We start from the raw sequence: 56,909 nt of genomic DNA, 5'->3' as shown, positions 1-56,909 counted from the left end.
GTTCCGGGATTCCTTTATGAATCCGGATTTGTCCTTCAACACCAAAGACATGTTGATATGAGAAATAACAACAACAACAACAACAACAATAAGCGTCCGCGCGGTCGGCAGCAGCCGAATAAACGTCCTGTAAATCCGAAATTTCAGACTTTTGACAGTAACGGTCCGGACGGGCGCGTTCGTGGAAACGCCCAGCAGGTTTACGAAAAATACGTTTCGCTGGCGAAGGATTGTACTGACGATCCGGTCCTTGCTGAAAACTATTACCAGCATGCGGAACACTATCATCGTATCCTGCAAGCCGCGATTGACTGGGAAAACCAGCGTCGTGAAGAGCGTGGTGACAATAACAGCCCGCGTCCGCAGCGAAATGATCGCAATGACCGTAACGATCGGGGTAACAACCGCCCGAACCGTGACGAGCGCAGCGAGAACCAGAATGGGGACGACAGCAGCGACAATTCTGTCAATCAGGATGATGTTGCGGCGTCGGCAGATAATACGTCCAATGATACCGGCACCAATTCGGCCGATAGCAATGATGTTGCAGCTTCTTCTGCTGCTTCTTCCACGGACAACAACGATGGTGATGCTGCACCGGTAAAACGTGCACCGCGTGCACGCCGTGCTGCGCCGCGTGGTCGCCCGCCAAAAGCCGCATCCGAAGACAGCGATCAGCCATCTTTGGATATTGGCCCAGCTGACAATGCCGATGCTGATACCGATACGTCGGCGGACGGCGAAGAAAAGAAACCGCGCAAAGCTGCTGCCGGAACAAGCCGCACACGTGGCCGTCATCCGACAGCGCGTCGTGGCCGCAGCCGTGCTGCCGGTCGCGAAGATGGCGATGAAGGTACAAGCGAAGACAAATCAGCGGAACCGGTTTCCGCCTGATCATTTGGCTTGTCACGATTACAACAGACCCCGCCGGAGAAATCCCGCGGGGTTTGTTGTTTCCGGGCCCTCGAAGTGCCACGTTGCCACAGCTTTATTTACGGTGCTGTCAATTGGACTTCTTGATGTGAAACCCAGCATCCATAAATAGTTAATATGATGCAACTGCAGATTTTAACTGCTATCACTTGATGGAAGTATGACCTGCTGGAGGATCGAAAGGCATTTTAATGCATTGGGGTCTCTTCGCTAAAAGACAGGTAAACATTCTTGGGGGGTGAATGATGGGGGCAGGCTTGTTCCGCGTCATTATGGTACTGCTGTGGGCGCTTGGCGCTATGGTTGTCGCGCTTGGTGTTTTTAACGGTGATTATGAGCTGGCTTTGTTAGGGGCGGTTTGTTTTATCATTCCGATGTTCCTGCCGCTGGTTGTGATCGTGCTTAATCGTGCGCAATCATCCCCGTCGAAGAAAAAACAATCTGTATCACCAATGTTAGCGGCCAAGATGAAAGCCGAGGGCCAATGGGCCAAGGCCGAAGACCTGGAAGCGCGAAAGCTTCTTGATCCCAAGCCGCCAATCGTTCTGGGGCGCTGGGGGGCTGAGAAGCGCCTGATCGGGGCATCGGGATTGCGCCGAGTGATAACATTCGCCAGCAAGCCGGAAGAATATTATCGCGCTTCGGCGGAGCCAAACGCCTTGCTCCATACTGGTGCGCTGTTTGTTTATGAACGTTATGGCAGCATCTATCGTGCGGTGCATGAGCGCCGCAAAAAACTTGGGCAGCGGATCATCGTGATTGATCCGCATGGTCAGGCCGGCGCAGAAACCGATCAGTTCAATCCATGCGATTTTATACGCCAGCAGGGCGAAGGATTAATTGCCGATGCCGGTTTGATTGCCGATACATTGTTGGCACCGGCATTTGTACAGGAACTGGACGAGCAGGAAACACGCGCGGCACGCACCCTTTTGCAGGGGTTCATTGTTTACACAATGCAAACCAGCCTGAAAGAAAGCAGAAGCCTTGCCGAAGTTCGCCGCAACCTGGTCATGCCATCGCACCGTTTCTATAAAATACTTGAGGATCTGATGGGGATTGAATCCGCAGATGGCAGGATTTCTGATATCGCCCTGACGATCCTTGATATGACCGAAGATCAGCGGATGTCGATTATCGAGGCGTGCCGGATGGCAACGGCCGATTTTGACAATCCGGCGATTGCACGTGTCGTCAGCAATAGCACATTTGGTCTTGATGATCTGACGGGGCGACCGGTATCCATTTTCATTGTCGGTCAAATGGGCGGTGACACACCGGCCACCCAAACCGCATTCAGCCGGGTGATGATTGGTGCGATGATGCAGCTGATTGCCCGCCGGGACTGGAAAAGCGGGGATGCAGAATTTCTGGTGTTGCTGGACGGTATCGAGGCCGTTGGCCGGATGCCGTTATTTGAACGTCTTTTGGGGGGCGGACTTGGCGATGGCATGATCATCTGGCCCGGTTTTTCCGGTGTTAGCGGCCTGATGGATGTTTGCCTGAATTGGGAAAATGTTGTCGGGAAGGCGGATGCGATTTCGGTGCTGAGCCAGGATGGGGCTTTCAACCTGGATTGGGTTGCCGGACTGACTGCGATGTCGAAATTTGACGATACCGGGGGCGGTGTCAGCGGTGATCGCCCGGTGCATCTGCGACCCCAGGACAATCAGCCAATCCTGCGATCAACCGAAGTTGCGCGTTTCCCGGTCGAAGAACAGATCCTGTTTCGCAAAGGAATCCCGCCGATCCGGGCATACCGGATCGACTGGTACCATGACGAGATGTTTCAGGGCATGGCCGTCCATGCTCCGACATTCAGCTAGCGTTATGCAACGGTGACTACATCTTCCGGATGGATGGCACCGGAACCGAGTGCTTCGACATAAACCCCCATATAAAGGTGGTTCATACCTTTACGCAGCAGCAGGGGCACATTGATGTCGGATTCTGCCGTGCCGGGGTTGACGCTGGTTGCTTTGCAGCGCGTGATCGGGTGGATAACGCGGAAATCTAAGCCATTAATCTGAATGATCTGGCCTTCTTCCCATTTCAGTTCCGCCCATGGTTCAAGCCCGTCAATCAGCAGATTACCGCGGAAGCGCATCGGATCGATTTCTGTCTGGGCGACACGGTCGCCGAAATCGCGCACCGATGCCAGATTGATGATCGAGATATAGGGTTCCTTCATGTCGCCGAAGCTGACATCGGGGACAGAATAAATTCTGGGCGTTCCGGCGATCTCGTTTTTCAGGAATGCCGAGAGGAAATCCTCGACCACGGTGCGGCCCATCTTGTCTTCAAGATTGCCTTTGCAGATCACGCGACCATTGCGAAGGATTGCCAACGTCGTGGTTGCATCGTCATATTCGATGCCAAGTTCGGCCAGCTTGGGCGTGTTAACCAGTTGCAGGAAATTGCTTTTGCGCGCCCATTCATGCACACCGTCCTGACCAACCGATGATTGGGTGGCGATGATGAAGCGACGATCATCTTGCAGCATCTTGTGTGCAGTGATGTCGGCGGCAGGCATTTCAATGCCGCTGAGCCCTTTGACGGGGTAACGTTTGATGGCTTTAAGCTGGACAGTCATGGCATTCGATCCTGTGTGGCATAATATGCATATCGGCAAACGGGGCGGGCCGGGTTGCAAGCCGTAAAAATATGAAGGGCGACGTTAATGCCTTGCATTCCCAAGGGCAAGACTTCCTGTGCGGTCTTGCGCAACGGATTTGCCGGGAATGACAGTGCTTTTCGTCGCAATCTTGAATGATGCCAGAAAACGGTTTTGCGATGCACAATTAATTCTTGCAACTTTTGTAGGGGTATCGTCTTGCAAAGCCCTGAAACTGAGACATATCAAAGACGTCGGCAATGGAAAGGGTGATAATTTCCATTGTGGATAAAACCACTTAAGGTCGCGGATGCTTCCAAGAAGGTCCGCATGTTACGATACTGTTGGCTCAAGGAGTGACAGGCATGGAATTCGAAAAATTTACGGACCGGTCCAAAGGCTTTCTTCAGGCGGCGCAATCATTGGCGCTGCGTGAAAACCATCAGCAATTTGTGCCGATCCACCTTCTGAAAGTGCTGCTTGACGACGAAGAAGGTCTGGCAGCCAATCTTATCAAGGCGGCGGGCGGAAAGCCGAAAACGGCACAGGATCGCTGTGCGCAGGAATTGGCAAAACTGCCCAAGGTATCGGGCGGCAATGGCCAGATTTATCTGTCGTCCGATTTTGCCCGGTTGATTGATCAGGCACAGGAAGTCGCCAAGAAGGCGGGTGACAGCTATGTCACTGCTGAACGGTTGTTGCTGACCATTGCACTTGATCCGAAATCGGTTGCGGGCAAGGTCCTGGCCGATGCGGGCGTTACCGCGCAGGCGCTTAATGGTGCCATCAATGACGTCCGTAAAGGCCGTACTGCCGATAGTGCCGGTGCGGAAAGCCAGTATGATGCGCTTAAGAAATATGCGCGTGATCTGACGGCTGCAGCACGTGAAGGCAAGCTTGACCCGGTGATTGGTCGCGACGAGGAAATTCGTCGCGCCATACAGGTCCTGTCGCGCCGGACAAAAAACAACCCGGTTCTGATCGGCGAGCCCGGCGTGGGTAAAACCGCCATTGCCGAGGGTTTGGCGTTGCGCATCGTCAAGGGTGACGTGCCTGAAACGCTTAAGGACAAAAAGCTTCTGTCGCTTGATCTTGGGGCGCTGATTGCCGGTGCCAAGTTCCGCGGCGAGTTTGAAGAACGCCTGAAAGCGGTTATGTCCGAGATCGAGGCCGAAGCAGGACAGATTGTTCTGTTCATTGACGAATTGCACACGCTGGTCGGGGCCGGAAAGGCCGAGGGGTCGATGGATGCGTCGAACCTTCTGAAACCGGCACTGGCGCGCGGCGAGCTTCACTGCGTCGGGGCAACGACCCTGGACGAATACCGGCAGCATATTGAAAAAGACGCGGCGCTTGCCCGTCGTTTCCAGCCGGTCTTTGTTTCAGAACCCAGCGTTTCCGATACAGTTTCCATTCTGCGCGGCATCAAGGAAAAATACGAACTCCATCACGGTGTGCGTATTGCCGATAATGCGCTGGTGGCAGCGGCAACGCTTTCGAACCGGTACATCACGGATCGTTTCCTGCCCGATAAGGCGATTGACCTTATGGATGAGTCGGCTTCGCGCCTTCGGATGGAACTGGACTCAAAGCCCGAGGAAATTGACGAGCTTGATCGCCGTATCATTCAGCTGAAGATCGAGCGCGAGGCGCTTAAGAAAGAGGAAGACCGGGCATCGAAAGATCGTCTGGGGCGCCTTGATAAGGAACTGGCCGAACTTGAAGGCAAATCGGCGGAGCTGACTGCGAAATGGGAAGCCCAGAAAAAGGAACTGGCGGCATCGACCCATATCAAGGAACAGCTTGATCAGGCACGCGGCGAACTTGAACGCGCGATGCGTGACGGACGTCTGGACCGTGCCGGGCAGCTTCAATACGAAGAAATCCCGGCACTGGAACGGTTGCTTGAAAAGGCCGAAGACGATCAGGCCGACGGCATGAAAGAAGAAGCGGTGACGGAAAAGCACATTGCTTCGGTCGTGTCGCGCTGGACGGGTATCCCGGTTGACAAGATGCTGGAAGGCGAACGTGAAAAGCTGCTTGGGATGGAAGATATCCTGCGCAAACGCGTCGTCGGTCAGGATGAAGCCGTAAGGTCGATCTCGAACGCGGTGCGCCGTGCGCGTGCCGGGTTGCAGGACCCGAACCGGCCGATGGGATCGTTCCTGTTCCTTGGCCCGACTGGTGTTGGTAAAACTGAATTGACCAAGGCGCTTGCGCAGTTCCTGTTTGACGATGAACAGGCCATGGTCCGCATCGATATGTCGGAATTCATGGAAAAACATGCGGTGTCACGGCTTATCGGTGCGCCTCCGGGCTATGTCGGGTACGAGGAAGGCGGTTCGCTGACCGAAGCAGTGCGGCGGCGTCCGTATCAGGTGGTGCTGTTTGACGAAGTTGAAAAAGCCCATCCCGATGTGTTCAACGTTCTGTTGCAGGTTCTTGACGAAGGTCGTTTGACCGATGGGCAGGGACGCACGGTCGACTTCCGTAATACGTTGATCATCCTGACGTCGAACCTGGGGGCCGACATTCTGGCCAATCAGGAAGAAGGTCATGATAGCAGCGAATTGCGCAGCCAGGTGATGGAAGTCGTGCGGGCGTCGTTCCGCCCGGAATTCCTGAACCGGTTGGACGAAGTCCTTCTGTTCCATCGCCTGAAACGTGCCCAGATGGATACGATTGTTGATATCCAGTTGGGGCGTCTTGAAAAACTGCTGTTTGATCGCAAGATCACTCTGCAACTCGACGAGTTTGCCAAAAGCTGGCTGGCCGATAAGGGATATGACCCGGTTTATGGTGCACGTCCGCTTAAACGTGTCGTTCAACGCTATCTGCAAAACCCGCTTGCCATGCAAATCCTTGAAGGTGGGATCAAGGATGGCGATACCATCCCGGTTTCTGCCGAAGGCGGTCAGTTGCTTCTGAACGGCAAGAAGGTCGAACTGGTCGACTGATCATCGTAGATTTGAAATCTTGCAAAACCCCGGTCCCGGATCGGGGTTTTGTCTTTTCAAGGCCATGATCTGCCTGCAGGATGATGAAAATACCAAATCCAAGGGGACATCCATGCGATCACTGCCACCAAAACCCAAGACCTTTACCCGATTGATTGTGTCCGCGTCGTTTCTGGCCCTGATGGCCGGACTATCGGTCGATGCATCTGCGCAATCGTTTTTTGACAAGGCTAAGGAAGCACTTGGCAGCGTGACAGGGAACACGACTGGCAGCGGATCGGGCAGCAGTTCGGCGTCGATGGCGGGGGTGTCCGATGAAACGGTTTCCGATGCCCTGCGTCAGGCGCTTGATAAGGGGGTTGAGGTTGTCACCACCGATCTTGGCGTGACGGATGGCTTCAATGCCGATCCGGTGGCGCATATTCCGCTGCCTGATAGCGTCAAGCATGCGCAATCCCTGCTAAGTGCTGCCGGGCTTGGCAGTTATGGCGAGGAAATTGAATTGCGAATGAACCGTGCGGCCGAACAGACCATGCGGGATGCCGGTGATATTCTCGCCGATGCTGTCAGCCGCATGACGCTTGAAGACGCCAAAGGCATTCTGGACGGGCCGGAAGATGCCGCGACGAAATATCTGCGCCGTGTATCGGGCGGGGATATCGAAAGCAGATTGCGGCCGGTAATTGGCGAAGCATTGGCCGAAACCGGCGCGTTGCAGCTTTATGATCAGATGATGGGGCAGTACGACACATTGCCGATGGTGCCCGATATCAAGGCGTCACTTTCCGATCATGCCACCGACAAGGCGATGGATGGCCTGTTTTATTACATCGCAAAACAGGAAGCCGATATCCGTTCTGATCCGTCACGCTGGACAACGGATGTGTTGAAAAAGGTCTTTTCGACCGTGAACTGAACGGCTTAGCTATAACGTTCGGGAAGCTGTTGCCAGCGTTTGCGCATGGCGTTGATTTTATCATCGGGGACGCCATGGATATTGCCAAATCGTCCATGGCATTCGATGATCTGCAATGCGGCATGGTGGCGTTCCGCCATGTCGAGATAGGCCTGCATTTCCCAGATTTCACTAAATGTGTTGGAAACAACAACGCTTTGCCCGGCTGATAGATGCCCGTCGCATTCGGCTTCGCAGCGTGCATGAACGTCACGCAGTTTGCGGCTATCAAACCGGTAATTGCCGTTGCGGTCGATCATGAACTGATCGGCTTCGAGATGGACTGCATCGGCTATCTGGCAAATCGCGGCGGCAAGGGTTGATTTGCCTGATCCGGGAAGGCCCCGGATCAGGGTTAATATCGGTTTGTCCGCCAAATGATTTGCCATTGGTTCCTGTTACTGCCCACCACGCTTGCGCTGATACAGAGCATCAAGAGCCTGACCATAGGCTGCCTTGATCTTGTGGCGGCGGATTTTCATTGATGGCGTCAGCATCTCGTTATCAATCGAGAACGGGCTTTCGGCGAAGGTAAAGCTTCTGACCTTTTCAATCGTCGAAAGACGGCGATTGACATGATCAACCGCGGTGCGGATTTTTTTGCGGAATTCCTCGTTCTCGCCAAGGAGATCAATATTGTTCTCGATCCCGTTTTCCTTGGCGAATTCGCGCATGAAATCCTCGTCCGGCCACAGGACAGCAACCAGATAAGGTTTGTCGTCGCCGTAAACCATCGCCTGGGAAATTTCGGTTTCCAGCGTCAGAAGACCCTCGATTCGTTGGGGCGAGATATTATCGCCCCCGGAATTGACGATGATATCCTTTTTGCGGTCCGTGATGACAAGGCTGCCTTCTTCGTCGAACTTGCCGATATCCCCGGTATGCAGCCAGCCATCTATGATGGTGGCAGCAGTGACTTCGGGCAGGTTCCAGTACCCCTTCATCATGCTTTCGCCGCGCAGCAGGATTTCACCGTCATCGGCAATTTTCGCCTCGGCCCCGACCATCGGCGGGCCAACAGTACGCAATTTGTTGTTTTCGGCACGGTTGCACGACACGACCGGGGCAAATTCGGTTTGTCCATATCCCTGAAGGATACGAATGCCGCACGAGACGAACAATACACCCAGTTCGTAGTTCAGAGGACCGCCGCCTGATACCATGGCCTTGATCCGGCCGCCGAAACGCTGACGCAATTTGCGGCGCAGAAGAATTTCGCAAACGAAATTCTGGATTTTTTCAATCAGGTTGAGCGGTTCTTTTTCGTAAGTTTTGCGACCAAGCTTGAGCGTCAGATTAAACAGCTTCTGCTTGAAGCCGCCTTCTTTTTCGACCATGCGGCTCATGCGCTGATAGAGCATTTCATAAAGGCGCGGTACAGCCGTCATGATGGTTGGGCGGACTTCGGCAAGGTTTGCCGCGAGCCGATCAAGGCTTTCGGCGTAATAGATCTGTGCGCCGATGCTCATCGGAAAATAAAGGCCCGCGGTATGTTCGTAGGAATGCGACAGCGGCAGGAAGGACAGGAAGACCTCTTCCTCGATCCCCAGCGTTTCGATGATATCAAACGCCCCCATGCAGTTTGACAGGATCGCCCCGTGGCTGAGCATAACGCCCTTGGGCGCGCCGCCCGTGCCGGATGTGTATATCAGGCAGGCAAGCTGATCGCGTTCAATATTGGCAACCCATGCATCGATATCATCGGTTAGTCCGCGCCCCTGCGAAATCATATCTTCCCAGCGGGTGATGGTGATGTCACCAACAAAGCTTTGACCCCAGTCTTCCATCATGATCGCATGGCGGCAGCGCCCGCTATCAAGGGCAGCATGCAAGAACGGCTGGGCGAGTTTTTTGGTCGATATGATGGCAATGCCTGCACCGCTGTCTTCGATCGCGTGCAGATGATCGCGTTCGGTATTGGTGGTATAGGCGGGAACGGTCAGGGCACCAACACACATGATCGCCAGATCGGCAATACCCCATTCGGTGCGGTTTTCCGACACCAGCAAAACCCGGTCACCGGGGCGAACCCCGATTTTATAAAGCGAGCGCGCCAATGCGCGCACCTGATCGGCGGCGTCATTCCAGCTGGTCGGGACAAACTCATCTGTCTCACCATCCTTGGTCCACAAGAACGGCGCATCCCCGTATTTTTCAGCCTGTTTGAAAAACATCGACGGCAAGTTCTGCCAATCGGCATAATCCTGCAAATTCGTCATGACGCTTCCTTGCCTTGTTGTCGTTTCTCTTAGTCTTCATACAGTGATCTTGGCGTCACTGTTTACGTCTGTCACCGCATTGTGATCGCAAACTATCAAAAGTTCGGCGCTTCCATCACAGAGGCACGGGGCCACATTGCTTTTGTTATCAGGGATTGCGGCATTACGCAGCCGGAAAATGATCTTTGAACCGTTCAAATGCGTGCGACTTCACACCGTAGGAAAAATTCGTTGGGTTCCATCGATGATAGCGATTTCACAAGCCGGGTTCAAAACGCTATTGTCGGTATTGAAATTCGCCCCGTTTGATGTGCGCGCACAGACAAAGCTGTTATCGGCACTGGCGCAGGGCCCCCGGCCAGCATATATCGGGGCATGGATGTTTCGGGCCTGAATGTAAAAGGCCTGATGGCATAATCGACTGTCTGGAGGACAAATGAACGCGACCGACAAGAATTTGCCGACCTGGGATCTGACCGATCTCTATAACGATCCCAAAGACCCGGCCATCCGGCGTGATCTTGACGATGCCAAAGCCCGCTCGGACGCCTTCCAGAAAAACTATCAGGGCAAGCTTGCCGGTCTTTCGGGCGATGAACTTGCTGTCGCAATTGCCGAATATGAAGCCATCAGTGAAGTCTGTGGCCGGATCGGATCATTTGCCCAACTGCTCTATGCAGGCGATAGCTCGGACGCTGCGATTGGTCAGTTCTATCAGTCCGTTCAGGAAGAAATGACCAGCATTTCCAGCCTGTCGCTGTTCTTCGGTCTTGAAATCAACCGGATCGAGGAAGAGGTGCTTTCGACAAAATATAACGAAAGTGCCGCCCTTCGCCGCTATCGCCCGTGGCTTGATGAAAACCGTGCTTTCCGTCCGCATCAACTTTCGGACGAGGTCGAGCAGGTCCTGCATGAACGCCGTGTTGCCGGTTCAAGTGCATGGGTGCGTCTGTTCGATCAGACGATGGCTGATCTGCGTTTCCCGATGAATAGCGAAGAACTGACCATGTCGGATGTCGCCAATATGCTGTCTTCGACCAAGGTGGCGGAACGCAAGGCTGCGGCAAAGTCGATTGGCGATGTGCTGGGCAAAAATATAAAGCTTCTGGCCCATATCACCAATACGCTGGCCAAGGACAAGGAAATTGACGACCGGCTGCGTAAATTCGCAACCCCCGTGTCGGCGCGCAACCTGTCAAACCAGGTCGAAGACGATGTTGTCGAGGCGCTGAATTCCGCAGTCGCCAGCAGCCATGCCGATCTGTCGCATCGGTATTACCGCCTCAAAGCCAAATGGTTTGGCGTTGATCAGCTTGATTACTGGGATCGCAATGCGCCGCTTCCAGATGATGATGATCGCCATATCGATTGGGACACGGCGCGTAAAACCGTCCTTAAGGCATATGGTGAATTTTCGCCCGAGCTTGCTGAAGTCGGTCAGAAATTTTTTGATAATCCGTGGATTGATGTGCCGCCGCGCGCCGGTAAATCATCGGGGGCCTTTGCCCATCCGACCGTACCGTCAGCCCACCCGTACCTTCTGCTGAACTATCACGGCAAAACGCGCGACGTGATGACGCTGGCGCACGAACTTGGCCACGGGGTTCATCAGGTTCTTGCCGGGGAGCAGGGCTATTTCCTGTCTGACACGCCGCTGACCTTGGCGGAAACCGCGTCTGTTTTTGGTGAAATGCTGACCTTCCAGTCGATGCTGCGTGCGGAAACCGATCCGAAGATGAAACGCATCATGCTGGCTGGCAAGGTCGAGGATATGCTCAACACCGTCGTGCGCCAGATCGCGTTCTTTGAATTTGAAAAACGCGTTCATACCAAACGCCGCGAAGGTGAATTGACGGTCGATGAGATCTGCGAGATCTGGCTTGCCGTACAACATGAAAGTCTGGGTGATGCGATCCGGTACGAGGACGAGTACAAATATTACTGGTCCTATATCCCGCATTTCATCCATTCGCCGTTTTATGTTTACGCCTATGCGTTTGGCGATTGCCTCGTGAATTCGCTGTATGACGTTTATGAAAATGCCGAAGACGGTTTCCAGCAGAAATATTTCGAAATGCTGAAAGCCGGTGGCACCAAACGCCATCAGGAACTGCTGGCACCGTTCGGTCTGGACGCCTCCGATCCGGCATTCTGGCAGCGCGGCCTTAACATGATCAAACGCATGATCGACGAGTTGGAGGAACTTTCCTGAGATGAGCAATGACGACGAAGATTTCACCGCCCAAAACGAGAGCAATCGGTTCGGCGGGAGGGTTCGTCGTTATGCGAAGGTGGGGGCGTCGGCTGGAAAGCTGGCAGCACGCCTTGCCACGGGAAAAATGTTCGGCGGTGATATCGATCATGCGAAATATGCCGCCGAACTGACATCCGCCTTGGGCGGGCTTAAGGGCCCGTTGATGAAGGTTGCGCAAATCCTGTCGACCATCCCCGATGCCCTGCCAAAGGAATATACCCAGGCACTGGCAACGCTTCAGGCGGACGCCCCCAGTATGGGATGGCTGTTTGTCAAACGCCGGATGCGCACCGAGCTGGGGTCGGGATGGCAGGAAAAATTCACCGATTTCAGCCACGATGCGGTGGCCGCCGCATCGCTTGGGCAGGTGCATCGTGCCACACTTGATGATGGTCGAACGGTGGCCTGCAAGCTGCAATATCCCGATATGTCGGCGACAGTGGAAGCCGATCTTAAACAGTTACGCGCCGCCTTTGCGATCTATCGCCGGTATGACAGCGCGATTGATGCCGAAAATATCCAGTTGGAACTGACCGCGCGCCTGCGTGAAGAACTCGATTACGAACGCGAAGCCCGCAACATGCAGCTTTATCGCCATATGGTGGCGGATGAAAAATGCGTGCATGTGCCCGAACCGGTGATGGACCTTACGACCAAGCGGCTTCTGACCATGACGTGGCAGACTGGGCAGAAATTCCAGAGCTTCCTTGATAGTGATCCGTCGCAGGAAGCACGCAATCAGGTGGCGCTGAACATGTTTCGCGCGTGGTATGTGCCATTTTATCGTTATGGCGTGATTCATGGCGATCCGCATCTGGGGAACTATTCGCTGCGCGAGGATCTGTCGGTCAATCTGCTTGATTTCGGCTGTATCCGTATTTTCCCGCCTGCTTTCGTCAATGCCGTCATCACGCTTTATGAAGCATTGCGGGATAAGGACGAGGAAAAGGCGGTTCATGCCTATCAAAGCTGGGGATTCGATAACCCGTCACGAGAACTGATTGATGTTCTTAATATCTGGGCTGGTTTTGTCTATGGCCCGATCCTTGATGATCGCGAACGCCGGATGGATGAAACCAATTCGGTGGCCTATGGGGCGGAGGTCGCGGGCAGGGTGCACCGTGAGTTGCGCCGCGTCGGTGGGGTCAAGCCGCCGCGCGAATTTGTTCTGGTGGATCGTGCGGCCGTTGGGCTTGGTGCGGTGTTCCTGCGCCTTGATGCGCATCTGAACTGGTATCAGATATTCAACGATCTGGTCGGAAACTTTGATGCGGACATATTGGCCCGCAATCAGGATGCTGCCCTTTCCAAAGTCGGGCTGGATCGTCCAGAAAACTGATCCGATTTCCCTGTTTTATAATTTTATTTTTGACGTTCCGGATCGAAAGAATCGGTTGGGTCGATTTGCTAATTGATCGGCTATTTCGGAACAATACAGTTTTGCATGATCCTTTTTCGGCTATTTAATCCGAAATTTCCCTACTTGAACGACCCTGGGTGTTGAAAACTTTTTCCTTTCTTTGCTTGCGTTGTGATGGGTTTGGTGAAAACCTGCGGGTGTGTTTTTCAAATAATATTCACTTACCGCGATGGCGTGAAATAGGGGAAACTTCCATAAATCAAGGGATTGATTCTATCTGTTCGGGATAAGGACCTGTTACAGGGTGGAAATAATATGTGCGAAAATCCGCTCACATGTGTTTTGAGATAATATAAACTGAAATTAAGTTAAAGTGATTTTTTATAGGGTTTTGATGTTGTCGCAGGCCGGAAGAAATCGCATCTTGCATTCAACGCAGACAAGGCAGGGCGTCATTGATTGTTTGTCCTGAGCACCAATGGCGGGTGGGACCTGACTTGTCGCCAAGGCTTTTTGCCTCGGAATGCGTGGTGGGAAAGTGGGCGGTTTCTTCTGTTAAAGCGGAAGAACCGCCTTTTTTCTTGCCGGGCAAGGGTAATCGTGGCCAGTCTGATGCGCAGGCACCGGACGTGGACCGCGTTTTATAAAAACAAAAATGCCGTGCTTATTCATAATTGTAGGGAAGGAGGTTGAACGCGATGAAACTGGCCGTTCCAAAGGAAATATGGCCCGGGGAAAGGCGCGTTGCCGTTACACCAGATACCGTCAAGAAACTGATTGGTCTTGGGTTTGACGTTGCAATCGAAGCTGGTGCCGGAATTAACGCCGCGATACCGGATGATCGCTTTGCCGATGCTGGTGCAACCATTGCCAAAACGATGAAAACCACCGTCAAGGATGCCGATGTGATCCTGAAGGTGCGCCCGCCGGTTGTTGATGGAAAAACCGACGAGCTTGCCGCCTATAAAAAGGGTGCCGCCATCATTGCCTTGCTTGATCCGTATGATCGCAAGGATCTTATTGAAAAAATGGCGGAGGCGGGGGTTTCGTCCTTTGCGATGGAACTGATGCCGCGCATTTCGCGTGCCCAGTCGATGGATGTGCTATCGTCGCAATCCAACCTGGCCGGGTATCGTGCGGTGCTTGATGCCGCCCATGAATTTGGCCGGATTTATCCGATGATGATGACAGCCGCGGGGACGTTGCCACCCGCACGCGTTGTTATCGTCGGGGCCGGTGTTGCCGGGCTTCAGGCGATTGCGACCGCCAAGCGCCTTGGTGCGGTGGTTTCCGCGTTTGATGTGCGCCCGGCAGTCAAGGAACAGGTTCAGTCACTTGGCGGGACGTTTATCGAGGTCGAAGACGACGCAGCCGACGGCGAAACCGCAGGCGGTTATGCCAAGGAAATGTCGGACGAATACAAGGCCAAACAGGCCGCCAAGCTTAAGGAAGTTCTGGCAAAGACCGACATCGTCATCACAACAGCATTGATTCCGGGCCGTCCGGCACCGGAAATCGTTACCGCCGACATGGTCGCGGGCATGAAGCCGGGATCGGTGATCATCGATCTTGCTGCCGAACGCGGTGGCAACGTTGCCGGTGCGAAACTTGGTGAAACGGTTGTGACCGATAATGGTGTGAAAATCATTGGTCCTGAAAACATCACCAGTTCCGTCGCAACTGATGCAACGGCGATGTATGCCAAGAACCTTCTGAATTTCATCACGCTGTCCGTTGACAAGGAAAAGGGCACGCTGGCCTTCAATGCCGAAGACCAGATTATTGCCGAAACCATGCTGACCCGTGATGGCAAGGTTGTTCATCCGAAATTCGGTGGTGAGGAGGTCGCAAATGGCTGATCAATCCGTAACCCAAAATGCCGCCCAGAACGCCAACGAGCTGCGCGATGCAGCCCTTGGTCTGGCCGAAAAGGCCGCAAAACTTGCCGATAGTCTTGCCAATCAGGCGGGCGACATGGCGAGTTCTGCGACCACGGTTGTCCATACAAGCGGTGTCAGCCCGACGGTGCTTGGCCTGACGGTGTTCGTTCTGGCCTGCTTTGTTGGCTATTACGTTGTGTGGAAAGTTACCCCGGCCCTTCATTCACCGTTGATGGCGGTGACCAATGCCATTTCATCGGTGATCATTGTTGGTGCGCTTCTGGCGGCTGGCCCGATTGATATGAACCTGTCCAAGGCGATGGGCTTCATTGCCGTGGTGCTGGCGTCGGTCAACATCTTTGGCGGTTTCATCGTCGCACAGCGCATGCTGCACATGTTCAAGAAAAAGAAGTAGGGGGAACACACAATGTCGGAAAACCTGTCGGCTTTCCTGTATCTGGTGGCGTCCGTCTGCTTCATTCTGTCGCTGCGCGGTCTGTCTTCACCGGAAACGGCACGTAACGGGAATATCCTTGGCATGGTGGGGATGGCGATTGCCATTCTGACCACCCTGGCATCACCCGAAGTCGTGTCTTATACCACTATCATTGTCGGCATTTTGCTTGGCGGGGCGATTGGTACGGTCATCGCGCTCAAGATCAAGATGACCGCATTGCCGCAACTTGTGGCCGCCTTCCACTCGCTGGTGGGTCTGGCAGCGGTGTTTGTTGCCGCCGCCGCCCTTTATTCGCCGGGTGCCTATGGCATTGGCACGGCGGGTAATATCGGGGCGGCCAGCCTGATTGAAATGGGCCTTGGCGTTGCCATCGGTGCCATTACCTTCACCGGCTCGCTTGTTGCCTTTGGCAAGTTGCAGGGGATCGTATCGGGTACGCCGGTTCGCTTTACTGGGCAGCATATGCTCAATCTTGCGATTGCAATCGGGATACTGGTGTTTGGCATCATCGTTGTGACAACCGAAAGCCACATGGCTTTCTGGATTCTGGTGATGCTTGCTCTGGTGCTTGGCGTGACGCTGATCATTCCGATTGGCGGGGCGGACATGCCGGTTGTTGTCTCGATGCTGAACTCCTATTCGGGGTGGGCGGCATGCGGCATCGGCTTTACGCTTCAGAACAATGCCCTGATCATCACCGGCGCACTGGTTGGTGCATCGGGTGCGATCCTGTCCTACATCATGTGCAAGGGCATGAACCGGTCGATCTTTAACGTCATCTTTGGCGGCTTTGGGACCGAGGGCGATGCAGGCCCGGCGGTCGGAACCGATGGCGACCGTTCGGTCAAGTCGGGCTCAAGCGACGATGCGGCCTTCATCATGAAGAACGCGTCGAGCGTGATCATCGTGCCGGGTTACGGCATGGCGGTCGCACAGGCCCAGCATGCGCTTCGTGAAATGGGCGATATCCTCAAGGCCGAGGGCGTTAATGTCCGCTATGCCATCCATCCGGTGGCGGGGCGTATGCCAGGCCACATGAACGTGCTTCTGGCCGAGGCGAATGTGCCTTATGACGACGTGCTTGAAATGGAAGAGATCAACCGCGATTTCGGCACGGCGGATGTGGCCTTTGTGATTGGTGCCAACGACATCACCAACCCGGCGGCCAAAACCGACCCGTCATCGCCGATCTTTGGCATGCCGATCCTTGAGGTCGAAAAAGCCAAAACCGTTCTGTTCATCAAGCGTTCAATGTCGGCAGGTTACGCCGGTATCCAGAACGAACTGTTCTTCAAGGACAACACGATGATGCTGTTCGGTGACGCCAAAAAGATGTGCGAAGAGATTGTGATGCATCTCGACGAGTGATTTGGCTTCACTGTTGAAACGGGAGAGGGGCGGCCATTTGGTCGCCCTTTTCTTCTTCTAAAGGTTCATACTCGACTAAAATATCCGTCGGCTACGGTGTATTTGTCGGTTTGGCAGTCTAGCCTCGGTTCATTTTGCTTGAGTAAAAAATCTATGAGCAGCCTAACGAATTTCAGTGCGCAAACCGAACGTCTGTATCTGCGATGCGTCGAAGATCAGGACGCGGAAACCATTGCAAGCTTGATGGTACCTGAAATTGCTTGTTGGTTGGCCTCTTGGAAGGTTCCGTTCACCGTCGAAATGGCGCGAGAACGCATCACAAGAAGTAGGAAGGAGGCGGCGGCAGGAGACGCACTGCCATTGGCGATCATTGAGCGTGAGACAGATCGTTTTGTTGGCTGGGTCTCATTGTATCGCTATCAGGATAATCCGCGTAGGGGAATGCTTGGATATTGGATAGGGATGCCAGCACAGCGGCGCGGGTATTTAAGCGAAATCAAGCTCACCATTTTGCAGGCTGGATTTGATCTGTTTGGCTTTGATTCCATTGAAGCCGGTGCCCAGCTTGCCAATGAGGCATCCTTTGGTGTCATGACTTCATGGGGCATGAAGCCTTTCGAAGAAAGGATGGCATATAGTTCTGCTCGAGATCGTCAGGAGAATTGTAGATATTATCAAATTACACGTGAAGAGTTCAGACTTTCTCAGGAAAATGCCTGAGAATTGTACTCCGCCTTCAAATCGGGAGAATTGATGTTCCGACTTCTGAAAGTATCCGTCTTTACGATTGTCCTGTTGTCGCTCGCGCTTGTGGTGTCGGTTTCGGGTATTTTCATCACCTATTCCCGGCTGACCGCCGAGGAGCCGGTGGCGCGGGTTACGTTCGAGGAAGTCGGAAATCAGGAATACAATGCCTATCTGACATTGCCCGGCAACGACATTCCCGGCAAATACTTGATTTACGGCGATCAGTGGCGGATTGACGCGGAGTTTGTGAAGATCAAGCCGTGGGTCAATATTCTTGGCGTGGATTCCCGGTACAAGCTGGTGCGACTGGAAGGCCGATACCAAGATATCGAAGATCAGAACACCCGCCCGCATATGGCCTATGACCTTGGTGCGACCAAGGGCATTGATATCGGCAAGCTGGTGGCGGACTGGAACTTCCTGATTGATGCCGAATATGGCAGTTCGACTTTCACCGATATCGCGGTCGCCAATACTTATACGGTCTATAAAAGCCAGTTCGGGCTTTTGGTGCGCGAAGACGTTACACAGTCGAATGACGCCAGAAAGGGAGCTGTTGATGGGGTGTTTGACTGGTTGTTCGGGTCGAAATGATACCCGGGTTTCAGTCGGCAAATTAAAACCCGTCCGATATTCGTCGGACGGGTTAGTTGTTTGTCCCCGGCTTTATTGAGCCGATTTGATCAAAGGATCATCGCCGCCACCCATGCAAACACAACCATGCCGAAATTGGCGTGGATGAAGGTCGGGATCACTGAATCCTTCACATGGTCATGCTGCCCGTCGGCATTAAGGCCCGATGTTGCGCCAAGCGTGATGGTGGATGCCGGTGATCCGGCATCGCCAAGGGCGGCCGATGCCCCCAGAAGCGCGATGGTCGCCATGGGCGAGAAACCAAGGGCCAGTGCAAGCGGGATATAGATCGGAGCCAGGATCGGCACGCTGGCGAAGCTGTCGCCAAAGCCGATTGTGATGAACAGGCCGACCAGAAGCATGATCAGCGCGCCAACTGCCTTGTTATCGCCGATCAGTTCGGCGCTGGCCTGCACCAGCGGGGCAATTTCGCCGGTGGCATCAAGCACCCCGGCAAAGCCCGATGCGATGGTGATGATCACGGCAATCTGGGCCATCATCCGCATGCCTTCGGTGAAGACATCATCCTGAGCCCGCCAGCGGAAAATGCCCGCCGCCGCCAGAATGACAAAGCCGATCATTGCCCCGACCAGAAGGCTGTCAAACTGCAACTGGCAGATCAGCGCAACGGCAAGGGCCGTAACGGTTGCCAGCAGTTGAAGTGGATTGATCGATACGGGCTTGGCCAGGTTGATATGGTTCTCGGCAGATGGATCGGTCACATAATCGCGGGGTTTGCGATAGGTGATGAAGACCGCAACCAGCATCCCGGCAACAATCCCCATAACCGGCAGGAACATGGCCTTTGGTGCCATATCGGCCGTCATGGAAAGGTCATAGGCCGAGCCAACGTCGTTGACATTGGCCATCAGGATTTCATTAAGGTAAATCGCGCCAAAACCGGTCGGCAGCAGCAGATAGGAAAAGCTGATCGAGCAGGCGAGAATGCAGGCAACGGCGCGGCGGTCAATCCGCAGGCGATTGAATACCGCCAGAAGCGGCGGGATCATCACCGGAATAAAGGCGATGTGAACCGGCACCAGGTTCTGCGAAATCAACGAACAGAAAATAAAGATCGCAAACAGGAACCATTTAAGGCCCTTTGAGGTGCTTTGCGCATCGCTTCCGACACGGGCGGCGATCTTTTGGGCAAATAGATCAAGAATGCCCGAACGTGCAATCGCAACCGCAAAGGCACCGATCATCACATAGGTCATGCCGACCTGCGCGCCGACCAGAAGGTTGTCATTAAGCGCGCCGATGGCGGTGTTTGTGTCCATCCCGGCATGGAGTGCACCCAGCAAGGCGGCGGAAATCAGCGCAATCGGCACTGGAACGCGCAAAAGACACAGCGCGATCATGACAACGATGGTCAGTAAAACAGCATTGATGTGGTAATCGACCAGTGCGGCAATGCCATAGATCGCGGCCATCACAGCGATGACAGGCAGGACGCGGGTCAGTCGGTAATATCCATTGAAGTCGGATCCGGCGGGGGCGTTGCCGGTATCGGTTTGTGTGTTCACAGTCATGTCTCCCCGATTGACTGGTTGGTGGTGGCGCAAAGGTGTTTGCGCATGGCGGGTGAAGACCTGCCGGGGAATTGTTTAAAACAATCCGATGCCAAGGCAAAAAACTTAGCAGGAATGACAGCTATGCGATCCGGGGAGACATTTGGAAAAGGGGTATAAAAAACCAAACCCGCCCGGATTGCTCCGAGGCGGGCTTGGCGCACGGGTCCGGTTTTAGCAAGCCAAAACCGATCGTACAGTCACGTTCGAGGAACCCCGAAAGTGAAAAAGACTAGAAGCCTTCGCGCTCGATGCGCTTGCGCTCCAGCTTGCGGGAACGGCGGACTGCTTCCGCCCCTTCGCGAGCTTTCTTCTCCGACGGCTTTTCAAAGTGGCGGCGGAGTTTCATCTCACGAAAAATGCCCTCGCGCTGCATCTTTTTCTTAAGCGCTTTCAGAGCCTGATCGACATTGTTGTCGCGAACGATTACCTGCACGGAAACCACGCTCCTTTCAAAAAAACAAAAACACCCGGATAAGGCAGCATGCCCTCCGGTTGGTAGCACGGCCTGTATGACCGTGGGCTTTATATAGTCCAAAGCGGAGCAAAAGAAAAGAGGGAAGGAGATATTCGCCTTTGGCGTTTGTTGAGCCAAAGGCGCAAAACGCCAAGGCAAAACACGAATTTCCAGACTCTGGGTTTGTGGTGTTGCGCTTTGCGCGAATTGTATGTCCGAAAAAATCTCAAAAGTTGATATAATGCTTTGACAAAATTGGGCTTATCGCTGGGGGTGAGTTTGGGTATGCCGCCGGTGGCGTAGGTTTGCATCCGCGCAGAGCCCTCATAACGGTGGGATATTTGCACATGGAAAGCTCATTGCGAGAGACGGCAATTGCACATGCGCCGTTCTTCATTACCGGGCCCGGACAGTCGGATGTGTTGTTCATGATTGTTGTCTGGTCTGTCGTTCTGGGGGTGTTTGGGTTGGGGGCTCTTTATCTGAGCCTGCATGCCCTGCCTGAACGGTTGGCCCATCATGCCAATCACACCCAGATCCAGCTTATCAGTATCCTGACGCTTCTGGCGCTGTTTACCCATAACAACCTGTTCTGGCTGGCGGCTTTGGTGATTGCCGTGGTTCAGGTTCCCGATTTTTACACCCCGATTAATGCGATTGCTGATGCCGTGAAGGCCATGGCACGGGAAAAGGGGGTAATGAGCGAATCCACCGGGCCAAAGCCGGTCACCGATGGTGACGCATCGACGATCTCCGCCGATATGAATGTGCAGGAGGGCCGTAAAGATGTTTGAACTTATGCTATGTTCCATTTTTACGATCCTGCCTGATTACTTGATTCGCCGATATCGGCAAGGCAAGCGCATTGGCAAGGAAATTACGCTGTTTTCGGTCTGGTATGAGCTGCGCTACGGGATTGTCGGCTGTGCGATCCTGACAATTTCGCTGATTACGCTGATTTTTTATTACCACCCGTCAAGTCATAACGTTGCGTCGTTCTATCGGACCCTGACCATCTTGCCGGAGAAAAATGGCCGGGTGGTCGAGATTTATGTCGATAACGATGATCAGGTAAAATCGGGCGAACCGTTATTCCGCCTTGATGACCGGACAGAAACCGAGGCGGTCGAAATCGCCCGGCAGCAGGTGCAGGAAATCCGTGCGCAGATGGCGGTAACGCAGGCTGATCTTGCGGTGGCGAACGGCAATCTTGAAGAAGCGCAAGGGGCGTATGAGCAGGTGCGCGAGGAATTGGCGGTCAAGGCTGATCTTTTGTCACGCGGTACCAATGCGGTTTCCCGGCGGGAGGTCGAACGGCTTGAAGTGGCCTTAACCACACGACAGGGATCGGTTAATGCGGCCAAGGCCAATGTCAATGCCGTCGAAACCAGAATGGAAACCCTTCTGCCAGCCCAGCTTGCCAGCGCGGAAGCGTCGCTTCGTTCGGCCGAGGTTGCCCTTGGCAAAACCGTTGTCCGGGCCGGTGTCGATGGCGTGATACAGCAATTTGCATTGCAGATCGGTGATATCGTCAATCCGTTGTTACGTCCGGCCGGTATCCTTATACCAGCCGAACCCAAGGAGGTCATATTCCAAGCCGGTTTTCAGCAGGTTTCCGCCCAGGTTGTCAAAGCCGGGATTCTTGCGGAAATGTCGTGTGCGTCGCTGCCGTTTGAAGTCATCCCGATGTTGGTAACCAGCGTGCAACCGGTGATTGCTGCCGGTCAGTTCCGCCCGACAGACAGATTGCTAGATATCTCGGAACGGGCCGTACCGGGTACGTTCCTTGCCAAAATGATCCCGCTTTATCCTGAGCAGATCAAGGATGTGCCAAGGGGCAGCCAGTGCGTTGCCAATGCCTATACCAATACCCATGATCAGCTTGAAAACCCGGAAATCGGTACGGGCGAATGGTTGTTCCTGCATATGGTGCAGACGGTCGGGATCGTGCATGCCTTACTCCTGCGTATTCAGGCGCTGCTCTGGCCGCTACAGACGCTGGTTTTGTCGGCTCATTAGGCGGCGGATCATGCGTAGGGGCTTTACAGTCGGGGCGTTTTGGTTGGATATAGAGCCATGTCGATCCTTAAAATTGCCCGGATGGGCCACCCGGTTCTGCGCAGGGTCGCGGACCGGGTCGAAAACCCGCTTGATCCCGAAATCCAGCGTTTAATCGTGGATATGAAGGAAACCATGAAGGATGCCGGAGGCGTTGGCCTTGCGGCGCCACAGGTGTTTCAGTCCAAGGCGATCATGGTCTTTTATGTCCCGGCCTTTCGCAAAAGCGATGATCCCGACGATGCGGAAGTGCCGTTAAGCGTGCTGATCAATCCGGAAATAGAGGCGATTGGCGATGAAATCGTCGATGGCTGGGAAGGATGTCTGTCCATTCCGGGGTTGCAGGGCGTGGTGCCGCGCTGGAACAAAATCCGTTACCGCGGGTTAGATGAATATGGCAAGGACGTTGAACGCATTGCCGGTGGATTCCATGCGCGCGTGGTTCAGCATGAATATGATCATTTGATCGGGGTGATGTATCCCGAACGTATGGAAGACATGACGTTGCTGGGCTTTGCCGACGAGTTGCGCGACAACCCGCCCGAGACGCCCCTCAGACAGGGGGCATCATCTGCTGACAGTTCCGATGATGCTGCCAATGACGAAAGCAAGGAGGCCTGAAATGACCGTTTCCGAAAGCATGAACCGCCTGCGTACGCAGCGCGAGGCGCTGGTTGCGGCGGCACTTCAACATATCCCGTTTGACGGCTGGAGCATGGCCGCCCTTCGAAGCGGTGCCGAGGACCTTGAACTTGCACCGGGCGAGGTGGATCGTCTTTTGCCCGGGGGCATTCGACAGGCCATCATTACCTATGTCGAGATGACAGATCGCAAAATGGTCGAGGAACTCGACAAGCTTGATCTGCCATCGATGAAAATCCGCGAACGGATTGCCACTGCGGTCAAAACCCGACTGTCGCTGGTGGAACATGAAAAGGATACGGTGCGGGCAGCCCTTTCCTATCTGGCATTGCCGCAAAACGTCCCGCTTGGCCTTAAGCTGACGCATGGCACGGTGGATAAGATGTGGATCGCGGCCGGTGATACATCGACCGATCACAATTGGTACACCAAGCGGATGTTGCTGGCGGGGGTTTATGGTTCAACCCTTGCCTACTGGCTGGATGACAAAACCGAAGGTCACGCAGATAGCTGGGCCTTTCTGGATCGCCGGATCGGCAATGTCATGCAAATCCCAAAAATCACCGGCACGGTCAAAAAGGCCGGGAAATTCGCGGCAACCCCGTTCAAGCTTGGTGCGAAGCTGGCCAAATGCATGCCAACGCCGGGGCGGGTCCGTCGCCAGTTCGGCGCATAGACCGGCTCAGATTTATATCCCATAGACAAAACGCCGCCCTGCATATCAGGCGGCGTTTTGCGTTAGGGAGGACTTTGGGGACAAGACTGGTGTGACTGCGTCTAGCGCATCAGAAAGCTCAGAAGCGTCGTGTCGGGCTTGTTCGCCTGTTCCATTTCGGCGGCAAGATTGATGCTGAACGGTGCACCGTTGTCGTTGGCGACTTCCGTTTCGCCATTGGCGTTGTCGATATCAATCGGCTTTGGTTTGGCGGCCAATGCAACCAGTTCATAGGGCAGGTCACCCATCCACATGCCTTTGCGGTTTTCCTTGGCATGGGCCTGATCCCCCAGATAGGTCAGGCAGTTCGGGTTGCCATCGCAACTGTTCATATCGACAATTGCCCAACCCGCGCGCAGCAGCAAACGGTTGATGTCGGTCTGACCCATGCGGCATTCGGTCAGCATCGGGAATAGCTGGGAATCTGAAACCTGCTGGCAGGCGATGGCATAATTTTCAATGATGCGGTCAAGTGCCTGTGCGGCGGCGGCCCCGCATTGAAACTCGACACTGCCCGCCCGGCAGATCATGCCCGGTCGCGGGGCGCGGATGCCAAACAGTTCGACAATCATATTGCCGAACCGAAGCTGATCGCCTTGCAGTACATCCGGGAAACCCGCGGCCCCCGGTGCGGCGTGGGCGGCGTTATTTGTGCCGGTGGCTGATGCAAAGCCGGCTATGACTGCAAGGATGAGAAGAAGTTTTTTCATCACGCCTGTTACCCGAAAAGTATTTCCTGACGGGATATCAGCAAGCGCAATGCCAGTTTGGCAGGAAGAAACTGCCTGCCAGGCGAAGCATCTGTGATCCAATGAAAAATGCCCCGAAACCAGCATGGTTCGGGGCATTGGCATAAATTGCACTTGGATGGATATCAGTCCTCTTTGGGCAGGACCCAGGTGACGTGACCCATCTTGCGCCCGGCTTTGGCTTCGGCCTTGCCATAAAGGTGCAGTTTTGCATCCGGCTCGGCCAAAATTGCCTGCCAGTCATCAATGTCATGGCCCAGAAGGTTCTTCATCCGGGCATTTGAATGGTGGGCCGGATTGCCCAACGGCAATCCGCAAACAGCACGGATGAACTGTTCAAACTGGCTGGTGACACAGGCATCAATCGTCCAGTGGCCGGAATTGTGCGGGCGCGGGGCAACTTCGTTTACCAGAACGTCGCCATCAGTGGTCACAAACATCTCGACCGCCAGCAAGCCGACAAATTCCATCGCCTCGACCAGACGGGTGGCGATGTCCTCGGCCTTTCGGGCAAGATCGGCGGGAATTTTCGCCGGGGCGATGGTGACATCAAGAATGTGATTGGTATGCACATTTTCAACCGGGCAGAAGCAGGCGGTGTCCCCCTTGACCCCGCGCGCGACAATGACCGAGATTTCACGCTCGAACGAGATGAAGCCCTCAAGGATGGCCTCGGCACCGTTCATTTCCGCCCATGCGTCGGCAAGGCTGGTTTCGTCAGTTATTTTGACCTGCCCCTTTCCGTCATACCCCATTTCGGTGGTCTTAAGAACGGCGGGGCGGCCAAGTTTGGCAACAGCGGCCTCAAGATCGGCAAGCGAACGGACGGCGGCAAAAGGTGCCGTGCCGATGCCGTTTTCATTGCAGAAGGTCTTTTCACGCAGACGGTTCTGCGACAGATGCAGGCATTTCCAGCCCGGACGGACCGGCACCAGTTCGGATAACAGTTTCACGCTGTCATGCGGCACGTTTTCAAATTCAAACGTCACGACATCAACATCGGCGGCAAAGGCACGAAGCGCATCGAGATCGGTGTAATCGGCAATTGTTGCCTTGGCACAGACCTGTTCGGTCGGGCTGTCTGTGCCGGGGCCGAAAACATGAACCTTGTAACCGAGTTCGGCAGCGCACAGGGCCGCCATCCGGCCAAGCTGGCCATTGCCCATGATGCCAATCGTGCTGCCCGGTGCGATGATGCGTGTCGCGAAATCCTGCGTCATTTATTCCTCGAATTCCTTCACATTCCCCGGTTGGGGCGGGCATCATTGACCTGAATGATGCCAAAGAAAAACGCGCCCGTTCGGGCGCGCTTGATGCATTACGGTGCGGGATCGACCGGTTCATCGGCAACCGCATCGGTTTGCTGTGCGCGCCAGTCGTCAAGACGACCGGCCAGCGCATCATCCATCAGCGCCATGATCCCGGCTGCCATCAGGCCGGCATTCTTTGCCCCGGCCGAACCGATTGCCAGTGTTCCGACCGGAACGCCGCCCGGCATCTGAACGATCGACAGAAGGCTATCAAGGCCTTTAAGCGTGCGGCTTTGTACCGGAACGCCCAGAACCGGGAGCGGCGTCATGGCCGCGGCCATGCCCGGAAGGTGGGCCGCACCACCAGCACCGGCAATAATCACCTTGAGACCGCGCGACTTTGCTGATTTGGCATAGTCATACAGGCGATCAGGGGTGCGATGGGCTGATACGATTTTGGTTTCGTAGGGGACGTGCAGCGCATCGAGGACATCTGCTGCATTTTTCATGGTTTCCCAGTCAGACTGGCTTCCCATGATAATGCCGATGACCGGGCTTTGATCGCTCATGCTGGCGGCTCCGTTTTGGGGCGTTATCAGAAGGCCCGCATTATAGGCAGGAAGGGTGATCATGCAAGCCCGCCAATGGCGCGATATGACATCGTTTCGCGCAGCATTCTGCACGGCGCGCAATATTGCGAATGGGTAGCTATAAGGGTAGGGATACTATCCTTGCTTACAGTTGATAATTTAAGTGAAGTATAAGTATTTTGGGTTTATAGTTATTGATCTTAATTTTTGTCTCTGTGCAGGTAGCACAAGAGAGGGCAGACATGAAAGTCACCAGACCCGGTGCCGCCACACCGTCATCAATGGGGGCGGGCGATGGACGGTATCCATCCAATCCCTATGCAGCGTACACCTATGGCAGGCCGGTGCGCAAAAAAGGTGCGCCTGACCCCGATCAGCATCGGGTTGATATCGTCAATCGCGATATCCTGAATGCCGAACCGGCTGTTGCCGCGAACATCCACGATATTGCCGATGTTCTGGGTATTCCTGATGAACAGGTGACCCCGGCTGTGGAACGGGCGATTTCGCGCTTGATGCTGCGCGTTAACGGGCTTTCGGACCATCTGAGCGAATTGCAGCGTCATCAGGTCGAACTGGCCCGCGCAGAAGGGCGTGATCCATTTACCGGCGCGTTAAGCCGCACCAGTTTTATGCAGATTGTTGAAAATGAAATGGTGCTGGTTGGATCGGATCGAACGACGCGCGCGCTGTTGCTGTGCGAGATTGCCAATCTTGATGATGTGTTGCAGCGTCACGGTCATGGATGCAAGGAAGGGGTGTTTGCCTTTTTGTATCGCACGATTACCGAATTCATCATGCCTCCCCATCAGGTCGGATATCTTGGCTGCAACGATTTTATCGCGTTGCTTTACAATATGGATGAACAGGATGCCTGGCAGCGGGCAGACGCAATTACACGCCGGTTAAGAAAGCATCCTTATTTCTGGAACGGAAAATACATCACCATCGTTCCGGTATTTGGCATTTATCACGTCAAATCGGGGGAAACCGCCGAAGAAGCGCTGGTATCTGTCGACTATGCCCTGCGTGCTGAAAAAGAAATGAAATCAGCACAATTACAACGTATTCCAAGCGGTCTTTGAGGCGAGAACGGCGTCCTGCCGTGCCGCTCGTGTCTTTCCAAAAGGGGTGTTCTGCCGGAAACACCGGATTGTTTATCAGGCGATAATGTCGGGTACGAGTTGCGACTCGAGATACAAAATCTCGTCCTTTAGGGCGAGTTTCCGTTTTTTCATGCGCCCCAGCCGCAACTGATCGTGATGGGCCCCGTGGGCCAGTTGTTCGATTGCGATATCGAGATCACGATGTTCCTCGCGCAGAAACAGCAGTCTTTTTTCAACCGCGATCTGATTGATTTCGTCCATTTTTGATCCAGCTTGGTTAGCGACGCGAAGAGCCTGTAATACTATCAGAATTCGGGTTGGCAACCCATATGATTTGTAATCTGCTTTGTTAAGTAAGATCGGATAGGACGGAGGATACGGATGCGGATCGGAATTCTGACCAGTGGCGGCGATTGCGCGGGCCTGAATGCGGTTATTCTGGCGGTTGTACGCCGTGCGGTACTTGGTTATGGCTGGGACGTGGTTGGCATCCGGCAGGGGACGCACGGTTTGATGCAGGACCCGCCGCAGGCCATTGATCTGAACGATTACGTCAATAATGACGGAATGCTGCGTTTGGGCGGTACGATTCTTGGCACCGTGAATAAGGGGGATCCGTTCCATTATCCGATGCCTGATGGCAGTTTTGCCGACCGATCCGCCGATGTGATTGCCGGGTATCACAAGCTTGGCCTTGATGCCCTGATCGGGGTTGGCGGGGATGGCAGTATGGCGATCCTGCATCGGTTGGCCGAAATGGGTGGCATCAATCTGGTGGGGATCCCCAAAACCATTGATAATGATCTGGCACTGACGGAATATTCCGTCGGCTTTACCACGGCGGTCAATGTGGCGGTCGAGGCACTTGACCGGTTGCAGCCGACAGCCGCATCCCATGACCGCATCATGATCCTCGAAGTCATGGGGCGCGATGCCGGGCATATTGCCCTTTTTGCCGGGGTCGCCGGTGGGGCGGATGCGATCCTGATCCCGGAAATGGATTACGATCTGGATGCCCTGACCGAGCATTGCCTGAACATTCGCAAGCGTGGACGCAATCATGCGCTGGTGATCGTTGCCGAGGCGGTCAAGCGTGATGACGGTGCGGCGGTAACGCAAGGGGATGATGGTCAGAAAATACGTTATGGCGGGATCGGGCATTGGTTGGCCGATGAGTTGGGCGCACGAACCGGCTGGGAAACCCGTGTGACCGTGCTTGGCCATGTGCAGCGCGGCGGGATTCCATCGCCGCGCGACCGGGTCATTGCATCGGCCTTCGGGGTGCATGCGGTGGACCTGATTGCGCAGAAAAGGTTTGATCGTGTCGTCGCCTGGTCAAAGCGCAAGGTGATTGATGTTGCGATGGCCGATGTGATTGTCGGGCCGCGTCTTGTCGATACCAAGGGAACCATGGTATCGACCGCAAAAGGGCTTGGTGCCTATCTGGGGCATCCGCCAGAAACAGCGCGGACCGCAAAGACGGTCTGATCAAAAGATCGCATGCTTATAAAAACGAAAAACGCACAGGTTGGATATGAACGCAGAGGAAGTCTGGGCCTTTACGGTCGAGATGTATGGACGGGACGGCGTTGCGCCGCTTTGTCTTGAATTGCAGGAACGTTGTGATCTGGATGTGAACATGTTGCTGTTCATGTTCTATCTTGGCCAGAAGGGGCAGGCACCGCATAGCATATCCGCCCTTGAAAATGCGGTGCGGGACTGGCGTGAACAAGTGATTGTACCGTTGCGCAATACCCGTCGCTTTTTGCGCAATGCCGATTGGAGCAGTGCGCAAAAACTGCGTGGCAAGGTCAAGAATGACGAAGTTGCTGCCGAACGTATCGAGCAGGAACTTCTGTGCAAGGCGGTTGAAACCATCCCGGCCGGTGATCCGATGGCACCCGCGCGGGCCTATCTGTCGCCGACCCGCTTTAAGATGAGCCAGTCGGAATGTGATGCTGCGCTGGAACAGCTTTGCGCCTGCATGAAGTTAAGTCCGAAGGCGCAGGGCGGCCTGATAGCTTAATCCGTCTTGCGCGGTTTGCCGGTGACCGGGATGTGGTTTTCGGCGTCCGTGTCGCCCCAGCGGGCCGTTTCCGGGAGATCAATATCAAACAGATCAAGGATCCGGCCGCAGCTTTGCGTGACCATTTCATCAAGCGATTGCGGGCGTGCATAGAAGGCGGGAACCGGCGGGGCAATGATCGCACCGTTTTCAGTCGCCAGTGCCATATTGCGGATGTGGCCGGCATGCAACGGCGTTTCACGCGCCATCAAAACCAGTCGGCGGCGTTCCTTGAGCATCACATCGGCGGCGCGTGCGATCAGATTGTCGGCGACTCCGCTTGCGACCTCGGCCAGGGACTTCATCGAGCAGGGGGCGATGACCATGCCGCGTGCGCGAAAAGAACCGGATGCGATTGAGGCACCGATATCCGCATTTTCATGGACAACGTCTGCCAACTCTTTGATATCGCGGATTTTAAAATCGGTTTCATAGGCGATTGTGCGCTCTGCCGCCTTCGAAAGGATCAGGTGGGTCTCGATTGGCGAATTTTTCAGCAGCTGTAAAAAACGAATGCCGTAAATCACCCCGGACGCGCCGGTTATGCCAATGATAAGTCGATCCTTTTGAGACATTTTATGTGTTATCCGGGTCACTATTTGAACGATTGCGTCGTCGAAAGACTGGAAATCATATTACAGAATTACTACCATCTTTGTGTGGGCAAAGTCAGAACTGAGGAGTAGGCGAATGAGTGTTCAATCCCATGTCGAAGCTCTCACTGCCAAACATGCTGCACTTGAGCAGGAACTCCATTACGAGCAGCGCCGCCCGGCGCCAGACAATTCCCGTGTCGCAGACATTAAACGCCGCAAGCTCGAAATCAAGGACGAGATAAGTCGAATAACCCATTAGCCGTCAAGAGGATGCTGGCAAAATCCGCATGGCGTGATGGTAAGGCTGTGCCGATTTCCTGAAAAATGCATCTCCTGACGACAGGATCAGTTCCTTCATTTTTTGCCGCCTCCGCTTGTCGCCCACAACGAGAGGCGGCATTCTTGTAAGCATCCTTCTGCGTTCTGACCTTCATAAAGCAGCATACGTGGAAAGATGTTTTCTGGATTGATTTAAATCCGCATAAATCCCGGTTTTCTGCCCTCTACCAATGTCTAAGGGGCATTGGAAATTTAAATCGGTATTATGATGCCGAATTAGGGCGGCCTTGGGGTTGGCCCTTGATACAGATCGGGCAGGCGATGTCACAACATTTGCGGATGATGATGTCGCGGTAACGCAGCACACAAGCCAGACGCGTATATTTGGGCAAAGATCCAGACGCGCGGGAGGAAGTTTCACACATGACGGGTCGCTATCAGGAAATCTATGATCGTTCGATCGCGGACAAGGAAGGTTTCTGGGCAGAAGCTGCGGAAAGTCTGTCCTGGTACAAGAAGTGGGACCGGGTGCTTGATGACAGCAATGCGCCGTTTTATCGCTGGTTCGAAGGCGGGATGGTCAATACCTGTTTTAATGCGCTGGATCGTCATATCGAAGACGGTCGTGGTGAACAGGCGGCCCTGATTTATGACAGCCCGGTCACAAATACGATTGAAACATTCACCTATAACCGACTGCGTGATGAGGTTGCGCGCCTTGCCGGGGCCCTGCATGCCAAGGGGGTGACCAAGGGCGACCGGGTGATCATCTATATGCCAATGATCCCGCAGGCGGCGATGGCGATGCTGGCCTGTGCGCGCATTGGCGCGATCCATTCGGTCGTGTTTGGTGGCTTTGCATCGAACGAGCTTGCGACCCGGATCAATGACGCAAAGCCAAAGCTGATCCTGAGTGCCAGTTGCGGCATCGAAGGATCGCGGGTGATCGAATACAAGCCGCTTCTGGATCGGGCGATTGATCAGGCGAAGCACAAGGTCGAAACGGTCCTGATGTTCCAGCGCGCGCAATGTTCGGCCCCCCTGATTGACGGGCGTGATTTTGACTGGATGGCGGAATGTGCCAAGGCCGCCCCGGCTGATTGTGTGCCGGTGGCCGCGACCGACCCGCTTTATGTGCTGTACACATCGGGCACGACCGGCCAGCCGAAAGGGGTTGTGCGCGACAATGGCGGCCATATGGTGGCGCTTAACTGGTCGATGAAAAATATCTATGACGTCGAGGCGGGTGATGTGTATTGGGCGGCATCCGATGTGGGGTGGGTCGTCGGGCATTCCTATATCGTTTATGCGCCGCTTCTGGCCGGATGCACGACGGTGATGTATGAAGGCAAACCGGTTGGAACGCCGGATGCCGGGGCATTCTGGCGGGTGATATCGCAGCATCGGGTCAAGGTCCTGTTTACCGCACCAACCGCGTTTCGCGCGATCAAGCGCGATGACCCCAAGGCCGCGTTGATGGCCAATTATGATCTTTCGTGCCTCAAGGCGCTTTATCTTGCCGGTGAACGGTCAGACCCCGATACGCTGCACTGGGCCGAAGATAGTCTTGGCGTGCCGGTGATCGACCATTGGTGGCAGACCGAAACCGGATGGTCGATCTGTGCCAATCCGCGCGGTATTGAAATGCTGCCGATCAAATATGGATCGCCGACGGTCGCGGCCTGTGGCTGGGACGTGCAGGTGGTGGATGAGGGCGGCAAGCCGCTTGAACGTGGCAAGATCGGGGCACTGGTCGCCAAGCTGCCATTGCCGCCGGGGACGCTTCCGACCCTTTGGCAGAATGATGACCGGTTCAGGTCGGCCTATCTTGAGGAATTTCCGGGCTATTACGCCACCGGGGATGCCGGTTTTATCGATGAGGACGGCTATATCTATGTGATGTCGCGAACCGATGACATCATCAATGTCGCAGGGCATCGATTGTCGACCGGGGCGATGGAAGAAGTGCTTTCGGGGCATCCTGATGTTGCCGAATGTGCGGTGATCGGGGTGCATGATGACCTTAAGGGGCAATTGCCGCTTGGCTTTGTGGTTCTGAAATCCGGGGTGGACCGCCCGCATGAGGCGATCATCAAGGAAGTGGTCGCCATGGTGCGCGATCAGATCGGGCCGGTTGCGGCGTTTAAGCAGGCAACCATCGTGGATCGTCTGCCCAAAACCCGGTCGGGCAAGATCCTTCGCAAAACCATGCGATCCATCGCGGATGGGGAGGCATATAAAGCCCCGGCAACCATTGATGATCCGGGGATTTTGCCGGAAATTGCCGAAGCCCTCAAAGATATCGGTTACGCCAAATCAGCGGCATCATGACGGCATGAAAATTCCCGATGCCGGGACTGGTATGGGGCCGGGGCAGCATCACCGCCCGTCGGATTTATTCTGATTTATCCTACGGGCGGGCCTTCCTAATATATTGAAAAATATACCATTTTCACGGGAATGAATTTTTCCGAAAAATGTTCTTGATTTGTTCTTTTATTTGTGCCATAAAGGCAAAGTCAACGGGACAAATGCACCCGGATCAAAAACCCGCAAAGCGTGATGCGCTTTCGCGGGTTTTTGCTTATCCGGGCCGGGAAGACAGGAAAGTGACGATGATTGTTCAGCGATCTGATGGGGCGGCAGGGCGACGACGACGTTGCCACAGGGGCATTGATGGCGGATGGAAAAGTCATTACGGGGGACTTGCGTCCGGGCGGTGACGCCCGATAGCCTCGATAAGTTTCGGGGAGAATTGGCGAAAACGGTTGTTAATCATGACGGGAGAAATGTGTCCTTCGGGCATCGGGACGTGCCAGAAGTTTCGGGAAGGCGAGTGAGGCAACCCCGACAGGGGTGGCGATGGCAATGACTGTGGTTGCAGCAGGGCCGAATTGCGACTGGATGAGATCGGCAGGTGCGACAGCTCCGTCGATGCCAGATCGCCAGACGGCCAAGCTGCGAAGCCGTCAGGCCGCGAGACTGCCAGGCCGCCAGACCATGCGAAGGCCGGGCAGGGGATTTGCCCGTTGCCCGTGCAGCATCACGTCCGCCAAGCCCGGCCAATGTCACAAAGGCGGCATCGGAATGGCGGGGCAGGCATGGCAGGGCCTGAGCCGAGCAGAGCAGAGACCAGACCAGAGGGGATCCAGCCCGTGAAATGCAGGACCGGTGTATCCACTAAGGCACGGATCAGATCGCCGGGCGCATTCAGGCAAGAAGATCGTTCTGGCTGCCGGGATTGCGGTCCGGGTGCGCGAAGAGAGCTTTGGGGGCCGGGTTCCGGGGCGGCGTTGATTTATCCAGCCCTTGGCGGGGTTTGAACTGCCAGTTATGGGCAGATGGCCAATGTGTCGGGAATGAGTATTGATGACATGATTTATTATCGTGATGCGTTCAAGGTGCTGATGGATGATTCGTTGTCCGATGATTGCCGAAAACATTCCGCCCGCCCTGCCCGTGTCGGGGCATCTTTGCAAGGCGATTTCGGACATGCTGGAAACCGCATGGAAGGCCGGTTAAGACACCGTGGGTTGAAGATGCACTCCCGACTAAAAAAGCGACACAGGGCCTAAAGTGTGCGCGTGGTGGAACCGCGCGTCGTTCTTTTTGGCTATTAAAAGGTTGATCGCAATAAGGATTTTAGCTAACCAGGCTGTTATGCAACTTAGAATTGCTTGTGATAAAGCCGTTTGGGGCGGAATGGTTCGGGGACCTGTATGATTAAATTTGCTAAATTGCCATCGTCGTTGCTTTTGGCGACGACCATCTTTTGTGGCCTTATGATCGGTGATGGGCGCGACGCATTTGCGGCAACGACGACAATCACCTGTGACCTCTCCGCAACAATCAATGATCCGACCTCTCATGTGATCTACGACGACAGTAATAAAAGCTGCGTCGCGGCAAACGGTCTTGGCTCCAGCACCGCATTGCGCGACATCGTCTTCCAAGTCGACAACAGGTTGGCGGCAAACGAGATATTCGAGATCGGAACTGGCGGTGGCAGCAGCAACAGCGCGCATAGAGGATGTCGTATTGGCACTTTTAACGCCACTGCTGGTAATGCTTGCACAACTGACCGCGAGGATGCCGATAATGAAACCGCGACGGTCACCATTGATGGGGAGAACGGGGCGACGATCCGGATGACCGTCAATTATAAGCTAGTGGAAGGAGGTAGTACGACCTTCAACAGTGCATCGGTAACAATCACGACTGCTGATGCTGCGTCCTCCTCGGGGAGCTCGGCCGCCGCCCTGCGCGCGCTTCAAGGTTCGGTAACGCGGTCGCAGTCCGTTATCATCGGCCAGAATTTCGGATCGCGGGTGGCCAATGTGGCAGCCGGTCCAGATCTCGGAACAGTGCCAGATACCACGACACCGACACAGCAATTCGGTTTTGCTTCCTCAAGCTTGCTTGATGATCCGATGGACAAGAAAACGCGCACGGAGGGCACAACCCTGGGCGGGCTGGCGATGCTTGCGTCTTTCGATACATCGCGGCTTGCTGCTGCGCAAGCCGCTGATAGTCCGACGGATGGGCCGGAACAGCGCACGCTGTTGTCTCGCGAAAGTCCGATTACGGTCTGGGGGCATGGGTCCTTTACCGATATCGAGAATACGCGCAACCGGGCGGGCGAGGACAGCCGTTATGACGGCAGCGTCTGGGGGTACAATGTCGGTGCGGATTATCGTTTTTCGCCCGCACTGGTGGCGGGTATGTCCGTCGGCTACGCCCAGACAGACATTACGACCACCTTTGAGAACGGCACTTACGAAGAGGATACGTGGAACCTCTCGCCCTATGTGATCTATAGACCGTCGGACATGCTGACCTTCTCGGCGATTGCGGGTTATGCGTTCGGGGATGTCGCCAGAAGCCGCAACAGCACTGTGACGGGAAACACCGACAGCCAGAGCTGGTATCTGCAGGTTGATGCACGCCAAACTTTCCAGCCGATTGCAGATAGCCCGTTTCGGGTGACGGGCGGGCTGGGTGCGTTGACGTCGCGCAATACGCTTGCTGCCTATACCGAAAGTGACGGTAGCCGGGTTGCTGAATCCTCGGTCAATACCGTTCAGTTAAAGCCGAATGCCGAGCTGGCCTATTCTTTCCAGATAAGCGAGACGTCCCTGACGCCATATGTCAAAGCGGGCTATATCCACGATTTCACTGACCAGACCAACGGCGATGCCGGGGCGTTTGACCTTGGCGGTGGTGTGCGGTTTGCCTCGGGCGGGACGGGTCTGTCGGGCTCAATCGAAGGGTCGCGCATGGTCGGGCGTGATGATTACCGCGAATACACGCTGAGCGGTTTGGTTGCTTATGGCATTTCGTTTACGGGTCGGGATGGAAACTTTGCCGTAACGGCGTCGCCCTATGTCGGTACCAGCCTGTCTGATCGTGGGACGCCAGAAATTTCCGCGGGCGCAATGCTTGCGGATATTGATGACAGATTTTCGAGCAGGTTGAGCCTTTCCGGTGATCCGGCTGCGCAGCGCGCAGATGTGATGATTACCTTAGACCTGAAGTTCTGAACGCGACGCGATGCTAGTGAGGCCCGCAAATTTGATTTGCGGGCTTTTTTTTATGAGAAATATCTATCGGACAATCAGCGCAGGGCGGGTTTCAGACCTTTGCGGGCGTAAGAGCAGATAAAGCCATATGGCTGCGCCACAGGCACAGGCCAGCAGGCCGATGGAAAGCCAGAGTGCGCCCGTCGGCCCCCAGTGTGCGATGGCGCGTTCGTAAAGGCTGGGCGCAAGGGCGGAGAGGATAAATCCCGGTACCAGCAAACGCCCGACCTGATGGCCGTAGCGGGCATTGCCAAAGATCATCAGGGGAAGGGTTCCGCGCGTGATTGTCAGGACGCCGTTTGCGGCCCCGTAAAGCAGGGTGAAGGTCATGGCGGCAATCGCAAACTGATCGCCCCAGAAGGCAAGGACGAAGCACAGCGGCAAAACGGCCGTGGCAAACAATGTCAGGCTTGCCGGGGCGATGCGTTTGCCAAACAGGATTTCGGCGGCACGCGCCGCGGATTGGCCGATACCGCGCAGCGATGCGGCATTGATCGCGGCGGCGGTTGTTAAGCCAAGTCCGATCAGGATCGCGATCATGTGGGCCGACATTGCGGCATTCACGACATTGAGCAGGGTGACGATCACGGCATACAGAAAGCCGCACAGGCGTTGATGCGTTGCCAGTCCGTGGTCATCGGCATTACTGGTGTCATTGGTATTATCGGTGGAATTAAGGGTGGTTCCCGAAGGTTTGCCATGTCGGGCATCGGGGATGGCGGCATACATCGGGACGGTCAGCAGGGCGAAACCGGCATAGGCGACAAGGGCGATTGAAATGCCGAATTCCGACTGGATCAAATGCCCGAGCGGCCAGAAGACGGTTGAGGCCAAGCCGCCAAAAAGCGTGATCTGCCCCATCGCCCGTCTGGCATCGCGCCCGCCAATCCGGGCGAGGGTGGCAAAGGCCGCATCATAAAGGGTGGCACGCATGGCAAGCCCAAGAATGATCCAGCCAATGAAATGCAGAATTTGATGATCGGCGAATGCAAGGATCAGACAGCCAAGGGCATTGAGGCAGGACCCCAGCGTCATGATGATCCGCCCGCCGTGACGGTCGATCATCCTGCCGCAAAAGGGGGATATGACCGCCATGGTCAGGAGGCTTAGCGAGAAACCGGCATAAACCACGCTGTCGGACCAGCCGTGATGTTGGGCGATCAGGGTTCCGAAATTGCCAATCAGATAATAGGCGGTCCCCCAACTGATGAGCTGCCCCAGCCCCAGCTTTATGACAAGTGCGCGGGTGATCATTTGTCGGCCGGGCCGGGGATGACCGGCTTATCCGAACCAAGCGGGCGCTGCATCAGAACCGAGTCCAGCCATGTGCCAAACTTGTAGCCGACATTATGAAACGTCCCGGTCATGTCGAAGCCGAATTTCCGATGCAGGGCAATGGATGCGTGGTTTTTGCTATCGCCGATGGCGGCAACCATCTGCCGCCATGGACCGGCTTCGCAGCGTTCGAGAAGGGCCGCCATCAGGGCCGCACCGATCCCGTGCCCGATGCAATCGGGCGCGACATAGATCGAATTTTCGACGGTGTGGCGATAGGCCGACCGCGGGCGATAGAGACTGGCATAGCAATAGCCGACGATAACATCACCGCGCAGGGCGACCAGATAGGGCAGGCCATTGGCGCGGATGGCATCAAAGCGATTGGTGATTTCGGTCTCGGACGGCGGGATTTCTTCGAACGAGGCGGTGCCGGTCAGGACATGGTGGCGGTAAATTGCGGTGATCGCGGCAATGTCGGCATGATCGGCATCGCGTATGACGAGATCGGACGTTTTGGCGGCGGCGGGCAGTGTATCGGTCGACATTGATCGGGGTTCCATATCAGAAATTGATGGTATGGCGTGACATTAGCCGGTCGTCTGAAATAAGATAAGATTTGTATTCTTATGCGGATCATAAGGAATAGTTTTAGATGCGTGGCCTTAACCTTGATCAGGTGCATGCCTTTGCCGATGTGATCGAACTTGGCAGTTTTTCCGCCGCCGCCGCACGGCAGAATTTAAGCCAGCCTGCGATCAGTCAACAGATCCGCCAGCTTGAAGATCGTCTTGGCGTGCGGTTGATTGAGCGCGTCGGCAAACGCGCGATGCCAACACCCGCCGGGCAGGCCTTACTGGATCGGGTGGGGGAGATTGACGCATCGGTTCAGAACGCCCTGGACGCGGTGGCGGGATTTGCCAATGGCACGGTCGGGCAGGTGCGCATCGGGACCGGTGCGACGGCGTGTATCTATTTCCTGCCAAAGGTTCTGGAACAGTTGCAGCGGCGTTTTCCGGGGCTTGAAATCATCGTTCGAACCGGCAATACCAGCGACGTTCTGAAATCGATTGAGGAAAACAGCCTTGATATCGGGCTGGTGACATTACCCGCCAGCGGGCGCAGTCTGGATATCGTGCCGGTTCTGACCGATCCGTTTGTCGCGATCTTTGCCGACGGGATGGATGTGCCCGATCTGATCCGGCCGGCTGATCTGGCAGATATTCCGCTGGTTCTGTATGAACGCGGAGGCCAGACGCGCACGATTGTTGATGACTGGCTGCGGGCCGCCGGTGTTGCCGGGCATTCGATCATGGAACTGGGCAGTGTCGAGGCGATCAAGGAACTGGTTGGGGCCGGGTTGGGAGCAACCATTTTGCCCGCGATGGGCGCACGGTTGGGCCGCACACAGTTCCCGATCAAAACCCGCAAGCTTGCCCCGGACCTTGCGCGGAGCCTTGCCCTTGTTGTCCGGCGCGACAAGGTGATGGGCAGCGGATTGCGCGAAGTCCGCAATGGGTTGATTGCGGCTGCGCGAGACTGGGCGCCAAATCAGTCTTCTTCGGGGACGTAGAAAGTCGGGAATTCGGCGTTTGGTTCGGGGATATGCAGGGCAACGCCGTTTTTTTCGATCATCTGGGCGATGGCAGCGGGCGGTGCGCAATCGGTGAAGAAGGCGGTGACCTGTGTGACAGAGCCGCCCCGCACCACGGCATTGCGGCCAAACTTGGTATGATCGGCGACCAGATAGGTCTGGCGCGAGTTGGTCAGAATGGCGGAACGTGCGCGGACTTCCTGTTCGTCAAAGTCCAGCAGGCTGCCATCGGCATCAATGCCGCCAACACCGAAAATGCCGTAATCGACCTTGTAGCTGTTAAAGAAGGCCTCTACCTCTGGCCCGAGAACATCGCGGTCGCGATTGCGCAACCGGCCACCAATCAGGGTGACGTCAAAGCTGTCATTGGTGGCAGCGACATAGGCCACATTGAGGTTGTTGGTGAAAATCCGCAAACCGCGATGCTGCAAAAGCGCACTTGCCACCAGTTCCGGTGTGGTGCCGATTGAAAAGAACAGGGATGCGCCATCGGGAATGGCGCGCGCGACAAGGGCCGCGATTTTGCGCTTTTCATTCACATGCAAAACCTTGCGCGCCCGATAGGCGATGTTTTCATGTTCAAGTGCCGGTTCAACCCCGCCATGGCGACGGCGCAGCAATCCTTCGTCGCAAAGGGCGTTTACGTCGCGGCGGATGGTTTGCGGGGTTACCTGAAAACGTTCGGCAAGCTGTTCAATGGTCTTGAAACCGTCAGCACGGACAAGTTCAACGATGCTGGCCTGACGTTCAGTCGGACGTTTTTGCATGAGGGGTTCTTTGGCGGTTGTTTCGCGGTTTTGTTTGAACGAATGTTATGTCGTGTTCATTTCAGGAATATTACCGTTTCACGGCATTCATATGAAACAAAACATATTCGCTTTGGGGGTGGTCGCCAAAGAGAAAAGGCCGCCCCGGTGGGCGGCCTTTGCATCGATCAGGAGCGGAACAGGTTTTCTGCTGCTTCCATGTAATCGGATGTTTTGGGTTCGTCTTTTTTGCGATCATCCTTTTTGCCGGGATAATCCGGTTCCGGGTTGATCTGCAATTCTTCGGGCAGCGGATCGGGCTCGACATTTCTGACGACCTTTTCCGGGTTTTTGCTGCGTGCGATCACGACCTGTTTTTCAAGGTCAAGTTCGATGCAAAGCCCCATGGTCACCGGGTTGCGCGGCGTCAGGTTGGCCGAATTCCAATGCGTACGGTCGCGGATTTTGCCAATCGTGTCCTTGGTGGTCCCGATCAGTTTGCAAATCTGCGCATCCGAGAGTTCCGGATGGTGTTTAAGCAGCCATGCAATCGCATTCGGGCGATCCTGGCGTTTTGAAACCGGGGTGTAACGTGCGCCTTTGCCATGCGCGCGCGGACGCGGCAGGTCGGACTTTGCCATTTTCAGCAATGCACGCGGATCAGCTTCGCAGCGCGCGATCTCGTCTTTGGTCAACTGACCGTTGGCAACCGGATCAAGGCCGACAATCCCCTGATTGACATCGCCATCGGCGATGGCCTGAATTTCCAGTTCATGCAGCTCGGTAAAGGCTGCAATCTGCCGGAACGACAAACCGGTATTGTCGATAAGCCATACGGCCGTTGCTTTGGGCATGAGGGGCTGAGCCATAATTCCTCCTGTTTACTCTTTCTCTCTCTGGAGACCGGCGATGGGATGAACCCCAAATACGCGGGAATATCTGCCCCAGAATATAATCTGTTTTGGTGTTCCGGCAACGCAGCAAAGGCAACCCAAGGTGAGTGCCGCGCGTCGCTGGAACCGCCACAGCGCTCTTTTCGATCAATGTGCGGTTAAAAGCAACAATCTGTTGCAGGTTATCGAAAAGAATATTTCTTTTCGACCCGCAATCGAAGGCCTGTTGCCGGGAAAGGGTGAAGTCGATGGTGATCGATATGCCTTCAACCCGGATCCGTAAACGATCAAGGCACTTCCAGTACCACTTTTCCAACATGTGCGCCACCCTGCAAAATCTCATGCGCCTGTTGGGCCTGATCCATCGGCAGGGTTTGGTAAATGACCGGTTTGATCGTGCCGTTTTCAAATAGCGGCCAGACCTGTTGACGCAGCTTTTCTGCAATCGCGCCCTTGTTGGCAACCGGCTGGGCGCGCAGGGTTGATCCCATCAGGGTCAGGCGCTTTAACAGAAGCGGGGTAAAGTTGGTTTCGGCCTTTGGCCCGTTCAGGAAGGCAATGATCAGGATGCGGCCCTCCATCGCAGCCGCCTTGAAATTGCGGCCAACATAGTCGCCCGCCACCATATCAAGGATGACATCGGCCCCCTTGCCATCGGTTGCGGATTTTACCTGTTCGACGAAATCCTGTGTTTTGTAATTGATGGCGATATCCGCACCAAGGTCCAGACAGGCCTGGCATTTGTCATCGCTGCCGGCCGTTGTGATCACGCGCGCGCCAAACGCCTTGGCAAGCTGGATCGCGGTGGTGCCGATCCCCGATGTGCCACCATGAACAAGGAAGGTTTCGCCGGATTTCAGCCCGGCCTTGTCGAAAACATTGTGCCAGACGGTAAAGAATGTTTCGGGAAGGCTTGCGGCTTCTGTCATGGAAAGGCCAGCCGGGACCGGCAGGCATTGGGCGGCGGGGACCGCGGCATATTGGGCATAGCCGCCGCCGGTGACCAGTGCGCAAACCTGATCACCAATCTTCCATGTCGTGACATCGGGGGCGGTGGCAACAATTTCACCGGAAAGTTCAAGCCCCGGGATTTCCGATGCGCCGGGGGGCGGGGGATACATGCCGGCCACCTGCATCAGATCGGGCCGGTTGACCCCGGCGGCACGAATACGCACCAGAACCTCGCCCTGCGCGATTTGCGGCATCGCGACCTTGCCTGCGGCAAGATAGCGGTTTTCGCCGTCAATACGGATTTCGATTGCCTGCATGTCTTTGGCAAGGTCTGGGGCAAGGCTTGGGGCAAGGTCGTCTGGCAAGGTCATGACAAAACTCCATAGCGAATGATAAATTCGATCCCTATGTAATAGCGGCAAAACCGCCAGGGGCAAAATGTCAAAGGAGGATGACTGTGGAAGAAGACGACCTGCAAAAACCTTTGGCCGCGATGTTCGGCCTGCCGCGGAGCCTTGACGGAATGTCGATTGAAAACCTTGTCGATTATCGAGCCGCCCTGGAGCAGGAACTGGTGCGGGTTGATGCGGCAATGGAGCATCGCAATGGTGTTCGTGCCGGGGCGGAAGCGCTTTTCAAGAACTGACGGGGGCGGGTACGCCAAAACATTAAACGTGAGGATATATTTTTAAACCTCCGGTTAATTGAATCTTAAACTTACCGTCTTATATATGGGTAGTGGGCCACTGTTTGGCCCCTTGTCGAACGTGATGTTTCGATGCCTCCCTGTTAAACTGAACCGCCCGAATTCAGGGCGGTTCTTTTTATGTTTTCGCCTTTTACGTACTGTTTATACGTATTTCGGTACGTATTAATACGTACTGTCATATTTCCGACACTTATTACCTTGACCCCTTGCCAACCGCTAGCTAGAGTTCGGCCACAAACAAGATCAAGAATAAAAAAAAGTCCGGCAAGTTTAGCAGGTTGAGGCAAGGCCGCCCTTTGGGGCGGTCTTTCTATTTCGGGGCAAATTCAGAGCAAATTTTCCCGGATGCTTGAAGCCCGGTGTCCGTTTCCCATATAAGCTTTATGGCAAAAAAGGATCACCCGACCGGGATCGGGCAACCCTATCAAAGCAACTTCGCGATTGTTCCTCTTTCGCGAACCTATGACGAGGCTTTCACCCTGCTGGTGGAGGCGCGTAATTATCTTTCCGCAAATCGAACCGCATCGCGCCATGGGATTCACGGCAGTGCCAAAATGAAGCAATTCGTTGAGGAGATGCGCATGACCAGCCGCCTGATCCGGGCGATGGCGTGGCTGCTTGCGGTGCGGGCGGTTGAAGAGGGCGAGATTGATTGGGAAGATGCGGTTGATATTGATGATCTGATGGTCGATCTGCAAATCTGTGTTCGTGACGACTGCGACGAAGAAACAGGATTTCCCCCCGCCCTTCGCGATCTTATGGAACGGGCCCATTCGCTTTATATGCGAACGGCGCGGATGGAGCTTCAGGTCGCGGCACGCTGTTCAGCCTGAGCAACGGTTCAGCCACCTTCTTCAGATTAAAGGCAAAATGCTTCAGGCGCGCGGGGTCGCGGCAAAGACTTCTATCGGTTCGGCAAAGCCCTTCATCTGGCGTGTGCCTTTCGATGTGAAGGTCGCCCGGCTGCCGGCGTAGGTATCCTTCACGTTCTGCGATACCAGAATTTCATCCCCACCGGCCTGGGCGCAGACACGTGCGGCAAGCTGCACGACGCTGCCAAACAGATCGTTTTCTTCGGCAATGGCCTCGCCGGCATTGATGCCGATGCGAATCTGGAATTTCAGGTCCTCGCGGCCATTATGCTGCGCCATGTTGCGCTGAATTTCGATGGCGGCTTCGACGGAACTTGCAGACGACGGGAACACGGCCATGATGCCATCCCCCATATGCTTCACTTCCTTGCCGTAATTATTGATCAGGGCGGTGCGCACGATCTGGTTGTGGATATGCACCATCTTCTGGGCGCCGACATCGCCCAGTTGCTGGGTCATCTGGGTCGAATTGACGATGTCGGTAAACATCAGCGCATGCAGCTTGTTATTTGCGTTTGCTGGCGCGCCAGTCGGCTTTTCGGACCATGACGCAATCGCACGCGACACCGATGTGGTGATGCTCTGATCGTCCTTCATGTAGGCATCCATCGAGCTTCTGCCCGCGCCATACATGTCCTTGTATTTCGGTTCCAGGATATAGCTGTCGACATTCTTGCAGAATGTGTCGGCCATATTGTGGGTTGCCCCAAGTGCGGAAATGCAGTCCTTCAGAACACTTCGTCCCTGACTGGTGCCAAGGGCGTTCTTCTCGCTACAGGCGTCACAGGCACCGGCAACGTATAGATTGACGCCGAATTTGTGATAGGCGTCCATGTTCGGAACGGTCCGCTTGATGGCCTCTATCGAACCAGCGATGAAGGATTTCATGACCTCGCGCGTGGCCTGAAGGGCTGGCGTTACGGTCATTGGCTGATCGGGGATGCCGTCATCGCGCTGTTCGGATGCGGATTGGGTATCGTCGGTTTCATCCGTATCGATGTCGGGCATTGCTTCATTTTCAGAACGCGCAACCTCGGCGGCCATTTCTGCAAAGCTGCCCGATAAGGACGGGCGGTTCGACGATGCCGTCTTGCGCCCCGGTCTGGCGGAACGTTTGGCCACGGGCTGTTGCGCCGGCTCTGTTCGTGCCTTGCCCTTGAATTTGCTTGTGATGCTCATCAGCATCGGTGTCGCACTGGCAAGGAAGCCGACAATAAAGGATATGAAATTGGCCTTGTCGTAGAAGCCCTGACTGATCGAAAGCCCCATGCGCGGCAGATATTCAAGCCCGTGAGATGCGCCAAGCATCGCAGCCAGACCGATGGCAATCGCGATGCAAAACGCCATCACCAGTTTCAGCGCCACAGCAATGAGGCCGGGGCTTTCATCCGGGCTGGCTGTTTTGACCTTTGTCCGGGCCGGTTTTGGGGCCGGTGTTGAAACCTGTTCGGGGGGGCTTGTCGGCGCACGCGCCGGGGCCGGGCGGGTTGGTGCTGTCTTTGGTGCGTTCTGGGGTTTGTCTTTTGCGCCGCTTTGCCGCGTTTCATAGATGACATATTCATCCGCGGCATTGGTCGCGTGGTTATAGACTTCGCGAATGACCTTCACAGCCGAGACATGCGCCATCTTTTCAAGCGAGCGCGCCTCTTCCTCGGCCTGCTTTTTCTGCGCACCGGTAAAGTGGGCGTGAATTTCCCAACGCCCTGAACGGTCTTTTACATAGACCTCATAACTGACCTGGGTGCGCGCAATCACCTGGTTCATTCGGTTAGCCCAGTCTTCCTGACAATAGGGGGACCCCATCCCCATTTTCCGCGCGGTATAGCGCCGGTTGAAGATTATGGCAAGAAAATGTCCGGATGACCATTAAATATGGCTAATGCCACCGTATAGCTGGGTTGCATACCATTCTGATTCTGCATCCGGAAAAGAAAAACGCCCGCAGCATCATGAAGACGCTAGCGGGCGCTGATCCCATAAATCGCCAGGAAGGCGAAATTTGCTTAGTTATTACCGATATTGAAACCGGCGAAGCGTTTTTTGAACTTCGCGAGCTGACCGCCGCTGTCGAGCAGACGATGAACACCAGTCCAAGCCGGATGGCTTTTCGGATCGATGTCAAGCTTCAGAACGTCGCCCGGATTGCCCCAGGTCGATTTGGTGGTGAAGCTGCTGCCGTCCGTCATCTGAACGGTGATTTCATGGTAATCGGGATGGATGTCTTTTTTCATCGCCTATCACTCCGGAATTTGAAGCGCGGTGTATAAGGTAAAAAATCGACCTATGCAACCCCTGTATCCGGGAATTATTGGATAAAGCCTGATTAACGGTTGCGATAGGCGTTTTTTCCCACAGGGCAGGGTGATATTGCACACCGCATCGGGTAATAATCCGTGGTTCCTGTGTGATGCAGACTTGCGCGAGACTCTTTATATAGTATGGTGCGCCAGCATATGAAATTGTCGCCTTGCCAGGGGGCGTTTTGCCCCTTTTGACAGACGGAGTGTTGATCGTGGCCCTTGATGAAACCCGCTTCCATCAGCTTGCTGATGACACCATCGAAACCCTCTCGGATCATATAGATGACGAGATGGGCGATGATCTTGATGTCGATCTGCAATCGGGAATCCTGACGATCGAGCTCGACTCGGGTGAACAGTTCATCATCAATAAACATGGTCCGAACCGCCAGATATGGATGTCCTCGCCGGTCAGCGGGGCCAGCCATTATGATTTCGATGAAGACAATGAAAGCTGGACCTCGACCCGCGGGTCGACGACGCTGACCGATCAGCTTTCGGCTGATCTTGCGGTGAAAACCGGTCGGCGACTTGATCTCGACTGATCCGATCATGGAAATGGCAGGAAAAGCGTAAACTGGAAGGCTGCTGTGGCATTAAATCCTCGTACTTCACCCCGTCTTGCAGACAGGGACTCCAGTCGTAATTTCTCCGCTCTTCGCGCCATTATCCCCTTCGTTCGGCCCTACAGGTTGCAGGTTGCCGGTGCGATGGTGGCACTGGTTGTTGCGTCGGGCACGGTGCTTGCGCTTGGCAGCGGGTTGCGCATGCTTGTTGATCAGGGGTTTGCCGATGGCAATGCCTCCCTGCTTGATCAGGCGCTTTTTGTTCTGTTTGCCGTAACGCTGCTTATGGCCGGGGCAAGCTATGCCCGGTTCTTTCTGGTATCGTGGATCGGGGAGCGTGTTGTTGCCGATATCCGTTCGGCGGTTTACGCCCACATCATCCGGCTGGATCCGGGATTCTTTGAGGTCACCCGGACGGGTGAAGTCCTCTCGCGGTTGACAACAGACACCACCCTTTTGCAGGTCGTGATCGGATCAAGTGTTTCGATTGCGCTGCGCAATATCCTGATGTTTGTCGGCGGTCTGACCATGCTGGCGATTACCAGCCCCAAACTGACCGCACTTGTTTTGCTGGTCGTGCCGTTGGTGGTTGTGCCGATCATCGGTTACGGGCGCCGGGTGCGCCGCCTGTCGCGTGAGGCACAGGACCGCATTGCCGATGTCAGTGCCTTTTCCGAAGAATCGCTCAATGCCCTGCGGACGGTCCAGGCCTATACCCACGAAAAGATTGAAAGCGACAAGTTTGATGGCTTTGTCGAAGGCGCATTCAAAACCGCGATTTCGCGTATTTCGGCGCGCGCCCTTCTGACCGCCATCGTTATCGTCATGGTCTTTGGCGCGGTGGGGACGATCCTGTGGATCGGCGGGCATGACGTGCTGGATGGCACGATTTCGGCCGGGGACCTTTCTGCCTTTGTGTTCTATGCCATTGTTGTTGCCGGTTCTGTCGGTGCCATCAGCGAGGTGATCGGTGATCTGCAACGCGCGGCGGGGGCGGCTGAACGCCTGATGGGGTTGCTTGAAACCGAACCGGCGATTGCCGCACCGGCAAACCCCGTCCAGATGCCGCAAAAACATCTTGGCCATGTCAGTTTTGAAAACGTCACTTTTCATTATCCGGCGCGCCCGGACCGCTCGGCACTGACCGGTTTTTCGTTGCAGGTCAAACCGGGGGAAACCGTAGCACTTGTCGGCCCGTCGGGTGCGGGCAAAACCACCGTGTTTCAGCTTCTGCTGCGATTCTACGATCCGGCGAACGGCGTGATCAAGGTCGATGACGTCGATATCCGTACGGCTGATCCGATAGCCGTGCGCGAACGGATTGGTCTGGTGGCGCAGGATCCGGTGATTTTTGCCGCCAATGCGTGGGAAAACATCCGCTATGGCCGCCCTGACGCGTCCGACGAGGACGTCCGGGCGGCGGCCGATGCCGCCCATGCGACCGAATTCCTTGATCGGTTGCCCGACGGTTTTGACAGCTTCCTGGGGGAAAGGGGCGTTCGTCTTTCGGGTGGGCAGCGCCAGCGCATCGCGATTGCACGCGCAATCCTGCGCAATCCGTCGGTTCTGCTGCTTGACGAAGCCACCAGTGCGCTGGATGCCGAAAGCGAGCAGGTGGTCCAGAAAGCACTTGAAACCATCATGGCAACACGCACCACCCTTGTGATTGCCCATCGACTGGCAACCGTGCTGCATGCCGACCGGATTGCCGTGATTGATGACGGAAAGCTGATTGCCATAGGGACCCATCAGGAACTTATGGAATCAAACCCGCTTTATGGCCGTCTGGCCAGGTTGCAGTTCGAACAGGATGCGGCATAGGCCCCAGCAATCGGCTATGGATTAAAAGACAAGCAAGGGCGGCTCCGTCGGGCCGCCCTTTTCTTATTTCCGAGGGGGATTAATGCCGCCCCTAAAACCCAAGTCGATCCGCCAAGCTGTGCCATTTCATGATCGCGGGCAGGAACCACGGATGACCGGTATAGAACGGGCGGGTCTTGAAGGGGAATTCTTCAAAGATTGTGTAGCCTTCGGCCTGATCAAGCACCTTTTGCGCAATCTTGCGTCCGAAGTAATTCGCCCGTCCCACGCCCGATCCGCAATAGCCCATGGCATAATGCATGCCATCCATTACCCCGATATGGGGGACATGATCGAAGGTGTAGGCGATTTTGCCCGACCAGACGTAGTCAAGTTTTGCGTTTGATAGCTGCGGGAACAGGCGCGTCATGAAGTTTTGCAGGTATTTATGATATATCTGCGGGCAATCACCATAACCAAGCGACCGCCCGCCAAACAGGATGCGTTTGCCATCGGGGGAGGGACGGTAATAGACCGACAGGCGTTCGGTGCTGCCATGACAGCGTAGTTTGGGTGACACCGACCGGATGACGGATTCCGGCAATTCTTCGGTGGCGATCATCGCGGATCGGATCGGAATCAGGCGGCGTTTGAATTTACCGAACGGCCCGCCGGTATATCCGTTGGTCGCGATGATGACATGATCGGCGGTGATTTTCTTGTCATCGATGCTGATGGTGAACTGGCTGTTGTTTTTAATCACCTGACGTACGGGACTGTGATCAAACAGTAATGCCCCGTCGCGCTTTGCAATTTCACACAGACCGTGAAAAAGCTTGGCCGGATGGACCGCGCCATCGGTCGGATAAACCACGCCGCCGTAATAGGCGTTCGATCCGACTTCGTCGCCCTGTTGGGTGCGGCTGATTTCAATCGCGGGGAAGTCGACAATCTTGGCGATTTCGCTGGCCTGTTCGATCAGACCGGCATAGTGAGCGGGGTGACTGGCGCCGCGAAAACGGCCGCAAATCTGAAGGTCGCAGTCGATCTGTTCGTTGCGGATGAAATTCACCAGCCAGTTAAAGGCGGACAGACTTTCGCGGATCGTGGCGTGAACCTGTTCGCGGCCATATTGGCGTTCAAGGCCATTTTCACCGAGTTTGCTAAAGCTTGGACCCAGCATCCCGCCATTGCGGCTGCTGGCACCGTTACCGAACGCGTCGGCTTCGAAAACAACGACTTTCTGCCCTGCGCGGGCAAGGGTGATGGCGGCCGAGATGCCGGTATAGCCCCCGCCGATAATGACAGTATCGGCACGCTTGGGAAGATCGCGGTGGTTGATCGATGCTTCTGTTTTTTTCGGCGCGATGGCCGCCTGCCAATAAGGCGCATGGATATAGTTCGATGAATGTTTTGCCAACATCTCGATGTGTTCCGTTTCAGGGCGTGTATCGGGGATTAGGGGATCAGGACCTAAAGAATGTGATTGAGGAACTCCCGCGTGCGATCCCATTGCGGATGCAAGAGGACTTGCTCAGGTGGGCCAACTTCAACAATTTCGCCGTCCTGCATGAACACCACGCGATCAGCGACCTGACGGGCGAACTGCATTTCGTGGGTGACACACACCATGGTCATGCCGGTTTCAGCAAGCTTGACCATCACATCAAGCACCTCCTTGACCATTTCCGGATCCAGAGCGGATGTCGGTTCATCAAACAGCATGATTTTGGGGTCCATCGCGAGGGAGCGCGAAATCGCCACGCGCTGTTGCTGACCGCCGGAGAGCTGCCCGGGGAAGCGATCCGCAAGATGCTCGATGCCAACACGTTCAAGCAATCCCATGGCGATATCGCGGGCTTCGCTTTCGGTTTTCTTGCGCAACCATGTCAGGCCAAGCGTGCAATTCTGTAAAACCGTAAGATGGGGAAACAGATTAAAGTTCTGAAATACCATGCCCATGGTTTGATGAATGAAGCGGTCGCTTTTCTGGTCGCGGGCAAGTTCCTGCCCAAAGACGCAAATCCGGCCCTCCTGATATTCCTCAAGATGGTTGAGGCAGCGAATCAAAGTGGACTTGCCGGAGCCAGAGGGGCCGCACACCACCATGATTTCCTGCTCGCCAACGGTCAGGGAGACGTCACGCAATGCGTGATAGGATCCAAACCATTTGTTCAGGTTATCGATTTCAATGGCCGGGCGGGACAATTTGCCTGCCGGTGCCTGCGGATCAGACAGAGTCATGAGCGATGCGCTTTCAGTCGTTTTTCAAGGTTCAGGCTGTATTGCGACATGCCGTAGCACATCACAAAGAACAGGATCGAAATCAGGGCAAGCGGCTCTGTATGAAGGCCGATCCAGTTTTTGTCGTTGGCGATATTGCGCGCCATCAGCATGATGTCGAACAGGCCGATGATCGACACCAGGGTCGTGTCTTTGAGCATGCTGATAAAGGATGTCATGATGTTGGGGATCATCAGCCGCATGGCCTGTGGCAGAATGATCAGGCCCATGGTCAGCCAATAGCCAAGCCCCAGTGTCTGGGCGGCTTCATATTGGCCGTCGGGAATGGCTTGCAGGCCGCCGCGAATGTTTTCGGCCATATAGGCCCCGGCAAACAGGCAGACCGCAAACAGGACTTGCGACAGCTTGTCGGGCTCGGCACCGCTTGGCAAAAAGATCGGCAAAAGGGTGACGGCCATGAACAGAACGGTAATCAGCGGCACCGCGCGCACCAGTTCGATCAACATCATCGATAGCCAGTGAATGACCGGTAGTTTCGAGCGTCGCCCGAGTGCCAGCAGAATGCCGACCGGAATGGACATGGTAATCGCAAAGGATGCAATGATCAGTGTGAGGAACAATCCGCCCCAACGATCCACCGGAACCGGTTCCAGATGCACCTGCGCCAGTACGCCGCCGCAAAGGATCGACAGAACGGCCCAGACCAAAAGGAAACCGTTCATATGTTGCCCGCGCCGAAACAGCTTTGACGTCAGCGGTGTCAGCCTTTCCGGCAGGGATGGCTGCCCGGCGGCACACAGCATCCAGTTCAGATACAGCAGGATGAAGTAGCCCGCAGCCAGCGACGTAAAGATCATATGAATGATCCCGACATCCTGTCCGAAGGTGCCGCCAAGAAACATATAGGCCCCAAGGAACGGATACAGGGTGATCCAGCTGATCAGGATGGAATTGCGATAGGCAATGCGCCGGGTCATCAGGGGCAATAACCACAAAAGCGCCATGATGACACCGCCATTGACGCGCCATTGTTCTTCATCCGGATAACGCCCGTAAATCAGGCCGTTAAACCAGTCGATCACACCGGCCCAGCAGGCACCATCCGGGCTTATATCCATGCATTCGCGCCGGGTGGCCGCATTCCACACCGCGTTGAAGACAGCCCAGTCAAGAAACGACTTCGCGACATAATAGATCAGCACCAGAACCGAAATGGTCAGCAGGCTGTTGCCGATGCTGTTAAAGCAGCGCTTTTGAATGCGACGCAGCAGGTTTTGCTCGTTCGTGGCCGGAAGGCGGGGCGGGGTGGGAACGAAATGTTTGAGCTTCTGTTCAGACATTGCTTACCTCGCCTTGATTTGCACGTGGGCGTTATATTTGTTGAGCAGATATGAAATGATCAGACTGACCACGACGTAAAAGCCCATCACCATCGTAATGATCTCGATCGCGCGCCCCGTCTGGTTGACCGATGTCTGCATGAAGACCGACACCAGTTCGGGAAAGCCGATGGCAACGGCAAGCGACGAATCCTTGGTCGCGACCAGCCAGGAATTGGCAAGCGGCGGAATAATGGCACGAACGGCCTGCGGAATCAGGATCAGGCGAAGCGTCTGAAACCTTGAAAAGCCGATGGTTGCGGCGGCTTCATGTTGTCCCTTGCTGATGGATTCCATACCCGCACGCACGGTTTCGGCAATGGCGGCGGACCGGTAAACCGTCATTGCGATAAAGGCCGCGCCAAATGCCGAGGGCAAAAACATGCCACCCTCGATATTGAAGCCCTGCAACGCCGGGACGGACCAGCGCAATGAACTGCCAACGATCAGGGCCATGCCACATACCACAAGCCCCCAGAGGGCAAAGGCAATCCGGTACGAACGGCTGACCGATCCGTTCTGGCGTTGCTGGCGACGTATGCCACGCAGCAGGAACCAGAGTGTGCCAAACAAAGTCAGGCTTCCTGCCGCAATCAGCCAGCCGGACATATCGGTGACGGCGGATGGCATGTAAAAGCCGCGATTGTTCAAAAAGACCAGCCCGGCAAATCCGTAACCGCTGCGCGGTGGCGGCAGGGCGGAAAAGACGGTGGTGAACCAGAAAATAATCTGGATCAGCAGCGGGACATTGCGGACCACCTCGACATAACAACGCGCCAGTTGCGATACCAACGGGTTATGGGACAGGCGCAAAATGCCAACAATGGTGCCGATAAGGGTGCCAAAGACAATGACACAGAAGGACAGGAACAGGGTGTTGACGATCCCGACCAGAAAGACCCGCCAATAGCTCATGCTCGGGTCATAGGCGATCAGGCTCCAGCTTATGTCAAAGCCGGCGGTCGTTTGCAGAAAGTCAAACCCGAAACTCAGACCGAGCCTGTCAAGGTTCTGTGCCGAATTTGAAAACAGATACAAAAGTACTGCCAGCACAAGGCCAAGCGTTGCGGCCTGTATGACCACGCCACGTGTTGAATCCCTGTTCAGACAGGAGAAAATGCTGTGCGCGATGCCGGGTTTTGGACGCGATGGCGAAATAAAGTTCATACCGGGGTAACCGTGGGAATGTGGGGCACTCAGACAGGCTGGATCACCAGCCTGTCTGAACGTACGGAATTAACGGAATGACTTTGCATACATCAGGCCGCCATCCTGCCAAAGGGCATTCAGCGTACCTTCGCGGTCCAGACCAAGAACGCTGTCCGGGCCGACATTGCGTTCATAGATTTCGCCGTAATTGCCAACATTCTTGATGACCTGATAGGCCCAGTCCTGCGGCAATCCCAGACCGACATGCAGATCACCTTCGACCCCCAGAATACGACGGATGATCGGGCTTTCCGAATTGGCGCGCATGTCATCAACATTTTCCGAGGTTATGCCGTACTCCTCGGCGGCCACCATCGCCTGGAAGGTCCATTTCACGACATTGGCCCATTCGCTGTCATTCTGTTTGACGGCAAATGACAGGGCTTCCTTGGAAATGGTTTCGGGCAGAACAACATAATCTGCCGGGTTCGGTGCGGCGGAACGCTGGGCGGCAAGGCCGGATTTGTCATTGGTCAGCGCGTCGCAGTTATCGTTAAAGAACGCGGTGTTACGCACGGCCGAATCATCGAAAACAACTGTTTTCAGGTCCAGACCATGTGTCCGGCTGTAATCGGCAAGGTTCAGTTCGCTTGATGTGCCGGTCAGCACGCAGACCGTCGCCCCTTTAAGCTGTTTGACAGACGTGACACCAAGGTCCTTGCGGACCATGAAGCCCTGACCGTCATAGAAATAGGTGTCAAGGAAGTCGAGGCCCTGACTTACATCACGTGACAGGGTCCAGGTCATGCCTTTGGAAAGGATGTCGCCCTTGCCGCTTTTGATCGTGGTAAAGCTCTGTGCCCACTGAACCGGCAGGAAGTTGACCTTGCCTGCATCTCCGAAAACGGCTGCGGCAACGCCACGGCACATATCGATATCCATGCCCTGCCATTCGCCTTCCTTGTTCAGGCTGTAAAAGCCCGGGAAGGAGTTCCCGATCACACAGCTAACACTGCCGCGATCCTTGACGGCCTGAAGTGTTGATGTGCCTTCTTCGGCCTGACTGGCCGACGTCTGGACGAAAATCATGGCTGCACTGACAGCCAGAGCCGAGGCAAATTTATTCATTATGCTTCCCTGATTAAGATTCTTGTTGATGCTGTTTCTGCAAACCGGTTTTCCGTATCGCAATCTGTGATGCTGCTGCATCAGACGCGATTTCCGGCCCCCGGTGCAAAATCATCGTGATCCTAGGATAAGAACGAGAATAATGGTATTGAATGTTTTTAATGGTTCGATAACTTCGAGTTATGATTGATGAATATCAAGCGTTTACGGATATTTCACGAGGTTTTTGTCACTGGCAGCATCACCCGCGCGGCCGAACGAAGCTTCGTCAGCCAGCCTGCTGCCAGCAAGATGCTGGCGAATTTCGAGGCGGAAATCGGCTACAAGCTGTTTGTGCGGCATAACGGTAAACTCCTGCCGACCGACGAAGCGCACTTCCTGCATGATGAAGTTTATTCAATCCTGCAAGGGCTTAGCCATCTTGAAGACAGTCTGAAAGCGGCACGCAATAACAAGGGCGGGCGTCTTCGGATCTGTTCCATCTTTGGCCCTGCCTATCGCTTCCTGCCGGAACTGATTGCCGATTACATGAAAAGGAATCCCGGAGTGCAGGTCAGCCTGCATCATGCGGGTTGTTCAGTGATCCGGCAGGGGGTGGCATCCGGGCAGTATCAGATCGGACTGGTGGATAAATCGGAAAGCTCGCTTAGCCATGAGTCGGTTTCGATGGATTTGCCCTGCTTCTGTGCCGTTCCACTTGATCATCCTGCGGCACAGCTTGATGAGGTGACATTGGCGGATGCCGGAACATCACCTTGGATCACACTTGATTCGGAAAATGCCACTACACGGGAATTGCGCAGGGCTTATGACGATGCCGGGATCACGTTCAATCGTATCATCGAGGTCCATACGACGGTTCATGCCATGTCGTTTGTCAATCTCGGCATGGGTTTGACATTGGTAGATGCGCTTAATTGCCGGTATTTCAGCGATGCCTTCAACTTTCCCAACATCCGGTTGCTGCCGTTTCGTCCTCGCATTATGGAGCCACTGGAAATCATTACGTCCAACGTGCGGCCGTTATCGGGTATGGCACGTGATTTCTATGACGGTCTTATTCTTGAACTGGATAAAATACTGGGTGGTGAACAGGCACCAAAAGCATAAAGCCCGCCAAATGGCGGGCTTGCTAAATTTTCAGGAAGTGCTGTTTATTCGGCGCTGGCGACCTTGCGGTTATGCATCGAAAGTTCCGCATACTGCCCGCGCATTCCCTCTGCCTTGGCCAGGAAAGTTTTCAGTTCGTTTCCTTTAAGGGTCTTGCCGCTTGGCATCTTGACCTTGATCGGGTTGACCTGGGCGTTGTTTTTCAGGATTTCGAAATGCAGGTGCGGGCCGGTCGATGCGCCGGTGGTGCCGACATAACCGATCACATCCCCCTGCTTGACCCGCGATCCCTGTTTAAGGCCCTTGGCGAAGCCCTTCATATGGGCATATGCGGTATCATAGGAATCGTTGTGGCGCAGACGGATATAGTTGCCATAACCCCCATTGCGGCCGATCTGGGCAACGGTGCCGTTACCGGCCGCAAAGATCGGCGTTCCCGGTGGGGCGGCGAAATCCACACCCTTGTGCATCTTGGTAAAACCAAGGATAGGATGCTTGCGCGCGCCAAAGCCCGATGACAGACGCGCACCATTGATCGGGGTGCGCATCAGGGCACGGCGATACGATTCGCCCTTCTGGTTATAGAAGTCGACATCGCCATTGCTGTCTTTATAGGAATACAGGCGGACATTATTGCCGCTCAGCGTCATGCTGGCATAAACCACATCGCCATAACGAACACGTTCACCGGCATCGTTGCGCAGTTCCTCGAACATCACCTCGAAACTGTCACCGGGCTGAATGTCGCGCTGGAAATCGACTTCATAGGAATAAAGCTCGATCAGTTCCATCAGCACCGAAAGCGGCATACCGTTCTTTTCAGCGGCAAGGAACAGGCTTTGATCAATCACGCCCGATGAAACATTGCGCACAGGGGTCAGTGCGATTTTGTCGCTTGAGGCGGTAAAACCGTCATCGGTACGTGAAACGGAAACAACGGTTTCGGGATCAGGCTGGAAGCGCAGCGTATCAAAAAGGCCGCTATCCCCTTCAACGTCGCTGCCATAAACAAGGTCGAATTCCTGGCCCGCGCGCAGTTTGCGGGGATTGTAAACATCGCGAAGGGCTTCTATGGCATTGAACGCAACCGACCGTTCCAGTCCCGCCGCGGTTAAAGTTGCCATCAGGTTGGAACCTTTTTCCAACACAACCGTTTCAAGACGGGGTTCATTATCGGGAAGATTGGCCGTTTCGGTCACACCGGACGAGGAAGAAGCGCTTAACTCGCTTTCAGCAGCACTGGCTGATAAAGCGGTATCCGAAGCGTTGGAGTAATGGTCAGAGAGGATGAAACCCGCAGTCCCCCCCAAGATTGCCATGATGGTGGCAATAGATACCAAGTCTCTTCCGGCCATTGCCGCAGAACTCCCCTAGAACTAATAATGCAGTGTGCCCAACGAGTTGCTCTTTGCGGCAACATCGGCACGAACCTTATACAAAAAAGACTCGTAAATGTGAAATGCCAATTCACCACTGGTTGGGCACCATCCCGTTAAGGCCATGATGCCGGGATATGGTTTACGAACCGTTGAAATGAATAAGGCAGGATCTTCACAAGAACGAAGCTGATCTGAATGGCGAGAATGGCAAGAAAATGGCAGCGTGTTAACCATTTAAATTCACACCTTTTGTCGATGCGTATGATCACAGGCCAAAATGTGTGCCGGTATCTGCGAATCACCATCCTGAATGCCGCGCTGCCGGGGCCGGACGGCATCCGACGCATTTCGTGATTCGTACACTTATATATATGTGTGCAAATTGCCGGTGACGGCCCGGTGTTTTGGCGCGGTTTTGGTGCCGGCTTTTCGGGGCAAATCTGATTTCACGACGGCCCGTTATATATATGTGTTCGCAAAAGACGGCTGGGGTGGGATGAAAGGCTGTGGATGCCCGTTTTGTGCTGTGCAAAATGGTGGTGCGGTGGTGCCAAGGGTGAAACGGCTGTTTTCTGCGGTTGGCGTAATCGGGGAAATGCAATTCCTAACCATATGGTCAAAATGATGCTGCGGCGCACTCAATCAGACAGTGATATGGCGGGCTGCGGCGGGAATTAAGGGAAAACCGGCTTTCCAACTTTTTGCATTTTTAGCGCATTTTTTTCCAAAAAAGGGTTTGACAGTTCCTTGGGTGCGGCCTATAACCCGCCTCCACCGACG

At 55.0% G+C, this 56,909-nt stretch carries 50 protein-coding genes; 27 read left to right on the top strand and 23 right to left on the bottom strand.

The window, feature by feature from the left end; translation table 11 throughout:
• Nucleotides 1–57: 57 nt before the first annotated feature.
• Complete coding sequence (locus SMB34_RS11365) at nucleotides 58–894, top strand: DUF4167 domain-containing protein (protein ID WP_037990215.1); 837 nt, start codon at nucleotides 58–60, stop codon at nucleotides 892–894.
• A gap of 296 nt (nucleotides 895–1,190) precedes the next feature.
• Complete coding sequence (locus SMB34_RS11360; protein WP_240478812.1) at nucleotides 1,191–2,759, top strand: type IV secretory system conjugative DNA transfer family protein; 1,569 nt, start codon at nucleotides 1,191–1,193, stop codon at nucleotides 2,757–2,759.
• Between the two features lie 2 nt (nucleotides 2,760–2,761).
• On the opposite strand, the gene SMB34_RS11355 is transcribed toward SMB34_RS11360, so the two are convergent.
• A complete protein-coding gene (locus SMB34_RS11355) occupies nucleotides 2,762–3,526 on the bottom strand; it encodes an MOSC domain-containing protein (RefSeq protein WP_037990212.1) in 765 nt (254 codons plus the stop codon).
• A 386-nt stretch (nucleotides 3,527–3,912) separates the two neighbouring features.
• On the opposite strand from SMB34_RS11355, the gene clpB reads away from it, so the two are divergent.
• Nucleotides 3,913–6,504, top strand: a complete 2,592-nt coding sequence (gene clpB, locus SMB34_RS11350) for an ATP-dependent chaperone ClpB (RefSeq protein WP_037990211.1) — start codon at nucleotides 3,913–3,915, stop codon at nucleotides 6,502–6,504.
• 112 nt (nucleotides 6,505–6,616) lie between these two features.
• Nucleotides 6,617–7,420: a DUF4197 domain-containing protein gene (locus tag SMB34_RS11345; RefSeq protein ID WP_240478811.1), complete on the top strand. Its 804-nt coding sequence runs from the start codon at nucleotides 6,617–6,619 to the stop codon at nucleotides 7,418–7,420.
• Between the two features lie 5 nt (nucleotides 7,421–7,425).
• On the opposite strand, the gene SMB34_RS11340 is transcribed toward SMB34_RS11345, so the two are convergent.
• Together SMB34_RS11340 and SMB34_RS11335 are read right to left on the bottom strand one after the other, a co-directional pair.
• A complete protein-coding gene (locus tag SMB34_RS11340; protein WP_084716576.1) occupies nucleotides 7,426–7,848 on the bottom strand; it encodes a P-loop nucleotide/nucleoside kinase family protein in 423 nt (140 codons plus the stop codon).
• A gap of 9 nt (nucleotides 7,849–7,857) precedes the next feature.
• The gene (locus SMB34_RS11335; RefSeq protein ID WP_037990208.1) at nucleotides 7,858–9,678 is read right to left on the bottom strand and encodes an AMP-dependent synthetase/ligase; all 1,821 of its coding nucleotides are present in this window, start codon (nucleotides 9,676–9,678) and stop codon (nucleotides 7,858–7,860) included.
• A gap of 436 nt (nucleotides 9,679–10,114) precedes the next feature.
• Between SMB34_RS11335 and SMB34_RS11325 the strand changes: the two genes are divergently transcribed.
• From SMB34_RS11325 to SMB34_RS11295, 7 genes are all read left to right on the top strand, one after another.
• Complete coding sequence (locus SMB34_RS11325) at nucleotides 10,115–11,890, top strand: M3 family oligoendopeptidase (protein WP_037990205.1); 1,776 nt, start codon at nucleotides 10,115–10,117, stop codon at nucleotides 11,888–11,890.
• Between the two features lies 1 nt (nucleotide 11,891).
• Entirely contained in the window at nucleotides 11,892–13,271 is a 1,380-nt protein-coding gene (locus tag SMB34_RS11320) for an ABC1 kinase family protein (protein ID WP_037990204.1), read from the top strand.
• A 719-nt stretch (nucleotides 13,272–13,990) separates the two neighbouring features.
• Nucleotides 13,991–15,151: a Re/Si-specific NAD(P)(+) transhydrogenase subunit alpha gene (locus SMB34_RS11315; RefSeq protein WP_037990202.1), complete on the top strand. Its 1,161-nt coding sequence runs from the start codon at nucleotides 13,991–13,993 to the stop codon at nucleotides 15,149–15,151.
• Nucleotides 15,144–15,587, top strand: coding sequence for an NAD(P) transhydrogenase subunit alpha part 2 (locus SMB34_RS11310; RefSeq protein ID WP_037990200.1), 444 nt, complete (start codon nucleotides 15,144–15,146; stop codon nucleotides 15,585–15,587). Before SMB34_RS11315 ends, SMB34_RS11310 begins: the two co-directional genes overlap by 8 nt.
• A gap of 12 nt (nucleotides 15,588–15,599) precedes the next feature.
• On the top strand, nucleotides 15,600–16,997 hold the full coding sequence (locus SMB34_RS11305; protein WP_037990198.1) for an NAD(P)(+) transhydrogenase (Re/Si-specific) subunit beta: 1,398 nt from the start codon (nucleotides 15,600–15,602) through the stop codon (nucleotides 16,995–16,997).
• Between the two features lie 138 nt (nucleotides 16,998–17,135).
• The gene (locus SMB34_RS11300; protein ID WP_156962674.1) at nucleotides 17,136–17,717 is read left to right on the top strand and encodes a GNAT family N-acetyltransferase; all 582 of its coding nucleotides are present in this window, start codon (nucleotides 17,136–17,138) and stop codon (nucleotides 17,715–17,717) included.
• Between the two features lie 33 nt (nucleotides 17,718–17,750).
• The gene (locus SMB34_RS11295; protein WP_037990194.1) at nucleotides 17,751–18,338 is read left to right on the top strand and encodes a hypothetical protein; all 588 of its coding nucleotides are present in this window, start codon (nucleotides 17,751–17,753) and stop codon (nucleotides 18,336–18,338) included.
• An 89-nt stretch (nucleotides 18,339–18,427) separates the two neighbouring features.
• Here SMB34_RS11295 and SMB34_RS11290 read toward each other — a convergent pair whose 3' ends face one another.
• Together SMB34_RS11290 and rpsU are read right to left on the bottom strand one after the other, a co-directional pair.
• Nucleotides 18,428–19,909, bottom strand: coding sequence for a Na+/H+ antiporter family protein (locus SMB34_RS11290; RefSeq protein ID WP_084716574.1), 1,482 nt, complete (start codon nucleotides 19,907–19,909; stop codon nucleotides 18,428–18,430).
• Between the two features lie 271 nt (nucleotides 19,910–20,180).
• Nucleotides 20,181–20,384: a 30S ribosomal protein S21 gene (rpsU, locus tag SMB34_RS11285; RefSeq protein WP_007091098.1), complete on the bottom strand. Its 204-nt coding sequence runs from the start codon at nucleotides 20,382–20,384 to the stop codon at nucleotides 20,181–20,183.
• A 368-nt stretch (nucleotides 20,385–20,752) separates the two neighbouring features.
• Here rpsU and SMB34_RS11280 point away from each other — a divergent pair, with 368 nt between their 5' ends.
• The 4 genes from SMB34_RS11280 to SMB34_RS11265 are packed head-to-tail and all read left to right on the top strand — an operon-like array spanning nucleotide 20,753 to nucleotide 23,781.
• A complete protein-coding gene (locus SMB34_RS11280; protein WP_007091097.1) occupies nucleotides 20,753–21,199 on the top strand; it encodes a hypothetical protein in 447 nt (148 codons plus the stop codon).
• Nucleotides 21,192–22,424 (top strand): HlyD family secretion protein, encoded by a 1,233-nt coding sequence (locus SMB34_RS11275; RefSeq protein ID WP_037990192.1) that lies wholly within the window; start codon nucleotides 21,192–21,194, stop codon nucleotides 22,422–22,424. The genes SMB34_RS11280 and SMB34_RS11275 overlap by 8 nt, the downstream gene beginning before the upstream one ends.
• Nucleotides 22,425–22,481: 57 nt before the next feature.
• Nucleotides 22,482–23,084, top strand: coding sequence for a peptide deformylase (def, locus tag SMB34_RS11270; protein WP_037990189.1), 603 nt, complete (start codon nucleotides 22,482–22,484; stop codon nucleotides 23,082–23,084).
• Nucleotide 23,085: 1 nt separating this feature from the next.
• Nucleotides 23,086–23,781: a COQ9 family protein gene (locus tag SMB34_RS11265; protein ID WP_037990186.1), complete on the top strand. Its 696-nt coding sequence runs from the start codon at nucleotides 23,086–23,088 to the stop codon at nucleotides 23,779–23,781.
• Between the two features lie 101 nt (nucleotides 23,782–23,882).
• Here SMB34_RS11265 and SMB34_RS11260 read toward each other — a convergent pair whose 3' ends face one another.
• From SMB34_RS11260 to purE, 3 genes are all read right to left on the bottom strand, one after another.
• Nucleotides 23,883–24,530: a thermonuclease family protein gene (locus SMB34_RS11260; RefSeq protein WP_037990184.1), complete on the bottom strand. Its 648-nt coding sequence runs from the start codon at nucleotides 24,528–24,530 to the stop codon at nucleotides 23,883–23,885.
• 164 nt (nucleotides 24,531–24,694) lie between these two features.
• Nucleotides 24,695–25,789 (bottom strand): 5-(carboxyamino)imidazole ribonucleotide synthase, encoded by a 1,095-nt coding sequence (locus tag SMB34_RS11255; protein WP_037990180.1) that lies wholly within the window; start codon nucleotides 25,787–25,789, stop codon nucleotides 24,695–24,697.
• 98 nt (nucleotides 25,790–25,887) lie between these two features.
• Nucleotides 25,888–26,388 carry a 5-(carboxyamino)imidazole ribonucleotide mutase gene (gene purE, locus SMB34_RS11250; RefSeq protein WP_037990226.1) on the bottom strand — a complete coding sequence of 167 codons (501 nt, stop codon included), beginning with the start codon at nucleotides 26,386–26,388 and terminating at the stop codon, nucleotides 25,888–25,890.
• A gap of 263 nt (nucleotides 26,389–26,651) precedes the next feature.
• Here purE and SMB34_RS11245 point away from each other — a divergent pair, with 263 nt between their 5' ends.
• Nucleotides 26,652–27,494 carry a GGDEF domain-containing protein gene (locus SMB34_RS11245; RefSeq protein WP_037990177.1) on the top strand — a complete coding sequence of 281 codons (843 nt, stop codon included), beginning with the start codon at nucleotides 26,652–26,654 and terminating at the stop codon, nucleotides 27,492–27,494.
• A 75-nt stretch (nucleotides 27,495–27,569) separates the two neighbouring features.
• Here the strand turns inward: SMB34_RS11245 and SMB34_RS11240 are convergent, their stop codons facing one another.
• Nucleotides 27,570–27,776 carry a YdcH family protein gene (locus SMB34_RS11240; RefSeq protein WP_007091089.1) on the bottom strand — a complete coding sequence of 69 codons (207 nt, stop codon included), beginning with the start codon at nucleotides 27,774–27,776 and terminating at the stop codon, nucleotides 27,570–27,572.
• A 120-nt stretch (nucleotides 27,777–27,896) separates the two neighbouring features.
• Between SMB34_RS11240 and SMB34_RS11235 the strand changes: the two genes are divergently transcribed.
• Nucleotides 27,897–29,003: an ATP-dependent 6-phosphofructokinase gene (locus tag SMB34_RS11235; protein ID WP_007091088.1), complete on the top strand. Its 1,107-nt coding sequence runs from the start codon at nucleotides 27,897–27,899 to the stop codon at nucleotides 29,001–29,003.
• 46 nt (nucleotides 29,004–29,049) lie between these two features.
• The gene (locus SMB34_RS11230; protein ID WP_037990174.1) at nucleotides 29,050–29,541 is read left to right on the top strand and encodes a TIGR02444 family protein; all 492 of its coding nucleotides are present in this window, start codon (nucleotides 29,050–29,052) and stop codon (nucleotides 29,539–29,541) included.
• Here the strand turns inward: SMB34_RS11230 and SMB34_RS11225 are convergent.
• Nucleotides 29,538–30,155 carry a UbiX family flavin prenyltransferase gene (locus SMB34_RS11225; protein ID WP_037990171.1) on the bottom strand — a complete coding sequence of 206 codons (618 nt, stop codon included), beginning with the start codon at nucleotides 30,153–30,155 and terminating at the stop codon, nucleotides 29,538–29,540. The genes SMB34_RS11230 and SMB34_RS11225 overlap by 4 nt on opposite strands.
• 115 nt (nucleotides 30,156–30,270) lie before the next feature.
• On the opposite strand from SMB34_RS11225, the gene SMB34_RS20895 reads away from it, so the two are divergent.
• From SMB34_RS20895 to SMB34_RS11210, 3 genes are all read left to right on the top strand, one after another.
• Nucleotides 30,271–30,435: a YdcH family protein gene (locus tag SMB34_RS20895; protein ID WP_007091085.1), complete on the top strand. Its 165-nt coding sequence runs from the start codon at nucleotides 30,271–30,273 to the stop codon at nucleotides 30,433–30,435.
• A 404-nt stretch (nucleotides 30,436–30,839) separates the two neighbouring features.
• On the top strand, nucleotides 30,840–32,786 hold the full coding sequence (locus SMB34_RS11215; protein ID WP_276202147.1) for a propionyl-CoA synthetase: 1,947 nt from the start codon (nucleotides 30,840–30,842) through the stop codon (nucleotides 32,784–32,786).
• 1,388 nt (nucleotides 32,787–34,174) lie between these two features.
• Nucleotides 34,175–35,995, top strand: coding sequence for an autotransporter family protein (locus SMB34_RS11210; protein WP_037990165.1), 1,821 nt, complete (start codon nucleotides 34,175–34,177; stop codon nucleotides 35,993–35,995).
• 63 nt (nucleotides 35,996–36,058) lie between these two features.
• Here SMB34_RS11210 and SMB34_RS11205 read toward each other — a convergent pair whose 3' ends face one another.
• Complete coding sequence (locus SMB34_RS11205) at nucleotides 36,059–37,288, bottom strand: MFS transporter (protein ID WP_037990164.1); 1,230 nt, start codon at nucleotides 37,286–37,288, stop codon at nucleotides 36,059–36,061.
• Nucleotides 37,285–37,857: a GNAT family N-acetyltransferase gene (locus tag SMB34_RS11200; protein WP_037990161.1), complete on the bottom strand. Its 573-nt coding sequence runs from the start codon at nucleotides 37,855–37,857 to the stop codon at nucleotides 37,285–37,287. Before SMB34_RS11200 ends, SMB34_RS11205 begins: the two co-directional genes overlap by 4 nt.
• A 107-nt stretch (nucleotides 37,858–37,964) precedes the next feature.
• Between SMB34_RS11200 and SMB34_RS11195 the strand changes: the two genes are divergently transcribed.
• A complete protein-coding gene (locus SMB34_RS11195; RefSeq protein ID WP_037990158.1) occupies nucleotides 37,965–38,882 on the top strand; it encodes a LysR family transcriptional regulator in 918 nt (305 codons plus the stop codon).
• On the opposite strand, the gene SMB34_RS11190 is transcribed toward SMB34_RS11195, so the two are convergent.
• The 3 genes from SMB34_RS11190 to SMB34_RS11175 form a co-directional block, all read right to left on the bottom strand.
• A complete protein-coding gene (locus tag SMB34_RS11190) occupies nucleotides 38,861–39,670 on the bottom strand; it encodes a DeoR/GlpR family DNA-binding transcription regulator (protein ID WP_007091077.1) in 810 nt (269 codons plus the stop codon). The genes SMB34_RS11195 and SMB34_RS11190 overlap by 22 nt on opposite strands.
• A gap of 167 nt (nucleotides 39,671–39,837) precedes the next feature.
• Nucleotides 39,838–40,518, bottom strand: a complete 681-nt coding sequence (locus SMB34_RS11185) for a DUF1013 domain-containing protein (RefSeq protein ID WP_037990154.1) — start codon at nucleotides 40,516–40,518, stop codon at nucleotides 39,838–39,840.
• A gap of 311 nt (nucleotides 40,519–40,829) precedes the next feature.
• Entirely contained in the window at nucleotides 40,830–41,864 is a 1,035-nt protein-coding gene (locus SMB34_RS11175) for an NAD(P)H-quinone oxidoreductase (RefSeq protein WP_084716572.1), read from the bottom strand.
• 80 nt (nucleotides 41,865–41,944) lie between these two features.
• On the opposite strand from SMB34_RS11175, the gene SMB34_RS11170 reads away from it, so the two are divergent.
• Nucleotides 41,945–42,139 (top strand): DUF1192 domain-containing protein, encoded by a 195-nt coding sequence (locus SMB34_RS11170; RefSeq protein ID WP_007092397.1) that lies wholly within the window; start codon nucleotides 41,945–41,947, stop codon nucleotides 42,137–42,139.
• Nucleotides 42,140–42,561: 422 nt separating this feature from the next.
• Nucleotides 42,562–43,035, top strand: a complete 474-nt coding sequence (locus SMB34_RS11165; protein WP_223305187.1) for a DUF1465 family protein — start codon at nucleotides 42,562–42,564, stop codon at nucleotides 43,033–43,035.
• A 42-nt stretch (nucleotides 43,036–43,077) separates the two neighbouring features.
• On the opposite strand, the gene SMB34_RS11160 is transcribed toward SMB34_RS11165, so the two are convergent.
• Nucleotides 43,078–44,838 carry an adenylate/guanylate cyclase domain-containing protein gene (locus tag SMB34_RS11160; protein ID WP_037990146.1) on the bottom strand — a complete coding sequence of 587 codons (1,761 nt, stop codon included), beginning with the start codon at nucleotides 44,836–44,838 and terminating at the stop codon, nucleotides 43,078–43,080.
• A 239-nt stretch (nucleotides 44,839–45,077) separates the two neighbouring features.
• Complete coding sequence (rpmE, locus tag SMB34_RS11155; RefSeq protein ID WP_007092400.1) at nucleotides 45,078–45,305, bottom strand: 50S ribosomal protein L31; 228 nt, start codon at nucleotides 45,303–45,305, stop codon at nucleotides 45,078–45,080.
• 281 nt (nucleotides 45,306–45,586) lie between these two features.
• On the opposite strand from rpmE, the gene cyaY reads away from it, so the two are divergent.
• Nucleotides 45,587–45,919 (top strand): iron donor protein CyaY, encoded by a 333-nt coding sequence (gene cyaY, locus SMB34_RS11150; RefSeq protein ID WP_007092401.1) that lies wholly within the window; start codon nucleotides 45,587–45,589, stop codon nucleotides 45,917–45,919.
• A gap of 45 nt (nucleotides 45,920–45,964) precedes the next feature.
• Complete coding sequence (locus tag SMB34_RS11145) at nucleotides 45,965–47,761, top strand: ABC transporter transmembrane domain-containing protein (RefSeq protein ID WP_037990143.1); 1,797 nt, start codon at nucleotides 45,965–45,967, stop codon at nucleotides 47,759–47,761.
• A gap of 91 nt (nucleotides 47,762–47,852) precedes the next feature.
• On the opposite strand, the gene SMB34_RS11140 is transcribed toward SMB34_RS11145, so the two are convergent.
• The 5 genes from SMB34_RS11140 to SMB34_RS11120 form a co-directional block, all read right to left on the bottom strand.
• Nucleotides 47,853–49,163: an NAD(P)/FAD-dependent oxidoreductase gene (locus tag SMB34_RS11140; RefSeq protein WP_037990140.1), complete on the bottom strand. Its 1,311-nt coding sequence runs from the start codon at nucleotides 49,161–49,163 to the stop codon at nucleotides 47,853–47,855.
• A 50-nt stretch (nucleotides 49,164–49,213) separates the two neighbouring features.
• The gene (locus SMB34_RS11135; RefSeq protein ID WP_007092404.1) at nucleotides 49,214–49,984 is read right to left on the bottom strand and encodes an amino acid ABC transporter ATP-binding protein; all 771 of its coding nucleotides are present in this window, start codon (nucleotides 49,982–49,984) and stop codon (nucleotides 49,214–49,216) included.
• Nucleotides 49,981–51,324, bottom strand: a complete 1,344-nt coding sequence (locus SMB34_RS11130; protein WP_037990138.1) for an amino acid ABC transporter permease — start codon at nucleotides 51,322–51,324, stop codon at nucleotides 49,981–49,983. Before SMB34_RS11130 ends, SMB34_RS11135 begins: the two co-directional genes overlap by 4 nt.
• 3 nt (nucleotides 51,325–51,327) lie before the next feature.
• On the bottom strand, nucleotides 51,328–52,530 hold the full coding sequence (locus tag SMB34_RS11125; protein WP_051682258.1) for an amino acid ABC transporter permease: 1,203 nt from the start codon (nucleotides 52,528–52,530) through the stop codon (nucleotides 51,328–51,330).
• Between the two features lie 69 nt (nucleotides 52,531–52,599).
• The gene (locus SMB34_RS11120) at nucleotides 52,600–53,640 is read right to left on the bottom strand and encodes an amino acid ABC transporter substrate-binding protein (protein WP_037990218.1); all 1,041 of its coding nucleotides are present in this window, start codon (nucleotides 53,638–53,640) and stop codon (nucleotides 52,600–52,602) included.
• Between the two features lie 189 nt (nucleotides 53,641–53,829).
• Between SMB34_RS11120 and SMB34_RS11115 the strand changes: the two genes are divergently transcribed.
• Nucleotides 53,830–54,750 carry a LysR family transcriptional regulator gene (locus tag SMB34_RS11115; protein ID WP_037990137.1) on the top strand — a complete coding sequence of 307 codons (921 nt, stop codon included), beginning with the start codon at nucleotides 53,830–53,832 and terminating at the stop codon, nucleotides 54,748–54,750.
• 44 nt (nucleotides 54,751–54,794) lie between these two features.
• Here the strand turns inward: SMB34_RS11115 and SMB34_RS11110 are convergent, their stop codons facing one another.
• The gene (locus SMB34_RS11110; protein ID WP_240478810.1) at nucleotides 54,795–56,105 is read right to left on the bottom strand and encodes a M23 family metallopeptidase; all 1,311 of its coding nucleotides are present in this window, start codon (nucleotides 56,103–56,105) and stop codon (nucleotides 54,795–54,797) included.
• Nucleotides 56,106–56,909 lie beyond the last annotated feature (804 nt).

It is taken from the genome of Thalassospira permensis NBRC 106175 (assembly GCF_000714555.1).
Classification (GTDB): domain Bacteria; phylum Pseudomonadota; class Alphaproteobacteria; order Rhodospirillales; family Thalassospiraceae; genus Thalassospira; species Thalassospira xiamenensis.
This window is presented reverse-complemented; position numbering and strand designations above follow the sequence as displayed.

What these genes read in the sequence shown, in the direction of transcription:
- SMB34_RS11365 (WP_037990215.1), top strand. Translation starts at nt 58, where the DNA reads ATGAGAAATAACAACAACAACAACAACAACAATAAGCGTCCGCGCGGT.
- SMB34_RS11355 (WP_037990212.1), bottom strand. Translation starts at nt 3,526, where the DNA reads ATGACTGTCCAGCTTAAAGCCATCAAACGTTACCCCGTCAAAGGGCTC.
- clpB (WP_037990211.1), top strand. Translation starts at nt 3,913, where the DNA reads ATGGAATTCGAAAAATTTACGGACCGGTCCAAAGGCTTTCTTCAGGCG.
- SMB34_RS11345 (WP_240478811.1), top strand. Translation starts at nt 6,617, where the DNA reads ATGCGATCACTGCCACCAAAACCCAAGACCTTTACCCGATTGATTGTG.
- SMB34_RS11340 (WP_084716576.1), bottom strand. Translation starts at nt 7,848, where the DNA reads ATGGCAAATCATTTGGCGGACAAACCGATATTAACCCTGATCCGGGGC.
- SMB34_RS11335 (WP_037990208.1), bottom strand. Translation starts at nt 9,678, where the DNA reads ATGACGAATTTGCAGGATTATGCCGATTGGCAGAACTTGCCGTCGATG.
- SMB34_RS11325 (WP_037990205.1), top strand. Translation starts at nt 10,115, where the DNA reads ATGAACGCGACCGACAAGAATTTGCCGACCTGGGATCTGACCGATCTC.
- SMB34_RS11320 (WP_037990204.1), top strand. Translation starts at nt 11,892, where the DNA reads ATGAGCAATGACGACGAAGATTTCACCGCCCAAAACGAGAGCAATCGG.
- SMB34_RS11315 (WP_037990202.1), top strand. Translation starts at nt 13,991, where the DNA reads ATGAAACTGGCCGTTCCAAAGGAAATATGGCCCGGGGAAAGGCGCGTT.
- SMB34_RS11310 (WP_037990200.1), top strand. Translation starts at nt 15,144, where the DNA reads ATGGCTGATCAATCCGTAACCCAAAATGCCGCCCAGAACGCCAACGAG.
- SMB34_RS11305 (WP_037990198.1), top strand. Translation starts at nt 15,600, where the DNA reads ATGTCGGAAAACCTGTCGGCTTTCCTGTATCTGGTGGCGTCCGTCTGC.
- SMB34_RS11295 (WP_037990194.1), top strand. Translation starts at nt 17,751, where the DNA reads ATGTTCCGACTTCTGAAAGTATCCGTCTTTACGATTGTCCTGTTGTCG.
- SMB34_RS11290 (WP_084716574.1), bottom strand. Translation starts at nt 19,909, where the DNA reads ATGACTGTGAACACACAAACCGATACCGGCAACGCCCCCGCCGGATCC.
- SMB34_RS11280 (WP_007091097.1), top strand. Translation starts at nt 20,753, where the DNA reads ATGGAAAGCTCATTGCGAGAGACGGCAATTGCACATGCGCCGTTCTTC.
- SMB34_RS11275 (WP_037990192.1), top strand. Translation starts at nt 21,192, where the DNA reads ATGTTTGAACTTATGCTATGTTCCATTTTTACGATCCTGCCTGATTAC.
- def (WP_037990189.1), top strand. Translation starts at nt 22,482, where the DNA reads ATGTCGATCCTTAAAATTGCCCGGATGGGCCACCCGGTTCTGCGCAGG.
- SMB34_RS11265 (WP_037990186.1), top strand. Translation starts at nt 23,086, where the DNA reads ATGACCGTTTCCGAAAGCATGAACCGCCTGCGTACGCAGCGCGAGGCG.
- SMB34_RS11260 (WP_037990184.1), bottom strand. Translation starts at nt 24,530, where the DNA reads ATGAAAAAACTTCTTCTCATCCTTGCAGTCATAGCCGGCTTTGCATCA.
- SMB34_RS11255 (WP_037990180.1), bottom strand. Translation starts at nt 25,789, where the DNA reads ATGACGCAGGATTTCGCGACACGCATCATCGCACCGGGCAGCACGATT.
- purE (WP_037990226.1), bottom strand. Translation starts at nt 26,388, where the DNA reads ATGAGCGATCAAAGCCCGGTCATCGGCATTATCATGGGAAGCCAGTCT.
- SMB34_RS11245 (WP_037990177.1), top strand. Translation starts at nt 26,652, where the DNA reads ATGAAAGTCACCAGACCCGGTGCCGCCACACCGTCATCAATGGGGGCG.
- SMB34_RS11240 (WP_007091089.1), bottom strand. Translation starts at nt 27,776, where the DNA reads ATGGACGAAATCAATCAGATCGCGGTTGAAAAAAGACTGCTGTTTCTG.
- SMB34_RS11235 (WP_007091088.1), top strand. Translation starts at nt 27,897, where the DNA reads ATGCGGATCGGAATTCTGACCAGTGGCGGCGATTGCGCGGGCCTGAAT.
- SMB34_RS11230 (WP_037990174.1), top strand. Translation starts at nt 29,050, where the DNA reads ATGAACGCAGAGGAAGTCTGGGCCTTTACGGTCGAGATGTATGGACGG.
- SMB34_RS11225 (WP_037990171.1), bottom strand. Translation starts at nt 30,155, where the DNA reads ATGTCTCAAAAGGATCGACTTATCATTGGCATAACCGGCGCGTCCGGG.
- SMB34_RS20895 (WP_007091085.1), top strand. Translation starts at nt 30,271, where the DNA reads ATGAGTGTTCAATCCCATGTCGAAGCTCTCACTGCCAAACATGCTGCA.
- SMB34_RS11210 (WP_037990165.1), top strand. Translation starts at nt 34,175, where the DNA reads ATGATTAAATTTGCTAAATTGCCATCGTCGTTGCTTTTGGCGACGACC.
- SMB34_RS11205 (WP_037990164.1), bottom strand. Translation starts at nt 37,288, where the DNA reads ATGATCACCCGCGCACTTGTCATAAAGCTGGGGCTGGGGCAGCTCATC.
- SMB34_RS11200 (WP_037990161.1), bottom strand. Translation starts at nt 37,857, where the DNA reads ATGTCGACCGATACACTGCCCGCCGCCGCCAAAACGTCCGATCTCGTC.
- SMB34_RS11195 (WP_037990158.1), top strand. Translation starts at nt 37,965, where the DNA reads ATGCGTGGCCTTAACCTTGATCAGGTGCATGCCTTTGCCGATGTGATC.
- SMB34_RS11190 (WP_007091077.1), bottom strand. Translation starts at nt 39,670, where the DNA reads ATGCAAAAACGTCCGACTGAACGTCAGGCCAGCATCGTTGAACTTGTC.
- SMB34_RS11185 (WP_037990154.1), bottom strand. Translation starts at nt 40,518, where the DNA reads ATGGCTCAGCCCCTCATGCCCAAAGCAACGGCCGTATGGCTTATCGAC.
- SMB34_RS11175 (WP_084716572.1), bottom strand. Translation starts at nt 41,864, where the DNA reads ATGACCTTGCCAGACGACCTTGCCCCAAGCCTTGCCCCAGACCTTGCC.
- SMB34_RS11170 (WP_007092397.1), top strand. Translation starts at nt 41,945, where the DNA reads ATGACTGTGGAAGAAGACGACCTGCAAAAACCTTTGGCCGCGATGTTC.
- SMB34_RS11160 (WP_037990146.1), bottom strand. Translation starts at nt 44,838, where the DNA reads ATGAACCAGGTGATTGCGCGCACCCAGGTCAGTTATGAGGTCTATGTA.
- rpmE (WP_007092400.1), bottom strand. Translation starts at nt 45,305, where the DNA reads ATGAAAAAAGACATCCATCCCGATTACCATGAAATCACCGTTCAGATG.
- SMB34_RS11140 (WP_037990140.1), bottom strand. Translation starts at nt 49,163, where the DNA reads ATGTTGGCAAAACATTCATCGAACTATATCCATGCGCCTTATTGGCAG.
- SMB34_RS11135 (WP_007092404.1), bottom strand. Translation starts at nt 49,984, where the DNA reads ATGACTCTGTCTGATCCGCAGGCACCGGCAGGCAAATTGTCCCGCCCG.
- SMB34_RS11130 (WP_037990138.1), bottom strand. Translation starts at nt 51,324, where the DNA reads ATGTCTGAACAGAAGCTCAAACATTTCGTTCCCACCCCGCCCCGCCTT.
- SMB34_RS11125 (WP_051682258.1), bottom strand. Translation starts at nt 52,530, where the DNA reads ATGAACTTTATTTCGCCATCGCGTCCAAAACCCGGCATCGCGCACAGC.
- SMB34_RS11120 (WP_037990218.1), bottom strand. Translation starts at nt 53,640, where the DNA reads ATGAATAAATTTGCCTCGGCTCTGGCTGTCAGTGCAGCCATGATTTTC.
- SMB34_RS11115 (WP_037990137.1), top strand. Translation starts at nt 53,830, where the DNA reads ATGAATATCAAGCGTTTACGGATATTTCACGAGGTTTTTGTCACTGGC.
- SMB34_RS11110 (WP_240478810.1), bottom strand. Translation starts at nt 56,105, where the DNA reads ATGGCCGGAAGAGACTTGGTATCTATTGCCACCATCATGGCAATCTTG.